This is a genomic window from Methylobacterium sp. WL6 (assembly GCF_008040095.1).
GTDB lineage: Bacteria > Pseudomonadota > Alphaproteobacteria > Rhizobiales > Beijerinckiaceae > Methylobacterium.
In genome coordinates this window covers 1-57,671 of record NZ_VRVH01000002.1, presented here as the reverse complement: position 1 = coordinate 57,671, position 57,671 = coordinate 1, and the positions used below count along the sequence as shown (strand labels likewise).

At 67.4% G+C, this 57,671-nt stretch carries 37 protein-coding genes and 2 pseudogenes (1 of these 39 running past the window's edge); 18 read left to right on the top strand and 21 right to left on the bottom strand.

From position 1 onward, the window contains the following. From FV230_RS00580 to FV230_RS00565, 4 genes are all read left to right on the top strand, one after another. On the top strand, window positions 1-527 hold the end of the coding sequence (locus tag FV230_RS00580) for a cupin domain-containing protein (protein WP_147840795.1). Its footprint begins 700 nt before the window's first position; 527 of the gene's 1,227 nt are visible here — the last part of the coding sequence; its start codon lies off the left edge, out of view; its stop codon occupies window positions 525-527. Between the two features lie 223 nt (window positions 528-750). Continuing rightward, window positions 751-1,107, top strand: a complete 357-nt coding sequence (locus FV230_RS00575) for a hypothetical protein (protein ID WP_147840794.1) — start codon at window positions 751-753, stop codon at window positions 1,105-1,107. A gap of 805 nt (window positions 1,108-1,912) precedes the next feature. Further along, on the top strand, window positions 1,913-2,935 hold the full coding sequence (locus tag FV230_RS00570; protein ID WP_147840793.1) for a hypothetical protein: 1,023 nt from the start codon (window positions 1,913-1,915) through the stop codon (window positions 2,933-2,935). A 382-nt stretch (window positions 2,936-3,317) separates the two neighbouring features. Further along, the gene (locus FV230_RS00565; protein WP_147840792.1) at window positions 3,318-3,602 is read left to right on the top strand and encodes a hypothetical protein; all 285 of its coding nucleotides are present in this window, start codon (window positions 3,318-3,320) and stop codon (window positions 3,600-3,602) included. Window positions 3,603-3,723: 121 nt separating this feature from the next. Here the strand turns inward: FV230_RS00565 and FV230_RS00560 are convergent, their stop codons facing one another. Next, window positions 3,724-4,992 (bottom strand): acyltransferase, encoded by a 1,269-nt coding sequence (locus FV230_RS00560; protein WP_147840791.1) that lies wholly within the window; start codon window positions 4,990-4,992, stop codon window positions 3,724-3,726. 877 nt (window positions 4,993-5,869) lie between these two features. Between FV230_RS00560 and FV230_RS00555 the strand changes: the two genes are divergently transcribed. The 8 genes from FV230_RS00555 (at window position 5,870) to FV230_RS00520 (ending at window position 20,915) form a co-directional block, all read left to right on the top strand. Beyond that, window positions 5,870-8,317, top strand: a complete 2,448-nt coding sequence (locus FV230_RS00555; RefSeq protein WP_147840790.1) for a response regulator — start codon at window positions 5,870-5,872, stop codon at window positions 8,315-8,317. A gap of 870 nt (window positions 8,318-9,187) precedes the next feature. After that, entirely contained in the window at window positions 9,188-9,940 is a 753-nt protein-coding gene (gene bcsS / locus FV230_RS00550) for a cellulose biosynthesis protein BcsS (RefSeq protein ID WP_147725596.1), read from the top strand. A 110-nt stretch (window positions 9,941-10,050) separates the two neighbouring features. Then, on the top strand, window positions 10,051-12,474 hold the full coding sequence (gene bcsA / locus FV230_RS00545) for a UDP-forming cellulose synthase catalytic subunit (protein WP_147840789.1): 2,424 nt from the start codon (window positions 10,051-10,053) through the stop codon (window positions 12,472-12,474). A 3-nt stretch (window positions 12,475-12,477) separates the two neighbouring features. Continuing rightward, window positions 12,478-15,072 carry a cellulose biosynthesis cyclic di-GMP-binding regulatory protein BcsB gene (locus tag FV230_RS00540; protein ID WP_147840788.1) on the top strand — a complete coding sequence of 865 codons (2,595 nt, stop codon included), beginning with the start codon at window positions 12,478-12,480 and terminating at the stop codon, window positions 15,070-15,072. Then, window positions 15,069-16,199, top strand: coding sequence for a glycosyl hydrolase family 8 (locus FV230_RS00535; RefSeq protein ID WP_147727198.1), 1,131 nt, complete (start codon window positions 15,069-15,071; stop codon window positions 16,197-16,199). The genes FV230_RS00540 and FV230_RS00535 overlap by 4 nt, the downstream gene beginning before the upstream one ends. Beyond that, window positions 16,184-18,124: a hypothetical protein gene (locus FV230_RS00530; protein ID WP_147840787.1), complete on the top strand. Its 1,941-nt coding sequence runs from the start codon at window positions 16,184-16,186 to the stop codon at window positions 18,122-18,124. The genes FV230_RS00535 and FV230_RS00530 overlap by 16 nt, the downstream gene beginning before the upstream one ends. Continuing rightward, window positions 18,121-19,131: a cellulose biosynthesis protein BcsN gene (gene bcsN, locus FV230_RS00525; RefSeq protein WP_147840786.1), complete on the top strand. Its 1,011-nt coding sequence runs from the start codon at window positions 18,121-18,123 to the stop codon at window positions 19,129-19,131. The genes FV230_RS00530 and bcsN overlap by 4 nt, the downstream gene beginning before the upstream one ends. A 1,457-nt stretch (window positions 19,132-20,588) precedes the next feature. Then, window positions 20,589-20,915, top strand: a complete 327-nt coding sequence (locus tag FV230_RS00520) for a hypothetical protein (RefSeq protein WP_243938700.1) — start codon at window positions 20,589-20,591, stop codon at window positions 20,913-20,915. Window positions 20,916-21,142: 227 nt separating this feature from the next. On the opposite strand, the gene FV230_RS00515 is transcribed toward FV230_RS00520, so the two are convergent. Continuing rightward, complete coding sequence (locus FV230_RS00515; protein ID WP_187275323.1) at window positions 21,143-22,327, bottom strand: polysaccharide biosynthesis C-terminal domain-containing protein; 1,185 nt, start codon at window positions 22,325-22,327, stop codon at window positions 21,143-21,145. Window positions 22,328-23,062: 735 nt separating this feature from the next. On the opposite strand from FV230_RS00515, the gene FV230_RS00510 reads away from it, so the two are divergent. Both FV230_RS00510 and FV230_RS00505 read left to right on the top strand, forming a co-directional pair. Further along, window positions 23,063-24,064 (top strand): NAD-dependent epimerase/dehydratase family protein, encoded by a 1,002-nt coding sequence (locus FV230_RS00510; protein WP_147840784.1) that lies wholly within the window; start codon window positions 23,063-23,065, stop codon window positions 24,062-24,064. Window positions 24,065-24,196: 132 nt separating this feature from the next. After that, window positions 24,197-25,693 carry an exopolysaccharide biosynthesis polyprenyl glycosylphosphotransferase gene (locus FV230_RS00505; RefSeq protein ID WP_147840783.1) on the top strand — a complete coding sequence of 499 codons (1,497 nt, stop codon included), beginning with the start codon at window positions 24,197-24,199 and terminating at the stop codon, window positions 25,691-25,693. A gap of 18 nt (window positions 25,694-25,711) precedes the next feature. On the opposite strand, the gene FV230_RS30290 is transcribed toward FV230_RS00505, so the two are convergent. Beyond that, the gene (locus FV230_RS30290) at window positions 25,712-26,509 is read right to left on the bottom strand and encodes a response regulator transcription factor (protein WP_210248605.1); all 798 of its coding nucleotides are present in this window, start codon (window positions 26,507-26,509) and stop codon (window positions 25,712-25,714) included. Between the two features lie 457 nt (window positions 26,510-26,966). Here FV230_RS30290 and FV230_RS00495 point away from each other — a divergent pair, with 457 nt between their 5' ends. After that, entirely contained in the window at window positions 26,967-27,812 is an 846-nt protein-coding gene (locus tag FV230_RS00495) for a response regulator transcription factor (protein ID WP_147840782.1), read from the top strand. 11 nt (window positions 27,813-27,823) lie between these two features. On the opposite strand, the gene FV230_RS00490 is transcribed toward FV230_RS00495, so the two are convergent. The 3 genes from FV230_RS00490 to FV230_RS00480 all read right to left on the bottom strand — a co-directional run bounded on the left by FV230_RS00490 (window position 27,824) and on the right by FV230_RS00480 (window position 33,382). Continuing rightward, a complete protein-coding gene (locus tag FV230_RS00490) occupies window positions 27,824-29,158 on the bottom strand; it encodes an HlyD family type I secretion periplasmic adaptor subunit (protein WP_246694676.1) in 1,335 nt (444 codons plus the stop codon). Between the two features lie 104 nt (window positions 29,159-29,262). Beyond that, window positions 29,263-31,152 carry a type I secretion system permease/ATPase gene (locus FV230_RS00485; protein ID WP_147840780.1) on the bottom strand — a complete coding sequence of 630 codons (1,890 nt, stop codon included), beginning with the start codon at window positions 31,150-31,152 and terminating at the stop codon, window positions 29,263-29,265. A gap of 178 nt (window positions 31,153-31,330) precedes the next feature. After that, a complete protein-coding gene (locus tag FV230_RS00480; protein WP_210248604.1) occupies window positions 31,331-33,382 on the bottom strand; it encodes a right-handed parallel beta-helix repeat-containing protein in 2,052 nt (683 codons plus the stop codon). Window positions 33,383-33,704: 322 nt separating this feature from the next. On the opposite strand from FV230_RS00480, the gene FV230_RS00475 reads away from it, so the two are divergent. Next, window positions 33,705-34,793: an AraC family transcriptional regulator gene (locus FV230_RS00475; RefSeq protein ID WP_147840778.1), complete on the top strand. Its 1,089-nt coding sequence runs from the start codon at window positions 33,705-33,707 to the stop codon at window positions 34,791-34,793. 173 nt (window positions 34,794-34,966) lie between these two features. Here FV230_RS00475 and FV230_RS00470 read toward each other — a convergent pair whose 3' ends face one another. The 6 genes and pseudogenes from FV230_RS00470 to FV230_RS00445 all read right to left on the bottom strand — a co-directional run bounded on the left by FV230_RS00470 (window position 34,967) and on the right by FV230_RS00445 (window position 43,264). Then, window positions 34,967-36,319, bottom strand: coding sequence for a UDP-glucose/GDP-mannose dehydrogenase family protein (locus tag FV230_RS00470; protein WP_147840777.1), 1,353 nt, complete (start codon window positions 36,317-36,319; stop codon window positions 34,967-34,969). 320 nt (window positions 36,320-36,639) lie between these two features. Next, window positions 36,640-38,112 (bottom strand): mannose-1-phosphate guanylyltransferase/mannose-6-phosphate isomerase, encoded by a 1,473-nt coding sequence (locus FV230_RS00465; RefSeq protein ID WP_147840776.1) that lies wholly within the window; start codon window positions 38,110-38,112, stop codon window positions 36,640-36,642. A 224-nt stretch (window positions 38,113-38,336) separates the two neighbouring features. Then, window positions 38,337-39,200, bottom strand: a pseudogene (rfbA, locus tag FV230_RS00460) (glucose-1-phosphate thymidylyltransferase RfbA); the annotation flags it as partial. Between the two features lie 100 nt (window positions 39,201-39,300). Next, entirely contained in the window at window positions 39,301-40,734 is a 1,434-nt protein-coding gene (locus FV230_RS00455; RefSeq protein ID WP_147840774.1) for an aminotransferase DegT, read from the bottom strand. Next, the gene (locus FV230_RS00450; RefSeq protein ID WP_147840773.1) at window positions 40,734-41,915 is read right to left on the bottom strand and encodes a DegT/DnrJ/EryC1/StrS family aminotransferase; all 1,182 of its coding nucleotides are present in this window, start codon (window positions 41,913-41,915) and stop codon (window positions 40,734-40,736) included. Before FV230_RS00450 ends, FV230_RS00455 begins: the two co-directional genes overlap by 1 nt. An 881-nt stretch (window positions 41,916-42,796) precedes the next feature. Then, window positions 42,797-43,264 carry an Lrp/AsnC family transcriptional regulator gene (locus tag FV230_RS00445; RefSeq protein WP_147840772.1) on the bottom strand — a complete coding sequence of 156 codons (468 nt, stop codon included), beginning with the start codon at window positions 43,262-43,264 and terminating at the stop codon, window positions 42,797-42,799. Between the two features lie 125 nt (window positions 43,265-43,389). Between FV230_RS00445 and FV230_RS00440 the strand changes: the two genes are divergently transcribed. Continuing rightward, window positions 43,390-45,747, top strand: a complete 2,358-nt coding sequence (locus FV230_RS00440) for a transketolase (protein WP_147840771.1) — start codon at window positions 43,390-43,392, stop codon at window positions 45,745-45,747. Window positions 45,748-45,859: 112 nt separating this feature from the next. On the opposite strand, the gene FV230_RS00435 is transcribed toward FV230_RS00440, so the two are convergent. The 6 genes from FV230_RS00435 to FV230_RS00410 form a co-directional block, all read right to left on the bottom strand. Further along, window positions 45,860-47,182, bottom strand: coding sequence for an MFS transporter (locus tag FV230_RS00435; RefSeq protein ID WP_147726130.1), 1,323 nt, complete (start codon window positions 47,180-47,182; stop codon window positions 45,860-45,862). Between the two features lie 185 nt (window positions 47,183-47,367). Further along, window positions 47,368-48,291, bottom strand: a complete 924-nt coding sequence (locus tag FV230_RS00430) for a hydroxymethylglutaryl-CoA lyase (RefSeq protein ID WP_147840770.1) — start codon at window positions 48,289-48,291, stop codon at window positions 47,368-47,370. Further along, window positions 48,288-49,505: a CaiB/BaiF CoA-transferase family protein gene (locus FV230_RS00425; RefSeq protein ID WP_147840769.1), complete on the bottom strand. Its 1,218-nt coding sequence runs from the start codon at window positions 49,503-49,505 to the stop codon at window positions 48,288-48,290. Before FV230_RS00425 ends, FV230_RS00430 begins: the two co-directional genes overlap by 4 nt. Before the next feature lie 108 nt (window positions 49,506-49,613). Then, the gene (locus tag FV230_RS00420; protein ID WP_147840768.1) at window positions 49,614-50,537 is read right to left on the bottom strand and encodes a LysR family transcriptional regulator; all 924 of its coding nucleotides are present in this window, start codon (window positions 50,535-50,537) and stop codon (window positions 49,614-49,616) included. Between the two features lie 238 nt (window positions 50,538-50,775). After that, window positions 50,776-51,825 (bottom strand): hypothetical protein, encoded by a 1,050-nt coding sequence (locus FV230_RS00415; RefSeq protein WP_147726134.1) that lies wholly within the window; start codon window positions 51,823-51,825, stop codon window positions 50,776-50,778. Between the two features lie 224 nt (window positions 51,826-52,049). Continuing rightward, the gene (locus tag FV230_RS00410) at window positions 52,050-52,955 is read right to left on the bottom strand and encodes a LysR family transcriptional regulator (protein ID WP_147840767.1); all 906 of its coding nucleotides are present in this window, start codon (window positions 52,953-52,955) and stop codon (window positions 52,050-52,052) included. Between the two features lie 91 nt (window positions 52,956-53,046). Between FV230_RS00410 and FV230_RS00405 the strand changes: the two genes are divergently transcribed. Then, the gene (locus tag FV230_RS00405) at window positions 53,047-53,928 is read left to right on the top strand and encodes an aldo/keto reductase family oxidoreductase (protein ID WP_147840766.1); all 882 of its coding nucleotides are present in this window, start codon (window positions 53,047-53,049) and stop codon (window positions 53,926-53,928) included. A 62-nt stretch (window positions 53,929-53,990) separates the two neighbouring features. On the opposite strand, the gene FV230_RS00400 is transcribed toward FV230_RS00405, so the two are convergent. From FV230_RS00400 to FV230_RS00390, 3 genes and pseudogenes are all read right to left on the bottom strand, one after another. Further along, complete coding sequence (locus FV230_RS00400; RefSeq protein WP_147840765.1) at window positions 53,991-55,319, bottom strand: HlyD family type I secretion periplasmic adaptor subunit; 1,329 nt, start codon at window positions 55,317-55,319, stop codon at window positions 53,991-53,993. Beyond that, window positions 55,316-57,040: a type I secretion system permease/ATPase gene (locus FV230_RS00395; RefSeq protein ID WP_147840764.1), complete on the bottom strand. Its 1,725-nt coding sequence runs from the start codon at window positions 57,038-57,040 to the stop codon at window positions 55,316-55,318. Before FV230_RS00395 ends, FV230_RS00400 begins: the two co-directional genes overlap by 4 nt. Before the next feature lie 103 nt (window positions 57,041-57,143). After that, window positions 57,144-57,671, bottom strand: a pseudogene (locus FV230_RS00390) (hypothetical protein); the annotation flags it as partial.

Here is a 57,671-nt window from a genome sequence, read left to right as displayed (position 1 = left end):
TCGACGGGCCGCAATCCCGGGCCACCAAGGTGCTCAGCCGATCCCGCACGCACCGATACCCGATGCTGGCAGCCGGTCCCCAGACGAGCTCGGACGGCGGATCGCTGGCGATTGCCTCTGCCGAAGAATATCCGATGTCCGCGGGCATGACGGGTATGTTGTTGAGACTCCAGCCCGGCGCTCTGCACGAGCCGCACTGGCATCCAAACGCAAATGAATGGCATTACGTTTCTCGCGGACGGACGCGCGTGACGCTCTTTGCCCCGGACAAGCGGCTCTCTGTCGCCGAACTTTCCGCCGGAGATTGTGCTTACTTGCCACGCGGGTGTGGTCACACGGTGCAGAATATCGGCAAGGAGGAATGCGAAGTCGTAGGCGTGCTCGACAGCGGGTCCTATCAGGAAACGTCGCTGTCGGACTGGGTGCAACGTGTCCCGGCACATCTTCTGGCCAATAATCTCGGCCTTCCCGACGAGGCGTTCGCGAAACTTGCGCGCAAGAAATCTGTCATCGTAGCAGCAGCTTAGAGCGTCTGGAGGCTGTTATCGACCGTCATTCGGAAATACCAGATGAAGAGGCATGACCTCTTCACGCAGATCCTACCCATCCAATGTCTCCGATGACGAATGGGCGCTGGTCGTCTCGTACCGACGCTGTTGCGTGAGGACGCGGGGCAAGGCGAGCACGGCTTGCGCGAGGTGTTCGACGGCCTGCGCCACGTCATGAAGACAAGGGGCACCGTGGCGGTGGATGCCCCACGATCTGCCACCCTGGGAAGTCGACTACCAGCAAGCGCGGCGCTGGCTGGCGGCCGGCTTCTTCGAGCAACTCGCCGACGAATCCCGTACGCTGCCGCGCCTCGTCACCGGCCCCAATTCAGAACCAAGTGCCGCCATTCTCGACGGCCGGACCCTGCGCTCGATGCCCGAGAGTGGCGCGCGGGCCGGCTACGATGAAGCCAAGCGCAAGAAAAGCTCCATGATCCGCTTGGCCATCGAGACGCTTGGCCACCTTCTGGCCCTGCGCGTCACGCCCGCCGACGCCGACGACTGCGCCCCGGTCGGGCGGCTGGCGGAGGCCATGCAAGCCACCAAGCTCCAGAGCTGAGACAACATGAAGGATTGACGGTCTTCGTCAGCGTTTTCTCTGAGCGAACCATTTTCTCGCGTCGGGACGAAGTCTCGTTGCACGAGTCGATGACGCATGCATCGAACGAGCCTAATTTGCCCTATACCTGGGACGTCAACTTCCCGATCTGCGTCCCGTTCGGCCGAGCGGCAGCCGTGGGTGCAAATTCGCTTCCGCATGGCTTAAAGCCATACCTTGAGGAAGATGGACATTCAGGGGACAGGCCAAATTTCGAATTCTATCCAGGAAGCGAGCTTCACCCGCGGGTCGCCGTTCTCCGACAGATGCAGGTATGGTTCAATCAGATCGTAAACCCTGGATGCTTCATTCGAGCCTTTCTTGCATTGATGGCGTCGGGTGATTGACGAAGCTGCCCCCCTATGAAAGGGCAAATCCGAGATCTCCAGGCGGCGTTAGTTCACTGCGAAGATGCCTTAAACTGTTTACGCCGCTCTGAAGATTGCGTTATATCTCAACGGAAAAATTGAAGGCATCCCACAAAGAGCGCTCCGATTGCGGAGTTGGAAATCCACCAACGAGCCAAGAAATCTACAAATAGCCTGTTTGCTTTGGTTGTAAATACTGTATTGGGCGCGTATTTGAACGCATTCTAGCACATCAAAAGATTCGACGCAGTTCCAGCGTCAGCTAAAAATAATTTTACCAAAACTATTGAGTTGAAAATTGGGCTTCAGGAGTGCGACTTATTTTCAAGGATCTAGTTAGCTGTCAACCACTGTAGCAGTTCAGTCGATCGCATGTAAATCGATAAATGAGGTGCGATATGTACCATAGAGTCTATAATAAAAAACCTGACATCTTTGTTGTAAAATCAACCGTGACCGAAGATCTGTTCGACGAGTTCGCAATGGCGTGCGGGGCGACCTATCAGGCAACCATTCGGCACGCACGAGTCACGGCAGCATTGGAGCAGGGAGTTTTTCGTATTCAAAGATTTGATATTTGGACCAACGATGAATCAGGAACGAAAAAGAAAATCGGCCAATTTTTGATCACAAAAGGTTTTAGGAGCCTAAAGTTTCACCCAGGAATTTGTCTCCTTCAAGGTCATGAGCATCTTTGGAGTGAGGCTATGAGAATGGCTCTTGAAGCTCTGGGTGACGGACGATACGTTTATGGGTCACGTTTCAATCTAGAAGATCCGCGCGAAGACGAGATTGTGTCTATTCGAGGAGCTTATATTATCGAAGTCCATGACCATGTCGTCGAAGCGGTGGATTTTTCTCAATGGCCGACGTGGAATCATTATGTAAAAAACGTTAGCAACAACATCCGAAGGAACATTAAATATTTTGCAGAAAATACTCAAAATTATGATATAGAAATAAAGACTGGTATACAATTCATACGCCATATTCCGTCTCTGGTTTTCAGTCGATACAAGATGTATCGAAGAAAGTCGGTCAAGTGCAGTCCTTATGGGATGGTAAGGATGTACCTTACTCGATTGCTGAGTTCTGGAAGCAATTCGTATAGCGCTAGATTGCAAATCAATAAATCGAATAAGGCGACCTTTAGCGGGATCCAGTTCGGTGCTTTGGATTTCTACATGGACGGCGCTTCGGATGATAACGTCAGGGGCTGCGGATCATTTCTCGTTCTCGAAATGCTTGCGAGACTTTTCAACCGATCGCCAAATGGAAAATTCGTGCTTGGAAGTGATCCCAACCCAATTCGGGATCGAGAATGGAAATACACAACGCGACATCGTTATCGCCAAGACTTAAGGATATCATACTTTCCGACCAGCACAGTTGATTTTTATTACAAATCTCCAATAGACTGAGATCGTTCCTAATTCAAAAATTATAATCAATCAAACACCGTATAACAAACTATCTATGAAATTATTGATTTGGTACGTAAGGTCAAGTCAGTGCTTTCAACGATATTATTTATCTGTTAGATGGAATAGAAATACAATACGGCGTGTTCGACCTTAAGATATAGAAATATGCCCATCGACAATCGGTTTTATTTGTCGTTGCCAGCTGGAGCTGAGATCTACGCCCCGTCGGTTGGCGGCGGGTTTTTGGGTAAGGCGTTGATGGGCTGAGGAGCGTTTCCGATGCCGTCATCCCTGTCGATCAATCTGCGCGAGCGGGTTGGTGCGACCCTGACGGGGAGGCGCGACCTGCCATGGCTCCGCCGCCCGCTTCGAAGTCAGCGTGTCGCGTGCCAGCCGCTGGGCGAAGCGCGTGCGGAAGGAGGGACAGATCGCATCGTGGGCGCAGCGCAGCGATCGGCGCTCGCAGGCCATCGAGGTCCAAGCCGATCCGATCCAAGCAACTTACGAAGCGCATCCTGCGATCTGTTTGGACGAACTGCGCGATGCCCGGGCCGTGCAGGGCGTGGCAACCAGCACAGGCGCGCTGGCTCGAATCTTCGCCCGGCAAGGCATCACCCGTAAAAGGCGGCGCTGCGCGCGGTTGAACAGTCGCGGGCGGACGTGACGGCTGCCCGTACCGTCCAAAATCCCTGAACCGCCATTCGGCGAGCATCCGCCCGCTTCACACCGCTAGGATGTCGAAACAGCAGCAATGCCGCAGGATACAAAACGATTCGGCCGTCGCTTCATGATTGGACGCGACTCGACGCAATTTGTTTGATCGATATCGGACGTTGCGGATTTTGCTGTTGCAGCCTCGTGATGCGCTTTCCAAGCCGCGCGCACGGTTCGGCAATCAGAACATGAAAGGCCCAGCCACTCGTCAATACTAAGGGATAGACAATAATTATCATGGACCAAAGGGGAAGGACGTTTTGGAGAAAAAACGTGACGGCCGCCAGGATTGGCACTTGCACGAGGTAGACGCTGTATGAAATCCTTCCCAGGAATTGTAGCGGCGGAGCCAATAAAAAGCGTTCGATCCGACCTGGCGCGAGTGCTGCGGATATGACGAAAACCGATCCGGTTGCGACGCCAATATTGTGAAAGGCGTGTGTCTGCGACCAATGAGTTTGAACCATCAACAGGCCGGCACACATCACGAACTCGCCAGAGTGGTATTTTGAGGTCGTCTCGAAGAACCGCCGGAATCTATCCAGATCGAGGGCCATCGAGGCGCCGATGACAAAAAATATCGTGTAATAGGCAGTATGTTGGAGTTCCCACAAAATGGTTCCTGTCAATGAAGCCTCAGGCACGGATCTGAGGAGGACGTGTATTGCTGCTACGATGAGAAAGCATCCCAGGATAAGAATTAATGATGCTCTCCATTTCCATGAGATCATGGGTATCATAAGCAGAGGAAACAGGAGCGAGACACGCATTTCCCAAACAAGGGAATGAACAGCTCCGTTGAGGCGGAAGTTCGTCTGCCCCAGCATCAGTGCATGCTGCACGAGGTTTTCGATCGTAACAGGTGCCGACCACGTTTCGGTATTGATCCAATTGCTGCCCCCGGAAATATAAAAAATCGGTTGAAGAAAATAGACTGCAACGGCCGCAATCGAAATGATCGCAACATACGGAAGATAAATCCGGGAGATGCGCTTGACCAAGAATGCGCGATACTGCGGAGGGTGTCCTTCGATCCAAGGCAAAGCCAGCACCAGGCCACTCAGGACATAGAAGAGCGTGACCGCTTCATAGCCCGACCAAAAAATCCTCGCCGGGGTATAGAACAGGATATATTCCGTGACGGATCTCGCTTCCATTGTCCAGTCGGAGTAGAAATAGTCGCTGTAAGCGGGAATGATCGTAAGGCAGTGATGATTGAGCACGATGGCGGCTGCAAGGCCACGAACCGCGTCGAGAGCATGCAAGCGCTGTGGTAATCCCGCATCGATTTTGGCGAGATCGCTATCCGTCGCAAGATTGTTTGCAGTCCTATCCGGCATGACAAAATTCGCCTTCCTCACATGCCCTTTTGGAATAGCTCTTATCTCGTTGCGGGTGTTGTCGTACGGATCATCTGCGGGCTCAATGGCGATTTGGGGGAGCGCTTTGGTTGTAGGTCCGCGCTTCGGAGCCGAATGGAAACTGGCGCGAAATTGCCGCCGAGCAGATTGTCGGGAGCAGACGTCTCTCAGCTTGGTTCACCGGCTCGAAGAGGTTTGTCTTTTGGTTCGACGCCACGTCCGAGGGTTTCACAATCGTCGTCGAGATGTCCGATCAAACAAGAGCCGGCGCTTGATCAAGGCTGCGGCGACGCGGTGAGAGCCCAAGCGTCTGCGCGCGCGACATGATTTTATTCAAGACTCTGATAATGTTTGGAAATGCTGCGCTGCGAAGGCCGCGTTCTGTGCCAGGTTCCCATGGAAGTGCCGCCCCGACGGAGCCAATCAGTCACCTGATTCCATCCCATGAAGAGAGCGCTGAGAATGCTCGCCAGGTCCTACGGCGTCACTCGGATCTCGCCTGCCGGTCGACCTCTGGCCATCCACGCGAGGCCGGCGATGTCACGCGATGATCCTCTGATCAGCATGGGCTTGGCCTTCACATTTCGGTATCGCGATCCTGCCGAGGGTGAATTGATCCACTCATCGTTCGGGCTGCCGGATTAAATCGGCAGGAAACGGATTCGGCCATCGTCGCCGCGATGGACCGGATTGCTGCCGCAACTTTGCAACCCAGAGGGGCGCCAATCGAAGCTTATGTCAAAAGGCCTATTTTCTCAGATGTGGTAAATCATTAACCGTTTTTTAACCATGTCTATCGAATTGCTGATCTGCTTGACCGGATGGCGACAAGCCTCTTTGGGCGCAGATGATGCATATGGGACGATCGATTTCGCTTCGGGTCCTGCTGGCCGCGATCCTCGTGGTCGCGGTGCTTGCCGGCGGTGCCTGCGTGCTGCTCGTCGGCTCTGAAGATGCTGCGGAGACTGCGCGCAGGAGCGAAGCAGACGTCCGTCGTACGGCGAACCTAATTTCCGACAGGCTGAGCGAGGAATTGGCGACGGTCGGGCGTGATGTCGGCCTTGCTGCGGAAAACACGGTGCTCGGGCGCGAGGGGAACGGGACGACGGTTCAGCAAGTCCTCGGACGCTGGCGTGCTCTTCATCCGGGATATGCCGACATCCTCGTCGCCGACAGGAGCGGTCGCGTGCTGGTCACCGCGAGCGGATCGCTCGCCGGCGCCGACGTGTCCGGGACGACCTGGTTTTCGCGCGGCCTATCCGGGATCGTGATCGGCGACGCGAGCGATCGCACCCGCACGGGCGGCGACGTCCCGCCGAACGTGATCATCGGCGCGCCCGTTCGCGCCGGCGGCACAACGGAGATCGGCGTCCTCGCGGTCCAGCTCAAGCCGGACTGGATCCAGGAGGTGGTCGCCGCCCTACGCCGCAACCTCGGGGGTGCGGCACGCGACTCCGCCATTCAAGTCATGAATGCCGGCGGGCGTTCGCTTCACCGGTCGACCGGCTTGGCGCAGGTGGGTCGAACCCATGAGGCCACCGCAGCCATCGCCGAAGGCGCCGGGCTCGGGTGGATCGTTTCGGTCAAACAGCGCGATCTCGTCGAGGACGCCGCGGGCGCAAGCCCCGCCACGTTCCTCGCCCTCGCCGCGGCGGCCCTCGGCGCGGCTTATATCGGCGGCGCGTTCGGGGGACGGCTCGGCCGCAACGTGCAACGGATCGCCGACGCGGCCCGTCAGGACCGGGTGGATCTGCTCCGTCGTGATGTGCCCACCGCCGATCTCGCCAACCTGGCCGATGCCGTCGGCGCCTGCATCGGGCGAAGCCAGGGACGGGAACGCCTGCTCGGGGAGTCACGGGGAGCCCTGGCACGCAGCCGCGACCGCGTCCGCTCGGCGAGGCTGCTCGGGGGCTTCACGAGTTGGGAGGTCGACCTGCGGAACGGGCAGGTGACCTGGGCAGACGGCGCGGCCGCCGCGGTCGAGAATGCCGCCGAGCGGGCGTGTACGCTCGAGGAGATGCTCGCGCGGATCGAGGTCGACGACCGCGCGCTGCTCAAGAACACGATGCGCGCCGTGTGCGAGGAGCCCGGCTCCATCCGAGAGGCGGTCATTCGTTCTCTCGCCGGTCCCGATGACAGCGCTGGCCGCCGCCTGGTCCTGCGCCTCACCGCCGTCGCGCTCAACGGGCAACCGGTCCGTCTCCACGCCTTGACGCGTGAGATCGCCCAGATCGCCCTTCCCGCGCCGTCCACCGGATCGGTCGCGCCGGGGGCCGTGCTGGCGGAGGTCGGTGAACCGCCGGCCGCCTTCCCGGCACAGGCGATCGTCGCGGGGATCGCGCACGACATCGGCGGCGCCCTCGACGCGATCTGGGCCGACCTGCGCGACATCGAAAACGATGCCGCCTTCGCGGATGACAACGCGATGGAGACCGCACGGCGCGATGTCGCCCGTGGTTCCGCACTCTTGAAGCGCATGTTGGCGCTCGTCCAACCCGACAGCCCGGTCGTGCAGAACGGCGACGCCGCGCGCGTCGTGACCGAGACCGTCGACTTCATCCGCGCGGCGATCTTGCCCGGGCTCGTGCTGACGCCGTGGGCGGGCACCCTGCCGAAGCTCGCATGCGGCATTCGCGAATTGGAAGTCGCCCTGCTCAACGTCGCCAGGGATGCACGCGCCTCCCTCCCGACCGATGCGATCGTGACGCTTTCGGTCGAGGAGGCGTCTGATCACGGCGACGCCCAGATCGGCCTGCGGGCCCGATTCTCGGCCCCGGACGGCTTCCGGGCCGATCGTGGCGTCGCCGCGGTCCGGGGCCAGATGGACGCGATCGGTGGGGCCATCGGCGTCGCGACTGTGAACGCGGGCATCACCATCACCCTGACGTTCCCGATCGCACGGGAGAGCCTTGTGCCATCCGATCCCGCCCGTGAGGCGGAACAGGTCCTGCTCGTCGAGCCCGATGCCGTCCTTCGCGCCTCGACGGCCGAGAGCCTGATCGGTCGCGGCTATGCGGTGACGCCCGTGGCGTCGATGGAGGAGGCGAGCGAGGCTCTCGCCGTGTCCCGCGCCTACACCGTCCTGCTGTGCGCGCATGCGATGCCGGCGGTGGACGGGGTCTTTCTGGCCGACGTCGTGTCACGCACGCATCCGGCGACGGCCATCGTGCTGATGGCACCCGACGCGATCCCTCTCCGGGGCGACGCTGCGGTCCAAACACTGCGCAAGCCGTTCAGCTCGCAGGATCTCGTCGATGCCCTCGCCGGCGCGACCAAGCCGTCGCGCCGCGCCGATGCTGCGTGATGCCTGACCGGGCACGGGGACGCCGGTTCGCTCGAAGTCGACGTCCCGATCGCTTGCGCTGATCTGGAGTTGTCCGTCTCTCGACCCGAACACAGCTCCGCGTTGCGGGGGGCTGCACGGTCTTCGGTTCCTGAAGACGTCGATCTATCGCGCCGAATGAAGGCGATCGATCCTTTTCACGCCCGTTCATTGATCGAGCGCGTGGAGGGTCTTGATCTCCGCTTCGGCGCGAGGTTCCCTTCGCCGCGTCGAAGCGCCGTGTTGCACGGGATTTCCTAAGTGTAGGAAAAAGGCCACAGGGCGTCCTGCCCGGCCGGCGCAGATTCGCGACGCGCATCCTGTCGCGGACCAGCCGGAAGGAAACATCGTCCCTCTCTCGATCAGGGGGGGGCGACATAGCGTATTGCCGGCGGAGCTTTGGATCGTGAGCCCGTCCGGATCGGCGTCCGACCTTTTATCGGCGTCGTCACCGCCGACGAGCGCACCGATGTCACGGAGTCGATTGCGACCGGTGTCGCCACCTCTTGGCTCCGGATCTCCGGGCAGGTCTTACCTGTGCGTGTTCCAGCTCGAAGATTGACTTCCCGACAGCTTCCCGTCTGAAACGTTGCACCTGATCGCCTGAGACATTCTATTGGCCAGCCCGGCCTCAATTCAGCATCGCGATCCGCGCAGAAAGCCTACAAAGTCAGCAAATTTAGACTGCAGATCTGAGCAATATATCGCCACTACAACCAATGGTTGAATAATCTAAGCACATCTAGAGGTCCTAGATATTGGGCGTTAACCATCCTTTAATCCTTATGAAGCTCTTTGTGCCGCGGGACATCGGCGCGCCGCGATGATCCGCCTGCACCCTCGGACGACATCATGACGAAGATTCGCGCTGGTCTCTGTGTCTTCGGAGCAATTGCGACGTTGGCTACGCCGAACGTCGTCGCGGCGGCCGACTGGTACACCGGCGCGGAACGGGAATCCGTGCAGGACGACTACATCGTCGCGATCGACTCCGCAGCCACCGTGACCTCGAACAGCTCGGCGTTCGGTGTCGTCACCGCGACGATCGCGCCCGTGACCCCGCTCAACGAGAGCGGTCCGCGCATCCGGCTGCAGGGCGTGGCCGGTACGTATTCCTATCCGTCCTCCACCGGCCGCACCGTGCGCGGCGAGCAGGAGGAGGGCACCGCCATGCTGGGCTATGAATGGATCTGGCAGCAGGCCGCGCTCGCCGGTTACGTCGGCGTGAACATCCGCAGCAATTCGCTGTCCGTCATCGATCCGAACAATCCCGTGCTCGGAACCGGCATCGGCGCGAAGGTCGCCGCCGATCTCTATCTCAATCCGACGGCGAACACTCTGTTCGCCGCCAACGCCTCCTATTCGACGCTGTTCAGCGCCTACTATGTCCGCATGCGGGCGGGTTTTGCCGTGGCCGATGGTGTCTTCGTCGGCCCGGAGGCGACGCTGCTGGGTGATGCGTTCTTCAACCAGTGGCGATTGGGCGCTCATCTTACCGGATTCACCATCGGGCCAATGAAGTTCTCCGTTGGCGCCGGCTACGCATATGATCGGATTCAAAAGGGTGGTTATTACACCAGCGTCGAAGGTCGAGCAGCCTTCTGATGAACCTCCGGCCGAAAGACAACCGTTGAGCGCCGCAATCCGGCAGTAACCGTGCCTGCATCGGAGACTCCCGCGATGCGCGACATTCTTTGATTCGAGGAATCGAGCCCGTGACATCCGTCCTCGTGCGTGCAGTCTGGCTTGTGAGTGCTGCCGTGGTGCTGCTTCTGCTGGCACAGCCGGTCGGAACCTCGATCCAGCTGGAGATGAGCCTCGGCGCGATCGGTCTGATGATCCTCCTCTGGCTGTTCGCGCGGGGGCAGGTCGGGCGTTCGGTGTTCCTGGCGGTCGGCAGCCTCATCGTGCTGCGCTACCTCTACTGGCGCCTGTCGAGCACGCTGCCGCCAACGACCGACCCCTTCGGCTTCGCCGCGGGCGTGACGCTGGCGCTGGCCGAGGTCTATTGCTTCTACATCCTCATGGTCAGCCTGATCGTGAACGCCGATCCGCTGACGCGCGCCCTCGTGCCGGCGGATGACGATGCGGACCTGCCGACCGTCGACATCTTCGTGCCGAGCTACAACGAGGACCGGCACATCCTCGCCACGACGCTGGCGGCGGCCCGCTCCCTCGACTACCCGGCCGGCAAGCTCACGGTCTGGCTTCTGGACGACGGCGGGACCGATCAGAAATGCACCGATTCCGATCTGGCGGCCGCGCAGGAGGCGCGCACGCGCAGGGCGGACCTGCAGACGCTCTGTGCGGAGCTCGGCGTCTCCTACCTGACCCGGAGGCGCAACCTGCACGCGAAAGCGGGCAACCTCAACAACGGTCTCCAGAATTCCGGCGGCGAGGTCGTGGTGGTGCTCGATGCCGACCACGTGCCGTTCCGCTCCTTCCTGCGCGACACCGTTGGCCACTTCGCCGAGGATCCGAAGCTGTTCCTCGTGCAGACGCCGCACGCCTTCCTCAATCCCGACCCGGTGGAACGGAACCTCGCCACCTTCGATCGCATGCCGTCGGAGAACGAGATGTTCTACGCGATCGGCCAGCGCGGCCTCGACAAGTGGAACGGCTCGTTCTTCTGCGGCTCGGCCGCGCTTCTTCGCCGGACCGCCCTGGAGGAGGCCGGCGGCTTCTCGGGCGTGACCATCACCGAGGATTGCGAGACCGCCTTCGAGCTCCATTCGCGCGGTTGGACCAGCGTCTACGTCGACAAGACGCTGATCGCCGGGCTTCAGCCGGCGACGCTCTCGGACTTCATCGGCCAGCGCTCGCGCTGGTGCCAGGGCATGCTCCAGATCATGCTTCTGAAGAACCCGATGTTCAAGCGCGGCCTCAAGCCGATCCAGCGCCTGTGCTACCTGTCGAGCATGACGTTCTGGTTCTTCCCAATTCCGCGCCTAATCTTCATGATCGCGCCGCTGCTGTACATCTTCCTCGATATGAAGATCGTCATAGCGAACGTGGACGAGGCGGTGGCCTATACGGCGACTTACATCCTCGTCAATTTGATGATGCAGAACTATCTTTATGGCCGCGTGCGCTGGCCGTTCGTGTCGGAGCTGTACGAATACGTCCAGGGCCTGTTCCTGATCCGGGCGACGGCGGCGGTCATCCTGTCGCCGCGCAGGCCTCAGTTCAAGGTGACGGCCAAGAACGTGACGCTGGACCGCGACCAGCTCTCCCCCCTGGCGCTGCCCTTCTTCCTGGTGTTCGCGGTCCTGCTGACGGGCTGTTGCGTGGCGAGCTATCGCTACCTGTTCGAGCCGGGCGTCACCAACCTGATGCTCGTGGTCGGCCTGTGGAACGGCTTCAACCTGATCACCGCCGGTGCCGCTCTGGGCGTTGCGGCCGAGCGGCGCCAGACCGAGACCAGCCCGTCGCTGGCCGTCGACCGCCGCGCCGTCCTCACCCTCAACGGAATGGCGGTCGACGTGGCCGTCGAGCGCATCTCGAGCGCCGGCTGCCAAGTCCGCATGGATGCCGTGGTTCCGATGCAGCGGAGCACCGACACCAACGCGGGCCTGCTTTCGGTCCCGCCGCGCGACGGGCTGTCCGCGGAGGCCGTCCGGGCCGCGATCCCGGTGCGGCTCACGGCGATGACGGCGGCCGGCGAGGAATCCGTGTGGCGGCTCGACTTCGAGACCCTGCCGCCCGAGGCGTACTTCGTGCTCGCCGACCTCATGTACGGCGACGCGGACGCGATGGCCCGGTTCCAGCAGCGCCGGCGCGGTCACAAGAACCTCCTCGCCGGGATCCTGCAGTTCGTCTGGTGGGGAGTCGTCGGCCCGGTGCGCGCGGCGGCGTACCTGCTCAAGGGCAACCCGGCACCGGTCCCCGCCGCAGCGCCCCAGGTCGAGGTGCCGCTTCCCCGCACGGTGACGATGCATCGCCGGCTCGTCGACGGCGCCCGCGCCGAGCCGGCCGCCAACGTCGGATCGTCGGAGATCACCGTCCGGAGCGCGAAGCCGGTGCCGAAGGTCGAGGATGCGACGCCGGGCTGGCTCCAGATGATGCTGGACGCCGAGAACGCCGCGCTCGTCCGCGACCGCCGGCGCAATTCGGACTCGCCCCACCCAAGCGCCGGCTGAGACATGGCTCAGATTGATCTCCCCTCCGCCCGTGCGATCGCCGCGCGTTCGCTCCGCGGCCTCCGGGCCGCGATGGTGCTGGCGACCGGCCTGCTCCTGGCTCCCTGCGCCGGGGCGCAGAGCTTCCTCGGTCGCGGGGCTCCGCACGCCCTGACGATTCCCGGAGCGGACGAGGCGGCACGCCCCCCGCGCCGGGCCGAGGGCCCCTCGCCGGACGGCCCGGAGGCCGGGACGCCGGTCCCTGTGTCGCAGGCCGCCGTATCGCTGCCCCAGCGCCCGCTTCCCGCGACCGGCGAGAGCCTGCGGCTCAGCGGCGAGGAGGACGCCCTGCAATGGCCGGTCTACGTCACGGCCGAGCAGGCACGCGAGCGGCTGCGGCTTCGCGTCGGCTACCTCGCCGCCATCTCGGTGGTCCCGGAAGCCTCGTTCCTGACCGCGGCGGTCAACGACGTCGTCCTCGGCCGTACGCCGATCAAGGCGCCCGGTGCCGTCAAGGTGATCGAGTTCGACATCCCCGCGGGCGTGCTCAAGGCCGGGTACAATGCGATCGCGATCTCGGCGGTCCAGCGTCACCGTGTGGATTGCTCGCTGGCCGCAACCTATGAGTTGTGGACCCAAATCGACCCGTCCTGGACCGGTCTCGTGATGCCGGCGGGTGTCGAAACCGTACGGTCCCTGCGCGACCTGCCCGCGGTGGCACCGGATGCGCGCGGCCTCGTGCCGCTGCGCGTGGTGCTTCGGAGCAAGCCGGGGTTCTCGACCTTCGAGAAGATCATCGCCCTGGTGCAGCGCGTCGCGCTCGCGGGCCGCTACGCCCACGTCTCCGTCGAGTTCGGGGCACCGCTCCAGGGGCCTGCGGGCCTCAACCTGGTCATCGGCTCGGCCGACGAATTGCGGGATCTGCCCGGCATCGATGCGGCCCAGGCCGCGACGGGGCAGGCGCTCGTCTTCCTCCCGGCCAACGCGGAGCGGGCCGCGACCCTGATCGTGCCCGGCAGCGGAGCCGCCGAGATCGAATCCGCCGTTGGGGTGCTCACCGCCTCCGCCTCGCGTGTCGCCGAAGGGAGCTCGCAGGGCCTGCGCCAGCTCGCGCTCACCCGCGGCTTGGAGCTCGGCGGCGCCACCACGGTGCCCCTGTCCCGCTTCGGCGTGCAGAATCGCGAGTTCTCCGGGCGATTGTTCCGGACGGGCTTCGACGTGACCCTCCCCGTCGACTTCATCCCGGCCGACTACGGCAAGGCCATCCTGTCGATGGCGGGCGGCTATGCGGCCGGCCTCGAGACCGGCGCGCAGGTCATCGTCGACGTCAACGGGCGCAACGTCGCGAGCGACACGCTCCCCCGCGCCGAGGGCGAGGTCTTCCGCAGCCTGGCGATGCCGCTGCCGCTCGGCCGCTGGCGACCCGGCCGGAACCGTATCGAGATCACGGCGCGGCTGCCGTCGCGGGCCGACCGGACCTGCGAGGACAGCGGGGTCGAGGCGAAGCGCTTCCTGTTCCTCAACGACACGACGTTGACGCTTCCCCCCCTCGCGCGCGCGCTGCGCCTGCCGGAACTCGCGGCGACAGCCAGCGGTGGATTGCCCTATCTTCGGACCGCCCAACGGCCGCGGCTGGTGGTGCCGACGCCGGACCGCGAATCGATGTCGGCCGCCGCCACCATCGCGGTCCGTCTCGCGCTCGCCGCAGGTCGCCCCATCGACTTCGAGATCGGAAACGAGAACGCGCTTCTGCGCAGGGCGCCGACGGTGGTCGTGGCGCCGGCCCGCGCCCTCGATCCGGAGGTGCTGCGCGCGGTCGGGCTCGACCCCGAGCAGATCCGGCGGATCTGGGAGACGCGGGCGACGGCGCTGCCGTCGCCCGCCCAGCCCGATGCGACCCCGGGCCTCAGCCTCGACCGTCTCCGCAACGACGTGCCGCCGGCCTGCGCCCTGCCGGCGCCCGCCTCGCGGACCGCTCTCGTGATGCCGCGCCGCGCCCGGGACGCGGACAGCGACGGCGAGACCCGCGATCTCGTCTCGTCCTGGAGCACCGCGGTGCGCAACCGCGACTCCGTCGGCGACATGCTGTCGAACGCGACGGGCAGGCTCGGCAGCGCGGCAACCGAGACCATGGCCGCGGCGACGGGGTGGCTCACGGATCAGGTGCGCGAGGATCCGGTGACGATCGGCGTCGGAGCATCCCTCGTCGTCGGCCAGGGCATGGCGGGCCACGATCCGGACACGGCGATCACCGTCTTCACCGCACCCAACGGTGCCGCCCTTCAAGCCTCCGCCATCTGCCTGAGCGCTCCTGTCGTGTGGGACCAGCTCGAGGGACGCGTCGCCGCCCTCGACGTCAACGACGGCGCCCTGACCACCTTCGCCGCGCGCCAGGGCCAGATCGTGGAGACCGTTCCGCGGACCTTCGAGAACACGCGCCTCGTGCTGGCGGGGTGGTTCTCGACCAATCCCAACACCTTCGTCCTCACCCTGCTCGCGGCGGCCGTCCTTCTCGGCCTCAGCACGCAGGCGATGCTCCGCGGAGTCGGCCGCAGGAGCCAGCCGATCCCCGACGCGCGGCGGGACGCCGACGGGGACGACCGGGAGTCCGACCGATGAGCCCCTTGCGCCGGCGCCTCGCCGCCCTTCTCCTGGTTCCTCTCCTCGCGCTGCCGGCGGCGGCGCAGGCGCCCGCGCCGCCGGACGGCGTCGGTGAGGCATCGTCCCGCCCGGCTGGACCGCCGACGATGTTCAACGCGATCGGCGATATCGGTGCCTGGCGCAGCTACCGGAGCCGCTTCGTCACGCCCGAGGGCCGCGTGGTCGATACCGGCAACGGCCGCATCAGTCACAGCGAGGGCCAGGGCTACGGCATGCTGCTGGCCGTCGCGGCGGGAGACCGCGACGCCTTCCAGCGCATCTGGGGCTGGACCCGAGCCAACCTGATGGTCCGTCCCGACGCGTTGCTCGCCTGGCGCTGGGAGCCGGACAAGCGGCCGGGCGTGGCCGACGTCAACGATGCCACCGATGGCGACATCCTCGTCGCCTGGGCCCTGGCCGAGGCCGCCGAGGCCTGGTCGGACGAGGGGTACCGCCTCGCGGGCCGCCGCATCGCCGTCGACGTCGCGCGGCGCACCGTCCTGTTCAAGGCGGAAGGCGGGCCCCTGCTCCTGCCGGCCATCGCCGGCTTCTCGGCCGAGGACCGGGCGGACGGCCCGGTCGTGAACCTGTCGTACTGGGTGTTCCCGGCCTTTCCGCGGCTCGCCGCGCTCGCGCCGGAGTTCGATTGGGCACGCCTGAATACCGCCGGGCTCGACCTGATGACGCGCGCCCGCTTCGGCACGTCGAGGCTGCCGACCGAATGGATCGCGATGCGCGGCGGCGTGCCGAAGCCGGCGGAGGGCTTTCCAGCGACCTTCTCCTACAACGCGGTCCGTGTGCCGCTCTATCTCGCGATGGCGGGATACGAAGACCGAAAGGCCTACGAACCCTTCGTGAAGCTTTGGTCCGCGTCCGGTTCCGCGGGCATGCCGATCCTCGACATCAACAGCGACCAGACGGTGGGCCAGCTTCAGGAGCCCGGCTACGCGGCCGTGGCCGCCCTGGCCGCCTGCGCCGGGACCGGTGCCGCGCTGCCGCCGAGCTTCGCCGAGCCGGCCGTCTCCGAGAACTACTATCCCGCCACCCTCCATCTCCTGGCGCTCGCCGCCGCCAACACGAGGTATCGCTCATGTCTCGGGCGTTGAGACGAGGCGGCGCAGCCCTGTCGCTGCTGGCGGGCCTGAGCCTCGATGTGGCGGGAACGGCGACCCAGGCGCGGGCACAGGGCGCGCCGGACGCGGCGAGCACCGTCCTGCGCGACGACCGGCGCGCGCCGGTGATCCTCGGCGCGACCAGCGCACCCTCGTCGGAGATCGTCGACGAGAGTGGGCTTCGCTACTACGCCGCGCAGCGCCAGAACGAGCGGGTGCAGACCGAGATCGCCCGCCTGCGGCGGCGCTATCCCAACTGGACCGTGCCGACCGACCTCGACACGCTGAAGCCGAGCCCCCCGGAGGAGGCTCCGCTCTGGGACCTCTTCACCGCGGGACGGGTCAACGAGGTGCGCGCGGCGATCGCCGCGCGGCAGGCGGCGGATCCCGAATGGCGTCCCTCGGACGACCTCGCGCGCAAGCTCAACCGCGGGACCCTGCGCAGCGAGGTCAAGGCCGCTGAGGCGAAGGGTGATTGGGACCGGATCCGCGCCCGGGTTGACGCCGCACCGGACACCCTGCGCAACCTCGACATCGACATCGCCTGGACCGTCGCCGAGGCCTACGCGCGCACCGGCTACACGGCGCAGGCCGTCAACGCCTACCGCACCATCCTGACTGGTCAAACCGACACCGCCCTGCGGCTCGCCACCATCCAGAAGGCGATGGCCAACCTGCCGATGGCACAGGTCGAGCCGCTGCTCGCCATGGGCCATTCCGCCGCCGACGGGAGCAGCGAGTTCCAGGCGATTCGCCCCGACGTCACGCGGGCACGGATCGCGGCCGTGCTGCACGAGGAGCCGGCCGGGAAGATCGAACCGGCGGACCTCGCTGCGCTGAGCGACGCCGTGCGCAAGGCGGCGGACCCCGCCGAGCTCAGCCTGCTCGGATGGTATGCCTATCACCGCCGCCAGTTCCGCGAGGCGCTCGACTGGTTCAAGGCCGCCATCGCCCGCGGGGGCGATGCGCGGATCGCGACCGGCCTCGCCCTCTCGCTTCGCGAGCTGGGGCAGGAGCGCGAAGCCGAGGAAGTCGCCTATGCGTGGCGTGGCCCGTCCGTGACCAACGCGGCGCTCTACCTCGACATGATGGGACGCCGGCTGACAAGGCCACCGGTCGCGGCCGTCGATCCCGCGCGCCTCGACCGCTTCGCCAAGCTCGTTCTGATGACGACCTCCGGCGAGGGTGCGCAGGCGTTGGGCTGGTACGCCTACAACGCCTGCCAGTTCGAGGCCGCCGCGGACTGGTTCCAGCGTGCGAGCGCATGGAAGCCCCAGGAAGCCGCCGTTCTGGGCTACGCGCTCACCCTGAGCCGCCTGAAGAAGACCCGCGAGTTCCTCGAGGTGGTGAACCGCTACGATGGCCTGTTCCCGACGGTGGTGGATCTGGTCTTGCCGGCGCCCGACGCCCAGGCATCGGGACCCTGCGACCCCGTCCGCGACCCGCCGGCCGCGCGGGCAGCCGCCGCCGCTCAGGTTCGCGTCCCCAAGCCGGTCCCGGCGGCGGTCCTCGGCCGGGCGTTGCCCGTGCGGCGCGGCGAGTTTCCTTTGCCGGTCGCCGCCGAGAATCCGTTCCGCTTCCCCGAGCCGTCCGAACGTGGCCGCGAAGCGGACTTTCTGCGCGACGCCAAGGCGCTACAACCTTTGATTGCTCGTCGCGTGCCCGGTGTCCCGGCGATGCCCTACGAACGCTACGGCTTCACCCTGCTGCCGGCCTGGAACGGCATGGACCGTCCGACATCGCAGGCTGCGCTGCCGCTGCCGCCCGCCGGCACGCTGGCCCATGCGGATGCCCCGAACCTGACGCAGGGGGACCCATCCCGCACCGCCGAGGCGCACGACGGCGATCGGTTCGGTCCCTTCGACACCGCGTCCGACAGATCTCGCACCGATTCGCGCAGCACGGGACTGGACCGATGATCCCGTTCTCATTCCCCGGTGTCGGCCGGGCTCTGCGCCGCTCCGGCAGCATCCTGCTGTTGACCGGTCTTCTGGCGGCCTGCAACACCGCGCAGGAGGCGCGCGGGCGGGTCGCGTTCGTCGCGACGGCCTACGCCTCCGGCGAAGGATCGCCCCAGCGCGTGCCGCTCGTGTCGCTCCCCGATGCCGGGTCGGCCGTTCTCGTCGACGAGTCCCGCCGCCGTGGCGCCCTGCATCAGAAGATCGTCTTCGGCCGCGATGGCAGCAGCCGGGCCGACCTGAGCTTGGGGACCGCCGGCTCGGGCATTTCCGGCATGGCCAAGCCGACGCGGCTCGGAATCGCCGCCGAACTCGCCCAGCTGCCCGACGGGCCGTACCGCGTGTCGCGTGAGCCGGCGCGCAACGCCTATGGCCCGGTGGGCGTGGCGCTGAACGGGCGCTGCGCGTTCGCGTGGCAGTGGATCGAGGATCTGCACGGCATCGGATTGGGCGACACGTCGGAGATGCCGGGCCGCATCTCCGCGTCGCTCAGGGTCCATCATTGCAGCCGCGGCTCGTCCGAATCCCTGATCCGCGACTTGTCCCGCCTGCGCCTGGGCGCGGCTCTTCCCGAACGGATCGCCCGGGCGCCGCGACGCGCACGCCCAGCACGGGCGCCGGAGAAGATGCAGGTTTCCAGCACGCCGGACCCCGTCGCCACGATGACGCCGCCCGCGGTCGCCCGCCCGCTCGTCACCGTCAATGGCAGCCGGACCCTCGTGAGCATCCCGCCGGATCGGCGCACCGCGGACTATGCTGTCGATTCCGGTCGCCCGGTGGTGCCGAGGCCGGGCGCTGCCGGATCCGAGGCGCTCGATCAGCCGCGCTACCTCACCGATCCTGGGCCGGCACGGCCATCCTCGAGCGCCCCGGCGACGCAACCGCCCCCCAGTCGACGCGACGCCCTGTCGACGGACCTTCCGGCGCAAGCCTATCGCGGGCCGACCCCCCCGCCGTTCGGTTGGTGAGGCCACCGACCACGCTCTCGAGGAAGACGAGGGCGGCCGGAACCGATTCCGGCCCGAAACGTCAGTATCCGTTTCGGGCGACATCGACAGGGAATCCCTGCCGTGTCGTCCGTGTCCGATAGCAGATGTAGCCGTAGGGACCGTACCATCGGCTGCCGTTCCAGCACGGACGCTGCAGCGGTCGCAGGTCGATGATGCCCGGCTCCGGCCAGCCTGCCGAGGCGTAGATCGGGGCGGGCCGCGCGACAGGCTGATCAATCGGCTGTGCGCTCACCGCGGATCCGAACAGCGGCGTCAGGCAAAGGATCGATAGGGCGCGTCTCATGTTGCTTGCATCCATCGTGGATGGTCCTTCGCCTGAGATTTTCTTGTCAACGCTCGGCGCCCATGGATGTTCGACGTGGGTTGCATCGGCAAATCAGCGGTTCCGTCTTCGCGATCGATGTTCCCGACAGACTCGGAAGCTGAAAACTCATTCTTGGTCGCGCGGCGAAGGCGGGGCGAGCGGATGGCACGGAGCCGCTTGGTTCGGCTGGTCGGAGGATGAGCTCGGGCGAAGGCGAAGGGTGGCTCGGCGACGCATGCGGACGGACGGTGTGGCGACGCTTCCGCCATTGCCCCATCACGGAAACCGACCTCCTCGCGCGTGCAGGACAGCGCGGTGTGAGCCGTCCTCCGGCGTTCCGCTGTTCGGGCTCGAGCCATGCGGTCGCTCTATGCGAAAGGCCGAAGCTCGAGGCGGGGAGGGATGTCGAGCGTCACCGCGACTGTCACGCCGGGCGCGATCTCGCTTCAGGTTTGCCGGGTCACGTCGGGACCGGAGGAGTTCGCGAGCGGATCACGCTCGCGATCGGCGATGTGAAGCCCCTTCCGATCGCGCTGAGTCGCGCCGGGCGCCCACGTCCCGGTGAGGGCCACCCGTGCTTTCCCGCCTGCGTCGCGGACGAGGTCGACGCGTCGCCTCGGCAGAGTACCCCGGTCCGCGAGCCATGGCCGGTCTTCTCGATCGGCCCGGGAAAGCCCGTCGATCAGGTCGAGCGGTACTCCCAAAGCCCAACTCCATCGCTTCCGCGTTCTGCGGTAAGTATTGCGCGTCGTACCAGAGTGGTCATCTGTCTAGCTCATCGCGTTCGGCAAATCAGAATTCATGCCTCCGGCGCGCGCGGAAGCCGTCTCTCCCTATTTGGTCGGGTCCGTTCGAATGCGATACTCAACGAGCCTGCGAAGCACGGCCCGAACGTGCTCTCGAACCTGTCTGCATCTGATGTCGTCGGCCTCTGACCGAGGCCCATCCTGCGGTGCGGCTTCAGTGGGCACGATTTTCACGTCCTCATATGGAGACAGGTCGCGACGACTACGGCCTAAGCCGTTCGGCGCAGGCAACAATAGATACGCCAACTTGCGGGCAAAAATTTCATCAAAATACGTAGGCCGCTGTCGGATGCGCGCTTGTGAAAATGCGGATGGCGACATGGTTAAGCCGTCCTGATGCGCAACGCGGCAAAGTCGGCTGTTTACGACTCGGTAACGAGCCTGGGGCCAAAAAATTTGAAACTCGGGAGGTCGGTTTGCCGCAACGCTTTCGCTTCGATCTTGAGAGCAGCCACATCGCGATCCGGGACGAAGCCGGCGTGGAAGCCGACAGCCTCGATCAGGCGATCGAGCAGGCGGAGGCTGGGATCGAGGAGATGCGGGCGAGCGGTGAGATGCCGCCTTCCAGCGAGACCTGGGAGCTGGTGATCCGCGACGAGGACGGCGTTGAGCTGAAGCGTCTCCCCGTCTGACCCTTGCCGACGGATAGGAAGCGCCGATCCTCGCTTGCTGCGGTGCCTGCGGACGAGAGAAGGCGTCCCGCCGGGAAGGGCGTCCCCCGCCGGCACCAATGCAACACCGCGTCGGCGAGCGGCGGGGTTGCCAAGGAGCGCCGGACACGGTGCCGGTCGCGGCAAGCGTCAAGCTCGCGACCGCGCATGGGGCGGCTCGGCCGGCTTCGGCAGGGGCCCGTGTCTCGTCAGATGACCTGTCCGACACGGTCCTCGACGAGCATCCTCTTCAGGATCATGTGGCTGGCGACCAGGCGCGCGATTGCCGAGATCAGCGTCGCCGCGGCCGCACCCATCACGCCGTAGAGGATGATCAGCGGGAGGCCGACGACGATCGATATCGCCACGCCGATGCCGTTGATCACGACAGCGGTTCGCGGGGCATCGATCCCGTGCAGGAACGAGCACACCGCCTCGGTCGCGTAACCCGCCATGAACGCGAGGACGAGCACCCTCACAGGGCCGGTGAGGTCGAGATAGGGTGAGCCGGCACCGTAGAACGCCGACAGGATGAGCCGCGGCTCGATCAGTGCGCTGCAGTACAAGGCGAAGATGACGGGCGCACCCAGGAGGGCGCAGTTGCGTGCCGCGTTCCAGGCGCTGGATCTCCCGGACAGGTGCGCCCGCGCCGCGAGTTGCGGGATCAGGTTGAGCAGCGCGAACAGGACCGGGTTTGCGACGTTCAGGACGTTGAGCGCCGCCTGATACGACGCCGTCGAGCCGGCACCGTAGGCGAGGGCGAGCGTCCAGCTCAAGATCTGAAAGCGCGTGATGCCGAGCACGTTGCTGGTGAGCGAATACCGCCCGATGTGCCAGAAATCCTGCCAGGTCCCGGCGAGCCCCGCTGCATTCGGCATGGTCAACCGCGCTTGGCGCGCCTGAACGCAAGCCGCGACGGCCGACGTTAGCGCCATCACCCAGAAGATCGCGGACATGGACAGGGATTCGACGTACCAGAACAGCGATACGACCACCGAGGTTTGGCCGAGGTAGCTGATCGCGTCACCGAGGATGGCGTCTCGAAACCGCAATTCGGCGAACAGGGCGCGGCGGCAATACTCCTGGAACTGCCAGCACAGGAAGTAGGCGATGGCGGCCAGGGCCAGGTCCGCACGTCCGTTGGCGAGGTTCACGACCGCGAGGCCGATGCAGAGCGGGATGCTGAGCGGTACGAGGATCAACAAGCTCGTATGGATCAGCGCCCTGCTCTTGTCCGGGAGCGCGACGCTGCATCTGACGGTCATCGGATAGAAGACCAGCGTCGTGTTCACGACCTGCAACAGGAACAGCACGCCGAACAGGATCGAAACGTGCCCATACTCCGATGGTGGAAGATGGCGCGCGAGCATGATGTTGAGGACGAAGGTCCCCAAGCTGACGATCGCCTGATCGATCAGAGGATATCCGGCACCGGTCGAGCGCGCTCTGATCCAGGTCGTCTCGATCCTCGATCGCCATGTCTGCCTCGAAAGCCCGGTGTGAAGTGCTGAGGTATCGCCGACGGCGGAGGCGGACGGATCGGATGCTGGCGGCATGGCTGGAACCCGTGCGGGACGCGGTGACCGGCGTCCTATCGGCTCGACGTCTCCGTCGAACGGTCTGGCACGATGCCGCGTCACGACCCCCGCGACCGAGGTCCGGGGCGGCTCGAACCGAGGTCGGCGTCGTGATGTCTTCGAACGACGATGATGATCGACAGGCAGGAACGCGTCCGTTCATGCTGGGACCTCGAGCACGGACGGAGCAGCGGCGACACGCGACGGGAGCGATCGACACTCCCTGCCGATACTGTATCGCAGCGTCCAAGCAGCAAGAAGCGTTCGCTTCGTACTAGCCCTCCTGGCTACTGCGCCCTGGTCCACCTCGGACTTCCGAACCATGCCCGCAGCCATGCTGCGATGATGTCGCCGCACGCGGGTGTCGTCCGGCGACGCGCGGACCCGATGAATCATGAAAACCGTCCATACCAAGCCAAGCAACGCGGTGTGCATCTTCGCTTGCCGTACCAGCAATCCAGGACGGCGAGAGGGAGTAATACCTGTTAGAGATGGATATTAACGTATCGTTAAACATACTCTTCGGCGTTGCATTCGCTGGGAGAAAAGACAATGTCGAGCCGACGCGTGCTTGTGACCGGGGCCGGAGGATTCATCGGGCAACATCTGGTGACGTTCTTGAAAGCGAAGGGCTATTGGGTTCGCGGCGTCGACATCAAGATGCCCGAATACGAGACGTCGCAGGCCGACGAATTCGAGGTCCGCGACTTGCGGGATCCCGACGCCTGCCGAGCCGCGGTCAAGGGCATCCACGACGTCTACCACCTCGCCGCCGACATGGGCGGCATCGGCTACATCACCTCGTCCCACGCGGGCATCACGCTGAACAACACCAAGATCAACGTCGGCATGATCGACGCCGCTCGTGACTTCGGCGTCGAAAGATTCCTGTTCTCGTCTTCGGCCTGCATCTACCCGCAGTACCTGCAGCTTCAGCCCGATGTGACCCCGCTGAAGGAAGCCGACGCGTTTCCTGCCGATCCCGAGGAGGGCTACGGGCTCGAGAAGCTGTACATGGAGAAGATGTGCCAATATTTCACCGAGGATTATGGTTTCGCGACGCGCGTGGTCCGCTTCCACAACGTCTACGGACCGCTCGGCACCTATGACGGCGGACGCGAGAAGGCGCCGGCCGCGATCTGCCGCAAGGTGGCGCTCAGCCAGGACGGCGGCGAGATCGAAATCTGGGGCGACGGCCTCCAGACCCGGTCGTTCATGCATGTCGACGATTGTGTCGAGGGCATCTACCGGATCATGGGATCCGGTTACGACAAGCCCCTCAATCTCGGAACCGACGAGCTGATCTCGGTCGACGGGCTCGTCGATCTCGTCTCGTCGATCGCCGGGAAGCGGCTGTCCAAGCGTCACGACACGTCGCGCCCGCAGGGCGTGCGCGGCCGCAACAGCGACAACAGCCTGCTCCGGGAGGTCCTCGGCTGGGAGCCTCGCATCCTCCTCGCGGAGGGGCTCGTCCCGACCTACCGCTGGATCTCCGGCGAGCTCGAAGCTCAGAGCAGCCTGCAGGCCCCGATCCCGGCGGTCGCCGCCGAGTAGCGAGGAACGCGCGTGGGCATCGATCCCGATGCCCACGCGGCCACGCCGCATCGGCATGCGCCGTGGACCGGGCGAGCCGCCCGGTTCGTCGCGCTGCCGTCGATCCCCTCTCCGAGACCGAGATCGCGCTCAATGGCCACGACACTCCCGACGTCCGACCTCAAATCCGCCGCCGCCTCGCCCCTCGTCACGCTGCGGGGAAGCGGCCGACCTCTGCGCAGGACCGACGCGCTGGCGCGCTGCCTCGGCGTGGCGCTCGCTCTCGTGTCCGCGGACGCTGCGGCGGCGGCCATGGCCGTGGCCGGCGGCATGCTTCTGACACGGCAGAGCATCTTCGCCGATGCCGCCGGCATCTCGGACGTGATCGTTCTCCCGATTCTCGCCTGCGCGATCTTCGCCCTGTCGGGGCTCTACGGCGGGTACGGCCCGAGCCCTGCCGAGCGCCTTCGCCTGCGGACCTACAGCGTGCTCGCGCTGGCTCTGAGTTCCCTGGTCTTCCTGAGCGGATACGGCCTCACCGCAGGGTCCGCGATGAGCCTGACCGTGACGACGCTGCTCCTGGTCACCCTGGGCTTCTACGCGGAGGTCGCCGTCCGAGGCTTCCTGATCCGGAAGGGGGTTTGGGGGGCGCGGACCGTGATCGTCGGCACCGACGCGTGCGCTACCGGCTTGGCAACGACGCTGCTGGCGCAGCCGGAGCTCGGCTTCAACCCGATCGGCTTCCTCGTCGATGGCGCCCGGAGAACCGACGCGACGCAGGCTGGGCAGGCCGTCGCCCTCCTGCCGATCCTGGGCGCGATCGAGGAGGTGCAGAACCGATCGTCCGTCGAGGTCGCGATCTTCTGCTCCTCCGCCGATTTCGCGGCGAGCGACATGGCGCAGACCGGCCCGCTGCCGTTCCCGCGGGTCGTCGTGGCCCAGCAATCGCAGGATCTTCAGAGCCTGTGGATGCAGACCAGGCTGCTCGGCAGCACCTTCGGGTTCGAGATCCGCCGGGATCTCTACAGGCCGCGCAATCTCGGCCTGAAGCGCTTGGCGGATCTCGTCCTGACCTGGCCGCTCATCGTTCTGATCGCACCGGTCGTCGCTCTCCTCGCGCTGCTGATCAAGTGGGCCGATCCGGGGCCCGCCTTCTACGTGCAGCAGCGGGTCGGACGAAACGGCAGGCCGATCGGCGTGCTCAAGCTTCGCAGCATGTACGTCGATGCCGAGCAGCGACTGAAGGACCATCTCGCTGCCGACCCGCAGGCCGAGAGGGAGTGGCTGCGGTTCTTCAAGCTGAGGCACGATCCGAGGATCCTGCCCTGGATCGGCCACTTCATTCGGCGGGCGAGCCTCGACGAGCTGCCGCAATTCTGGAACGTCATACGGGGCGAGCTCAGCCTCGTCGGGCCGCGGCCGTTTCCTTCGTACCACACCGACGGTTTCGATCGCCGCTTCCAGGCTTTGCGGCGCAGCGTCCCGCCGGGCCTCACGGGGCTCTGGCAGGTATCGTCGCGCAGTGACGGCGACCTGGCCGTGCAGCAGAGCCAGGATACGTTCTACATCCGCAACTGGTCGATCTGGCTCGACTTCTACATCCTGCTCGCCACGGTGCCGGCGATGATCGCCGGGTCGGGTGCCCGCTGAAGCGGGCGCCTTTCTCTCTCAGTGAGCGTCGGCGAGCGACGGGTCGGGCTTGGCACCGACCCGTTCGGCCTGTTCGGGGCGGGAAGCGTGGCCCAGGGCCCAGATCGCCGCCTGGGTCCGGTTCTGCACGTTGATCTTGCGCAGAATGCTCTTCACGTGAATCTTCACCGTCGACTCCGCGATGCCGAACTGCCGGGCGATGTGCTTGTTGGAGATGCCGTCCGTGAGGCATCTGAGAATGTCCGCTTCCCTGCCGGACAGGAACAGGCGCTGTTCCGTCGGCGCCGCCTTCAGGGGCTTGGGCTCGTACGGCGTGCGACGCGACGCCAAGTACTTGGCGAAGTTGATCGACAGGACGCCACCGTCGCCGAAGACGACATCCAGTGCCGTGATCAACGCGGAAGGGCTGATGCCGGCGCTCAGGAAGGCGTGCGCCGGGATGCTCATCGCGTCCGCATAGCGATCGGGATCGTTCTCATCCACGAGCACGACGATACGCGCCGCTGAATTTCTGGACCGCAACGCCGAAACGATCTCCGACAGCTCGGTGCCGTGCGCTGCATCCGTGAAGATGATAAGCTTCGGGCTGGTATCCTGCAGATGATTCGAGCAATCGAGATGTGGTAATTGAATGATGTTCCGATATTGATGATCTTCGAGAATGCTACGCAGTCCTTCGCTGTAAAATCCAGACGGTCCGATGATCAGCGTCGCTATCGACCGGCTTGGATGCTGGTCGGTGATCTTGAGCCTGCGCTGCGCCGACGCAGCTGCTGGCGCTCTGATTCGGCTGAGTCGTAGCCCTTCGGACATCATCGCCTCGCGAATTTGAAAGACCGGGCATCTATAAAGCAAGAGAATGGAAATCCTGGAGGATAAGTCAATTCTAAAATGGAGCCACCACGATCCGATTAGGGCTCTACATCGCGGATGAGAAAACAGTTGTCGCAGTTTTTGCATGCCCCGAAGAGCGAGGGCCAAGCATCGGGCGCAACGTTTGCGGCGGAAATGTAACTTATGATGGTCGCCCCGGGCGCCCCAACTAGTGTTTCGACAACAGTTACGAACCCCCTTGATTCGCAGGATCGAACGCTCGGCACAGGACGTGCTCGGGATCGCACACGGATCGACATCGGCATCCGGATGCCGCCGTCTGCGCTGCATGGCGCATAGTACTTTGGGAGGACCAAGCTGGCCTTTTGAGACATATGGAAGAGGACCGATTTAATTATATTCGACGGTCACATGTCAAAACTGTCTTAGGCAGGCTCTCATGGCTGTAGAGAAGCGTAAAAGCGCGCGGTCCTCCGTGCCGCGGCCGGTGAATCGCCGTCGGACGGACGAGATCGTCGAGACGGCCCTGGTCGAGCCGAACAGCCTGTTTCGAGAGGGGATGGAACACATCCTGGCTCGAACGCGATTGCAGGTCGTCGCCAAGACCGACACGCTCACCGCTCTGCTGGCATCCTCGACCGGGCACAAGGCGCCGCGCCTGGCCATCCTGGCGATGGAGGGAGTGGACGCGCCCTCGACCGCGACCATCGGCGCGCTGAAGGCCCGGTATCCGGATTGCCGTATCGTGTGCCTGATCCAGGGCGATCATTCGGATGCGAGCGTCGACCTGCTGAAATCCGGCGCCGACGGCGTCCTGTTGCGGTCGATCGGCGCCGACGCCTTCGTCAGATCGCTCGAGCTGGTGATGCTGGGAGAGCGCGTGCTTCCCGCGGCCGCCCTGTCCGCGGCCTGTTCCGGCGAGTGTCGAGAGGCGACGCCCGCACATGCGCCTCTTCCGGACGGCGATCAGCCCGGCAAGCCGGAGCAGGCGCCGCGCTACTGCAATCTGTCTTCTCGGGAACTCGCCATTCTCCGATGCCTCGTCCAGGGCGAGTCCAACAAGATCATCGCACAAAACCTCGACATCGCCGAAGCCACGGTCAAGGTTCACGTCAAGGCCATTCTCCGCAAGACCCACGTTCAGAACAGGACCCAGGCCGCCATCTGGGCCCTCAACCATCTCGCCGACTGCGAGCCCTCCGATCTCGAAGGGGCGGCGAATGGCAGCCACGGCCAGGTCGCGCCGGTTCTTCTGCCCGCCGATGGGTCTATCCGCGTAGCCTAGGCCGGACGCGCTCAGTTCTCGCGCCAAGCCTTGGCGACCTGATCCGCGAGCGGTTTCGTCAGGAAGGAAATGACGGTGCGCTCCGTCGTCTTGATGAAGCTCTCGACCGGCATGCCCGGGCGCAGCTTCGCCTTCCCGAGCCGCCTGCTCTCCTCTTCGCCGATCGCGATCCGGGCGGTGTAAACGTTCATGCCCGACTTGGCGTCCTTCGTCACATCGGGCGAAAGCCGGTCGACGACGCCGTTGATCTCGGGGGTGGTGCGCTGGTCGAAGGCGGTGAATCGGAGCACGGTCTGCTGCCCGACATGGACGTGGTCGATGTCCTCCGGGCGGATCTTCACGTCGACGGCGAGCGCGTCGGCTTGCGGCACGATCAGCATCGCCGGCTCGCTCGGCGTGACGAGGCCGCCGATGGTGTGCACGCTCATCTGGTGGACGATGCCGTCCTGCGGCGCGCGCAGATCGATGTGACGCAGCGCGTCCTCGGCGACGACACGCTTTTCCACGTACTCGGAGGTCTTGGCACGGATATCGGCGAGTTCCTTTGCGACCTCGGCGCGCATGTCCTGGTCGATCTGGAGGATCTGCAGCTCCGTCTCGCTGATCTTGCCCTTCGCCTGCGCGATCGCCGCCAGGAGCTGGCCGCGCTCGCCGTCGAGGCGGGTCGCCTCGCGCTCCAGCGCCGTCACCCGCGAGACGGGGATCAGGTTCTTCTGACGAAGCTCGCGCAATCCCTGAAGCTCGTTCTGGATCAGCGCGATCTCACCCTCCTTCGCCCGCGACTGGTCGTTCAGGCCGGTGATCTCGTGGTTGAGCTGGGCGACCCGCTCGTTGAGCTGTGCTTTCTGGCCGCCGCGGGTCGCGCGCCGGATGGTGAAGAAGGCGGTTTCTCCGGCGATCAGGTTCGCCACCGTCGGGTCGGTCTTCGCGCGCTCGAGGAACTCGGCCGGGAAGGTCAGCGCGTCGGCGCCGCGCTGTTCCGCCTCGTCGCGCGCACGGCGCGCTGTCGTCTCGTCGAGCGACTTGACGACGATGTCGAGGTTGGCCCGGATCTGGGTGTCGTCGAGGCGCACCAGCACCTGCCCGGATCGCACGCGATCGCCCTCGCGGACGTTCAATGCGCCGACGACCCCGCCCACCGGGTGCTGGACCTTCTTCACCTCCGATTCGACGACGACCTGCCCGGGCGCGATCACAGCGCCCGAGAACGACGTCAGGCAGGCCCAACCACCGATGCCGAACACGAGTATCCCGGACAGGATCGCGGCGGCTCGCAGCTGACGCAGCAGCGAATCGTAGCTCGGGCTTCCATGGACGCCCGGTGCCGGGACGAAAACCTCGGCCAGGGCGCGCAGGCGTCCGGCCGCCGTCCCGATGCCGGCGCGCGCACGGGACAGCGCGAGGCGAAGGCGCGGCTCGAGCAAGCGGACCCTGGCCGGGACAGTCCGAATCATGCGCGGAACCGTTGCTGTGCGGCGGCGAAGGCCGGCCTCGGCGCGTCAGCCCGGGCGGGCACCTTCGCCGGCGGAGCGGTCGTCGGGACGGCGGTCGGGCGAAGGAGCCGGCCAAGAACCTCGTCGCGTGGACCGAACTCGGCGATGCGCCCGTCCGCGAGAGCGAGAATGAGATCGACGGTCACCAGCACGTTGGGACGGTGCGCGACGACGATCGAGATGCCGCCGCGCGCGCGAACCCCGTGCAATGCAGCCGCGAGCGCGGTCTCGCCGGCCACGTCGAGATTGGCATTGGGCTCATCGAGCACGACGAGGAACGGGTTGCCGTAGAGCGCCCGCGCCAGGCCGACCCTCTGGCGCTGGCCCGCCGACAGGCGGACGCCGCGCTCGCCGATCGGGCCGTCGTAGCCGCCCGGCATCTGCACGATGGTGTCGTGGAAGCCGGCGGCCTGCGCCGCTTCGATCACGGCGTCCGCCGACGCGTTCGGGTCGAACCGGGCGATGTTCTCGGCGATGGTCCCCTCGAAGAGCTCGACCTCCTGCGGCAGGTAGCCGATGTGGCGCCCGAGCGCCGAATTCGACCACTGGTCGAGGGAGGCGCCATCGATGCGGACGCTGCCCCTGACCGGCGACCAGACGCCGACGATCGCCCTCGCCAGCGACGACTTGCCGGACGCGCTCGGCCCGACGATGCCGAGCGAGGTGCCCGCCTCCAGGTCGAGGCTGATGTCGGACAGGACCAGCCGCTGGATCTGAGGGGGCGCGACGCTGACAGCCTGCAGGCTCAAGGTCCGGTGCGGCGCCGGCAGCTGCAGCGGCGTCGGCATCGCGGGCAAAGCGGTCAGGAGCACGTCGAGCCGGCGCCAGCTCTGCCGGGCCGCGACGAAGCTGCGCCAGTTCGCGATCGCCAGTTCCGCCGGCGCCAGCGCCCGCGAAACCAGGATCGAGCTCGCGATGATGATGCCCGAGGAGGCTTCGCCCGAGATGACGAGGCAGGCGCCGAGCGCCAGGACGCCGGATTGGAGCGCGAGCCGGAAGACCTTGGATGCGGAGCCGAGGCCGGTGGCGATGTCGGCGACGACCTGCTGCGCGTCGAGGAAGCACCGGTTGGCGCCGGACCAGCGACGGATGAAGGTGTCGCGCATGCCCATGGCGGCGAGCACTTCGGCGTTGCGCTGCCCGGCTTGGGCCAGGCTGCCGCGGCTGGCCGCGTGTTCCGTCGCCCGTTGCATCGGCCGCCGGGTCAGGCGGTCCGTGACGATGGTCAGGGCCACCAGCACGCCGGCTCCCGACAGGGCGGCGAGGCCGATCAGCGGATGGAACAGGAAGCAGATCAGGAGGTAGAGCGGCATCCAGGGGAGGTCGAACAATGCCCCCGGCGCCGGGCCGCTGAGGAAGCTGCGCAGGGCATCGAGATCGCGCACCGGCAGCAGCCCGTCGTCGGGCATGCGCCCGACCAGCGGAGCCCGGATGGTGGTCTCGAAGACGCGGACGCCGAGCGACTCGTCCAGCATGGCGCCGACGCGAACCAGCGCACGCGCGCGCAACACCTCCAAGGCCCCCTGGAACACGAATAGGGTCAGCGCCAGCAGGCACAGACCCACCAGCGTCGCGATGCTGCGGCTCGGAATCACCCGATCGTAGACCTCGAGCATGAAGAACGATCCGGTCAGGCACAGGATGTTCACGAGGCCGCTGATCACGGCGAGCCCGACCAGGGCGCGGCGGGCAACGACGATCGCGGAGGCGATCTCGGAGCCCCCGGCCGGCAGCCGGGACGCCGCGCGGGGATGTGCAGGCTGCGGTTTCACGAACACCACATCACCGTCCTTGCAGTCGATGGAGGAGGATTTCGGGTATGCGGGACCGGCGGCGCCAGCCGCCATCGCCCCGCGGATCGGAGCGATCCTGATGCCGGGTGCGCTGTGCGCCGCCCGTCGCCATGCCCCTCTGCCCGAGCGGAGCGAGAGGGCGGTCAGGCGTTTGGTCGCTGGAAATGCAGCGCGCGTCGCCGGGGAGGGCCGATCCGATGACCGGCCCCCCGTCGTGTTCGTCTCGACGGCGTCAGCCCCAATGGCCGCCCGCAGAGGCGTGGTGGAAGTGGTCGATCGGCGTCGCGGTCTCGGCCCCGGCGTGATTCGCCCAGTGCTGCTCGGCCAGTCCGGCGTAGTGCTGCAGCGCGTTGCCGGCCACGGCCTGCCAATCGACATGGCCGTCCAGGCGAGCCGAGATGGCGCTGGCGACGGACGGGTCGACGCCATGGTCGGCCAGCAGATCGGCCCAGGACGGGTGCGCGTCGCTGGATGCCGAGACGGGGCTCGTCAGCGTCGCGCCGCCGCCCCGTGCCTCCGTGCCCCCATGGCAGTGCGCCAAGCCACGACCGGGGTCGTGCTGGTCGGTGTGCGGCGCACTCCGCGTCGCGGATGTTTCGTCCGGGGCCTCCGGGACGGGGGGCGTCCCATCGCCGGTCCCCGCGCCGGGCTGCGCGGTCACGGGCGCCGGAGCCGTGGAGCCGGTCTGCTCGGGAGCCGCCGGCTGCGCGGTCGCTGGCGACGCTGGCTCCGTCGCGACGGGGGTGGAGACGACGGGCGTCGAGGCCGGATCGACGGATTCCGCATGCTCCGGTGCCGCCGGGGCGGTGGTCGCGGGCAGCGCGGGGTCGGCCGCGACGGGAGGCGTCTGGGATCCCGGCTCGCTTGGTGCCGGCGTCTCGGGGGCGGGCGTGAACCCGACGGGCACGGTCTGCGCCACCGGGATCTGCGTCGAGATCGTCGCACCGGCATCCTCGCCGGCGGTCGTTTGGAAGCCGCTGAAATCGTAGCCGGTGTTCACCCAGGAGAAGTGCTGCCCCGAGGGGTCGGCGTAGTGGTACGCGTTGTTGGCGAAGCTGTTTCCGCCGTTGCGCAATCCGGCCTCGTCGAAGTCGGCGACCGAGCCGGAGACGCCGGCGCCCGGCGTGCTGTCGACGATCACGTTGTCATGGACCGCGTTGCCGGTGGTCGTGTGCGGGCCGTACGCGCCCGATCCGCGGTCCTGCTGAATCAAGGTGATTCCGTTGCCGCCGGTCGTCGCGTCGACATGGTTGCCGTAGACCTCGACGTTCTTCGAGTTCTGGATCTGGATCTGACCGTCCCACAGCCAGGGCGCCGTCGGGCTGCCGTTCCCCGTCACGACGTTGTTGCGGATCGTGGCGTCGTAGCTGATCTCGTGGCTGATGCCGCCGGCGAGATTGTTGACGACGGTATTGCCATCGTAGAGCGTGTGGATGTTGTCGATATCGGTCCAAAGGCCGTAGCCGTTGTTGTCGTGGGCATAATTGCCCAAGACCTGAAGGTTGGTCGTCTGGGCGAACTTGCTGCCGCCGCCCTCGAAGCCGGGATCGATGCCGGCGAAATATCCGTTGTGGCCGATCTCGTTGCCTTGGACGAGAATGTCGGTGCCATTCGCGCCGAGACCCATCTGGCCGTTGTCGTGGATGTTGTTGCCGACGATCTTGCCGTCCGTTCCAACGTAGGCACCGAGGGCGTAGTTCAGCCGGATCTCGTTGTTCTGGACCACCCATCCCTGGGCCGACGGGTCCCATCCCACGGCCGCGTGCTGCACCGGCGGGTCGTACTTCTCGATGACCAGGTTCTCAACGGTCACGCCCTTGGCTCCGCCCGCGAAGGCGAACGGGCTCACGCCGGCCTCGACCTTGTGGCCGGCGGGATCGTCCTGGAAGTAGATCTTGTCGGCGGCGTAGTCGAAGTAGAACTTGCCCGGCGCGACCTTGCCGAGCGAATCGACGGGCGAGAGCGGTTTGTCGTCGATGAAGAACGTCTCGGGATAGCCCGCACGCTCGGCACCGGGAATGCCCTTGTCGGTCGAAAGACGCATGCCCTCCTGGGTCTGGTCGCTCGCGACCCAATTCGCGCCTTCCTTGGTGAAATCCGTGATCTGGTGCGAACCGTTGAGAATCGCACCTTCCTGACCGATGAAGTGGTCGTTGTCCTTGGGCGTGACCGACTGCATGCGATGCTCGCCGGCCTCGATCCAGAAGGTCGATCCCGCGGGCGCGGAGTCGACGACGGATTGGATGTCCACGCCGACCGGCACCACGATGGCGCCTGCAGGCATGCTGGTAGAAGTAATCCCAAAGGTCTGTGACGCCACCATTGCGCTCCCGATCAGCTGAGGGTTCTCGTTGACGTGCAGGCCGAGCGACGTCTAAGTTTCTCTCAATACTGAGAGAAAACGTATTGCGTTCGCGGTTGCGCGGACGCTCTATGTAGCCGGCTTGACCATTGGATACGCCCGCCATGGACTCGCTGTCTTGTCTTTTCGCGCCAGATATTTGCGACGTCGCGCCTCGGCGATCTCGAGCGATCCCGGCCATGGGCTATGCCGTGGCCGCATCCGCTCTCGTTTCCCTCGTGAACCCGATCCGTGAAGCGGTCGCATGACGGACCTCGGCGCAGCCCTGCCACAAGATCCGTCCCTGAGCAGCACGGCCGTCGCGCTCGCGGTCGAACGGCTCGTCCTGGCCGGGTTGGAGCCCGATCCGCTGCTTCGTCAGGCCGGCCTCGTCGGCGCGGATGCGGACATGCCGGTGCGGGGCGACGCGGCCGAGAAGCAGGGCGTCTTCCTCGATACCGCGGCCGACGTGCTCCAGGACCGGTCGCTCGGCCTGCACATCGCCCAGGATTACGAGCTGCGCCGGTTGGGCCTGTTCTTCTACCTGATGGCGTCGTCGGAAACGGTCGGCGAGGCGCTGAGCTGCTTCGAGCGCTACGTGCGCACGCAGGATGCCGGGCTCGACGCCTCGTATCGCCAATCCGACGTCGCCCTCACGGTGGCCGTGCGCCCCCTCGACGTCGGCTTGGCCCCCAGCCGGCATCTTTCGGAATTCCTGATGCTCTCGCTCTATCGACTGGTGACGTCGTTCACGCCGGCGACGCCGCTCGGCGTGAGCTTCGTCCACGTCCATCCCGAGACCGCCGAAGACACCGAGACCTCGTTCGCCGCTCCGGTCGACTTCGGCGCATCGGAGAACCGGATCGCGTTCGCGGTCGACATCGCGAATGCGCGCCTGCCGAGCTTCGACCCCTACCTCCACGGGTCGCTCGTGCGTCAGTTCGAGCATGCGGCCGAGGCGGCGCAGGCGGAGCCGAAGTTCCTCTGGTCCGACGTCAAGAAGGCGATGGCGCCGCGGCTCTCGAACCGGACGGCGACCATGGCCGACATCGGGCGCGACCTCGGGATGAGCACCCGCACGCTGTCGCGCCGGCTTCGCGAGGAGGGCAAGACCTTCAGCGGGGTCCTGGACGAGCTGCGGGCCGAGCTCGCCAACTACTACATCCGGATCAAGGGTTTGCCGATCACGGAGATCGCGTGGCTGCTGGGTTATCGCGAGGCGAGCGCGGTCGTCGTCGCGTTTCGGCGCTGGACCGGCCTGTCGCCGACCGAGCTGCGGCGACGGAACGAGGCCATGACGATGGTGCGCAGCGCAGCGGCTCCGGACGAGAACGCGAGCGGGCCATCGCACTGACGGCCGCGCAGCTGCGCCGTTCGCACAGCCTCCGATCCGTTATTTCGGAAGAACGATCGGGCTTGTCGCGAGGCGCCGGAACAGCGGAAGGGATGGTTGCCCGCTCGGTCACGACGAGGAACGACCGGACGTGAGACGCTCCGGTCGCGTGACGCGCGACCAGGGCCGTGCCATCACCCCGCAAGCGCCAGCGGGACCACGCGATCCGGCTTGCCGGCGTCGGCATCGCCCTTCCCGACGCCGACGTAGCGGAAGCCCGCCTTCTCGACCCGCTCGGGGCCGTAGACGTTCCGCAGGTCGACGAGGATGGGCCGGGCCATCGCGCCGCGGAGGCGATCGAGATCGAGCGCACGGAACACGTCCCATTCGGTGACGATCACGACGGCATCCGCATCGACCACGCAATCGTACGCGTCGAGGCAGTACGAGACGTTGGCGATCATCGCGCGGGCCTGATCCATTCCTTCGGGATCGTAGGCACGGATCCGCGCGCCGGCATCCTGCAGCGCCGTGATGATCGAGATCGCCGGCGATTCGCGCATGTCGTCGGTATTCGGCTTGAAGGTCAGCCCCAGGATCGCGATCGTCCGCCCGCGCACGCCGCCGCAGGCCGCGATGACCTTTCGGGCGATGATGCGCTTGCGATGATCGTTCGAGGCGGCCGCGGTCTCGACGATGCGCATGGGCGCCCCGTGCGCCTGCGCCATGGCGATCATCGCCTGGGTGTCCTTTGGGAAGCAGGAGCCGCCGAAGCCGGGCCCGGCATGCAGGAACTTGGCGCCGATCCTCTTGTCGAGGCCGATGCCGTGCGCGACGTCCTGGACATCCGCGCCGGCCTGCTCGCAGAGGTCCGCGACCTCGTTGATGAAGGCGATCTTCGTGGCGAGGAAGGCATTGGCCGCGTACTTCGTCATCTCCGAGCTGCGCCGGCCCATGAACAGGATCGGAGCCTTGTTGAGGAACAGCGGCCGGTAGAGCTCCTCCATCACCGCCCGCGCGCGCTCGTCTTCGGCGCCGACGACGATACGGTCCGGCCGCTTGAAATCGTTGATCGCCGCCCCCTCCCGCAGGAACTCCGGATTCGAGACGACGGCGAAATCGAGCTGCGGCCGCAGCTCCCGGACGATGCGCTCGACCTCGTCGCCGGTCCCGACCGGCACGGTCGACTTCACCACGATGACGGCGTAGCCGCTCAGCGCCACGGCGACTTCCCGGACGGCATCGAAGACGAAACTCAGATCGGCTTGGCCGTCCCTGGCGCGCGCCGGCGTTCCGACCGCGATGAAGACCACCTCGGCCGATGCCACCGCCGTCGCGAGATCCGTCGAGAAGCTCAGGCGCTCGTCCGCGAGATTGCTGGCGACCATGCCGTCCAGATGCGGCTCGTAGATCGGCAGGACGGCGCGTCTCAGAGCGGAGATCTTGTCGGCGTCGCGATCGACGCAGACGACGGTGTGTCCGAAATCCGCGAAACATGCGCCCGAGACGAGACCGACATATCCTGATCCAATGACGGCGACGCGCATCGTACCGACTCCTCTCGTGAGGTTACCCAGGCCAACGCCGCGTCGACGGCGTCGAAGACGACAAGTGAAAGAATGATGTCCGTAAATATCGTCGGACGACAGGGCGGGTATTGGTCTATTTGGAACAAGCTGATCGCTCCAGTGGGCAAATAGCGTGTAGCTCTTTTGGGGAGAAGACCGTGCTCGTTGCCTGTGATGCGGCGTGGTTCGACACGGGCGGTCGGAAGGGGTGGCACGGTCTCGCAGCCTGATCGCGAGCGTGGTGCGGTCGTCGCCGCTCCGCTGGCGGCGTCACGCAGCCGAGACGCGCGGCGATATCGCTACCGCCCGTAGACATCCTCGACGCGGATGATGTCGTCCTCGCCGGTATAGGAGCCGACCTGGACCTCGATCAGCTCGAGCGGGATCTTGCCGGGGTTGGTCAGGCGGTGCAGCGCGCCGATCGGCAGGTAGACCCCTTCGTTCTCATGCACGCGGATGATCTGCTCGTTCAGCGTGACCTCGGCCGTGCCCTTGACGACCACCCAGTGCTCGGCGCGGTGGAAATGCTTCTGCAGCGAGAGCCGTCCGCCGACCTTCACCATGATGCGCTTGACCTGGAAGCGCTCGCCGATGTCGATGCGCTGGTACCAGCCCCAGGGCCGGTACATCCGCCGGTGCGCGTCGGCCTCCGGGTGGGCCTTCTTGCGCAGGCCGGCGACCAGTTCCTTGACCCGGCCCGACTGCGACTTCGAGGCAACCAGCACCGCGTCGGGGGTCGCCACCACCACCACGTCGTCAAGGCCGACCACCGTGGTCAGCCCCTCGCCCTCGCTGTGCACCAGGCTGTTCGAGGTACCGACGAGCTCGACCCGGCCCCGCACGGCGTTGCCCTGCTCATCGCGGTCGAGCACCTGCCAGACCGCGTCCCAGGTGCCGACGTCCGACCACGGGAACGACACCGGCAGCACGCCGGCGCGCGTCGTGCGCTCCATCACCGCGTAGTCGATTGGGATCTTCGGAGCCTCGGCGAAGGCGGCGGCGTCGAGGCGGACGAAGTCGAGATCGGTGGTGGCCGCGTCCACGGCCGCCCGGGCGGCGCCGATCACCGCGGGCGCGTGCGCCTCCAGCTCGGCGATCATGGTGTCGGCCCGGAACAGGAAGTATCCGGCATTCCAGAGCGCGCCTTCCGCGATCAGACGCTCGGCACCGGCCAGGTCCGGCTTCTCGACGAAGCGCTCGACGATGTGCAGGCCGGGAAGCTCCTCCAGGCCCGCACCGGGCCGGATGTAGCCGTAATCGCGCGCCGGGCGCGTCGGCTCGATGCCGAGCGTCATGATCATGCCCCGTCGCGCGCCTTCGGCGGCTTCGGCCACGGCCTGCCGGAAGCCCTCGGTGTCGCCGATGACGTGGTCGGCGGCGAGGATGAGCACGACCGCCTGCGGGTCCGTGCGGGCCGCGTGCACGGCCGCGACCGCGACGGCGGCCGCCGAGTCCCGTCGTTCCGGCTCGAGCAGGATGTCGGCGGCGACGCCGCATTGTGCCAGCTGCTCGGTGACGATGAAGCGGGCATCCGCGTAGGTCAGGACGATCGGCCGGCCGAAGACCGGCGTATCGGCCACGCGCAACGCGGCGGCCTGGAACGTCGAGGTATCCGGGTTCACCAGCCGCGAGAACTGCTTCGGCATGCTCTCGCGCGAGGCCGGCCACAGCCGCGTGCCGGAGCCGCCGCACAGGATCACCGGGCGGACCGGGCTCTTGCGATCGCCGTGCTTCGTCAGGGACAGCACGCTCGGAGACACGTGGTAGGTCATGGCGACTCGATCCGGATCGGAAGGGTTTCGGCAGCCTCGCTGACGATGAGACCGATCCGATCTGCAGGGCTTGCTGAAGAACGGCATCGGCGATCGCGCGCGGGGCTCCATGCGCGCGATGCTGCTCACGCGACGCGGATGTCGCGGTGATGGGGCGCCGGTTCGCGCGGGAGGATCTGGCCCGGGGCCTTCACCATGAGATGGATCGGCTTGGCCGGCTGCTTGTCGCGCGCCAAGCGGAGCAGGTTCTGGCCGTAAGGGGTCTTCGCGAAGAGCTCGCCGCGGGCGACGAGTTGCTCGTGGCTGATGAAACGCTGCCGATAGGCGATCTCCTCGAGGCAGGCGACCTGAAGCCCCTGCCGCCGTTGCAGCGTCCGCACGAACTCGCCGGCTTCGAGAAGGCTGTCGTGCGTGCCGGTGTCGAGCCAGGCATAGCCGCGCCGCAGCAGCTCCACGTGCAGGTCGCCGCGTTCCAGGTAGACCTGGTTCACGCTGGTGATCTCCAGCTCGCCCCGGGCCGAAGGCCTCGTCGCCGCTGCGATGTCGAGCACCCGGTTGTCGTAGAGATAGAGCCCGGTCACGGCCCAGTGGCTCTCGGGCCGGATCGGCTTCTCGACGAGCTTTTGCGGCCGGCCGCGCCCGTCGAGGGTGACGACGCCGTAGGCTTCGGGGCCGTCGACGTGATAGGCGAAGACGGTCGCCCCGCGCTCGCGCATCGCCGCGCGGACGAGCAGGTTCTTGAGGCCGGCCCCGAAGAACAGGTTGTCGCCCAGCACCAGGGCGACCGGGTCGGTTCCGACGAAGTCGCGCCCGATGATGAAGGCCTGGGCCAGCCCCTCGGGCTTGGGCTGCACCGCATAGGAGAAGCGCAGGCCGAACTGCTCGCCGGTGCCGAGCAGCTGCTGATAGCTGCCGAGGTGCTCGGGCGCGGAGATGATCAGGATCTCGCGGATGCCCGCCAGCATCAGCACCGAGATCGGATAGTAGATCATCGGCTTGTCGTAGATCGGGAGCAGCTGCTTGTTGATGGCCAGCGTCGCCGGGTGAAGCCGGGTCCCGGACCCTCCGGCGAGGACGATGCCCTTCATGGCGACCCACTCCTCCTGCTCGACGGCGCCCCGCCGGGGACGCGATCACGATCCGAAACATCCGAAGCTCCGCCGGGACGTGCCCGAAGCGATCCAGGCCTCACCGCGCCGCGGCGGCCGGTCTCAGGTCGGGCGCCGCACCGATCCCCGCCGCCTGCTCCAGCACGTGAAGGTCGAGCGCGAACGGCGATGGGGGCGCGACGTCTTCGCGCGCGGCGGTCAGCAGATTGTCCAGCAGCATCGAGCCGACGGCCGTCTGCCAGAGCCACAGCCCGTTTGCCTGACCGACGAAGCTCGGTTCGCCACCGAGGGCACCGGTCGGCCTGAAGCCGGCGGCGAGACCGATCCCGAACACGCCGGCGACCGGCCGGCCCTTCGCGTCGAGAACCCGACAGGCACCATCCACGGCGGGACGGGGGGACGTGTTTCCCGTCAGGCGGATCGGTGCACCGCTCGAATCGAACAGGGGCAGCAGCCTCGGTCGATAGCCCAGCGCCGCGACGATGACGTCGGCCTCCTCGAGAAGGCGATGCGCGGGGGCCGGATCCGCGCCGTCGATGAGCATCGGAACGACACGCGGGTCCCCCGGCCGCCCGCCGATGCGTCTGACGTTCATGATCAGGTCACGGGATTCGGTCCGGAATCCGGCGAACCGGAAGACGAAGCCGCTCACCGGGCAGATGTCGCGAGGCTCGAACTCCGTATAGCCGTCGGCCAGAGCCGCCTCGGAGGACGGATAGAAGATCCGCAGCGGGCGCCGATGCAGGATCTGGATGCTGCCGGGCCGCTTCGTCTCCTCGGGCAGGGTTCTCAGGAGCAGCACCGCCGTCGCGACCGCGCTCGTGCTGCCGCCGACGATCGCGATGCGCGGCTCGGTGCGGCCCAGCAGGAAGCGAGCGAGGCGCTCCGTGCCGCCCTGTCGCAGGACATCGTCGGATTGCAGGATCTTGCCGGCGAATGCCGGCAGGAGCGGCCGGCCCGCGACCGGCTCCTCGAGCAGCCGCGCCGGATCCTGTGCGCCGCCGGTGGCGAGGAGCAGCGTGTCCGACACGACCTCGAAGGTCGTGCCCATCGTCCTGCTGCAGGTTTTCGTGTGCCACAGCCCGTCCGCGTCGCGGTGGGCGCTCGTCGCCTCGTGATCGACTAGGACCAGCCCTCCGGCATCCAGGATCGCCTTGTGGAGGACCTCGCCGATCAGGACCATCAGGGCCCCGGCCTTCTCCAGCGGGATCGAACCCTTTCCGTAGCCCCGCAACTCCCGGCACAGGGGATGGTCGACCAGCTGGCCGAGCCGCGGGTCGGCGTGATCGGTGACCGCGGTGAGGAAGGTTTCGGCCGTGCTGTCGGACCAGATCGCGTAGCGCCCCAGGCGTCCGGCTCCGAGGATCGGCCCGGCCTCGATGACGGCGACGCCGCCGGCGAGGATCTCGTCGAGGCGCCCGTCTCGCGAGGCCGCGACGAGGGGCGCGAGCGCGGCCGGGCCGCCGCCGACGATGGTGGTGCGGAACGGCGCCTTCGGCGCACGCCGGGCCATCACGCCACCTGCTCCCGAGCCTGGGCGCCGCAGGCCGTGCGAAACGCCTCGCAGATCCGGCCGACATCCGCGACGGTGAGGAAATCCGAGAGCGGGAGTGAGACGACGTGCGCGCTGAGCGCATCGGCCACGGGAAGCGCGCCGAAGACGCACCGCTGCTGGAAGTAGGGCTGCTGCCCGACATGGGGGCTGAAGTAACTCCCCGTGCCGACGCCCATCCGTGCCATGTCCGCACGGATCGCGTCCCTGCTCGCGGCCGATCCGACCGGGAGCAGCACGGGCATGAACTGATAGACGATGCGCTCGCCCGGCGCCTGCTGCATCGAGAAGTCGCGCAACGCCTCGCGATACGCGGTGCTGAGGATCTGCCTGTGCCGAGCGCGTTCCTCGAAATCGCCGAGCCGGACGAGGGCGCCGAGCGCGGCGACCTCCGACATCTTGGCGTTCATCCCCGGCAGCACGGCCGAGCGCTCGCTGTCGAAGCCGAAATTCGCCATGCTCCGCAGGAGCGCGATCGTCTCGGCATCGGTGCTGTAGATCAGTCCGCCCTCGCCGACGCCGAACGGCTTGGTGCCGTGCATCGAATAGACGATCATGTGCGGGGAGCCGGTGCCGAAGGCTCGACCGAGCTGGTCGAGGCATCCGAGCGAGGCGGCGGCGTCGATCACGATCGAAACATCGTGTTCCTGCGCCAGGCGATCGTAGCGCGCGAGATCGATGCACGCCCCGAAGGTCGCGTACGGCATGATCGCGACGACCTCTCCAGCATGGGCCCTCAAGGCCTCGTCCTCGGCGATCCGGCAGGCGCACCAATCCGACGGATCGACGTCGATCAGCAGCGGCGTGAGGCCTGCCCACAGCGCCGCATGGGCCGTCGCTGCGAACGTGAAGGCCGGCATGATGACGTAGCGCGCGGTCGGCCCGGACCGTTCGGCGGCCAGCTTCAACGCCAGCATCAAACCGCTCGTCGCATTGCAGACGGTGAGGCACGAACCGACGCCGCCGAAGACGTTCTCGATCATCGCCGCTTCGAGTCGCGTATTGGTCGGCCCATAATTGCTCAACCAACAGGATCTCTCGATCTCTTGGAGCTCGCTGACGTGATCGCTCAGGCGCGGCGCATCCGGCTTCGTGAGGGGCAGATAGTTCGCTGCGATGGTTTCCAGCGCTCGCACTGTCATGGTGAGACCTCAGGATTACTGAATTCGCCTTGATCGCCGGTCGTGAGAATTGATCCCCGACGCGAGAAGCATGGCGGCAGTATTTTTTCTATTCAACTCACAGAACGCCTATATTATTGACTAGCCCAAAATCGCTCGGAGGCGGATATCAGGCTTCATGATTTGGGGAGATGTCGGGATGACAGCAGAGCGATCGAGTTGCTGCGAATTCAATCAATTATTGGCCGTATACAACTGCGGAATATTCAAAAATTCACCTGCAGGTTCCTCGGCACTGTCACGCGCCGTCGCGGGCCATCGCGCGCGGCCACGGCTCAGGGGTCATCCGCCGACCGTTCCTCAGCGCGACCACGGAGGGACGGGGCATCGCCGAACGCGTTCGCGCGCGCAAAAGGATTAGGGTTGGCGCCGATGATGTATCCGTTTCGGCCCAAGCGAATACGTCCATCGGGAACACCGCGAAGATCGCCGGTGTCCCGCAAGATGCCGTCCGCGCGGCCTGAAAGGCCTCGATGGTGTCGTTTCACGCGAAGATGGTCCGCATTCGACGGGTCCCGATTCTGCTCGAATACCGAGATTGCCGGATCCGGGCGATGCGGTTGCCCTCCGTCGCTTCGGCCGAGCCGATCCTGTCGAGGGCGACGGCGCCACGCCGCCCGCGGCGCTGGCCGACGGGGTGACGATTGCTTCAGCCCCCCACATCCGGCACGGGCGGGCGCCGCTGGATGGATTGGTAATGACGTTCTGTCGGACCATGGCGGTCGCAACAGGCCTTCCGAACCGCCCCGGCGCAAGGCCGCCCGGTCGGTCCATGGGGAAGCCGGTCCGATCGACGACGGTCCGGCGACCGAGCCCTTCGCTCCCACGCCGGCCGCGCGCGGTCAGACCGGAAGCACGTTGGTGTACTTCACCTGGCCCAGGGCGAAGCTCGACTCGATGGAACCGACCCCGTCGAGGCGGGTGAGCTTGTCCTTCAGGAAGCACTCGTAGGCGGCGAGATCCGGGACGACGACGCGCACCAGATAGTCGTGCCGCCCGGTCATCAGGTAGCACTCGACCACCTCCGGCCAGCGCGCCACGGCCTCGGCGAAGCGGTCGAGTTCCTCCTCGCGCTGGCGCTCGAGCTTCACCGAGGCGAACACGCTGATCGGCAGGCCGACCTTGGCCTGATCGACCAGCGCCACGTAACCCTTGAGGATGCCGGCCTCCTCCAGCATCCGGATGCGGCGCAGGCACGGGGAGGCCGAAAGGCCGACCCGGCCGGCGAGATCCTGGATCGTCACCCGCCCGTCGCGCTGCAGCTCGGCCAGGATCTTCCGGTCGATCGCATCGATTCGTCGATCCTGCATGAACGCACCTTCAAGGTCGGCTGGATTAGCGGATCCTGCCAAGATTTGCGCTCGGCACGCCGAGATTGGCAATTCCTGCCGCGTTCGTGGTGGCATCCTCAGTCCATCTCCGAGAGGCCGAACCGATGCACAGCGACCCGCGCCTGCCTTGCCTGACCGAACTGGAGCGCAAGGCCCTGTGGCTCTCCACCTGGATGATCCACAACGCCAATCACCTCCGCCCGAACCCGGACGGCATGAAGGTCGGCGGCCACCAGGCCTCGTCGGCCTCCCTCGCGACGATCCTGACGGCGCTCTACTTCGCGGTGCTGCGTCCGGAGGACCGCGTCGCGGTCAAACCCCATGCCAGCCCGATCTTCCACGCGATCCAGTATCTCGCCGGCAACCAGACCCGCGCGAAGCTGGAGACCTTCCGCGGCTTCGGCGGCGCGCAATCCTACCCGTCGCGGACCAAGGACACCGACGACGTCGACTTCTCGACCGGCTCCGTCGGCCTCGGCGTCGCGCAGACGCTGTTCGGGTCGCTGGTGCGCGACTACGTCCGCGCCCACGGCTGGGGCCTCGACCGGCCGGAATGCCGGATGGTGGCGCTGGTCGGCGATGCCGAGATGGACGAGGGCAACATCTTCGAGGCCCTGATGGAGGGCTGGAAGCACGGCCTGCGCCGGACCTGGTGGATCATCGACTACAACCGCCAGAGCCTCGACGCGGTGATCCGCGAGGGTCTGTACACGCGTTTCGAGGAGATCTTCCGCTCGTTCGGCTGGGACGTCATCGTCCTGAAATACGGGTCTTTGATGGACGCGGCCTTCCGCGAGCCGGGCGGGGCGCGGCTGCGCGCCTGGATCGACACCGCGCCGAACCAGCTCTACGCGGCCCTGACCTTCCAGGGCGGCGCGGCCTGGCGCCGCCGCCTCGAAGCGGACCTCGCCGACGACGCCGACGCGCTGGCACTGATCGACCGCCGTTCGGACGCCGCCCTGGCCGCGCTGATGGGCAACCTCGGCGGGCATGACCTCACCAACCTGATCCGGGCCTTCGAGGCGGCCGACAACGATCGCCCGACCGTGTTCATCGCCTACACGGTCAAGGGCTTCGGGCTGCCGCTCGCCGGCCACAAGGACAACCATTCCGGGCTGCTCACCCCGGCCCAGACCGCGCTGCTCCGCGAGAGCATGGGCGTGCGCGAGGGGCGCGAGTGGGAGCCGTTCGAGGGGCTGGCGCTGCCGGACGCCGAGCTGCGCCGCTTCATCGACGCGGCGCCGTTCTTCGCCGAGGGGCCGCGGCTCCGCACGGCGCCGCGCCTGCCGGTGCCGGCGGGCTTCCCATGCCCGCGCCAGCCGACGCAGTCGACGCAAGCGGGATTCGGGCTGATCCTCAACGAGCTGGCGCGCTCCGACGCGCCGATCGCGGCGCGCATCGTCACCACCTCGCCCGACGTCACCGTCTCGACGAACCTCGGCGGCTGGGTGAACCGGCGCGGCCTGTTCGCCCGGGAGGAACTGCGCGACCTGTTCAAGGCCGAGCGCATCCCCTCGACCTTCACCTGGGACTTCTCGGCCAAGGGCCAGCACATCGAGCTCGGCATCGCCGAGATGAACCTGTTCCTGCTGCTCTCGGGCCTGGGCCTGTCGCACAAGCTGTTCGGCGAGCGGCTGATCCCGATCGGCACGCTCTACGATCCGTTCATCAGCCGCGGCCTGGATGCCCTGAACTACGCCTGCTACCAGGATGCCCGCTTCATCCTCGCGGCGACGCCGTCGGGCGTGACCTTGGCGCCGGAAGGGGGCGCCCACCAGTCGATCGGCACGCCGCTGATCGGGATGGCGCAGGACGGGTTGTCGAGCTTCGAGCCGGCCTTCGTCGACGAGCTGTCGGTGCTGATGGCGCACGCCCTCGACCATGTGCAGCTCGAGGGGCCGGAGGGCGGCTCGGTCTACTTCCGGCTCTCGACCCGCAGCATCGCGCAGCCGCAGCGCACGATGACGCCGGCCCTGTCCGACGCAATCGTCGCCGGCGGCTATTGGCTGCGCGAGCCCGGCCCGAACGCGGAGATCGTGGTCGCCTATACCGGCGCCGTCGCGCCCGAGGCGATCGAGGCGGTGGGCCTGATGGCCGAGGACCGGCGCGACATCGGCCTGCTCGCCGTCACCTCCGCCGATCGGCTCCATGCCGGCTGGACGGCGGCGCAGCGCGCCCGCGAGGGCGGCGACCGGACGGCGCGGAGCCACGTCGAGGCCCTGCTCGCCGGCCTGCCGCCGCATTGCGGGCTCGTCACGGTGATCGACGGCCACCCGGCGACGCTCGGCTGGCTCGGTGCCGTGCAGGGTCACCGCACCCGGGCGCTCGGCGTCGAGCGCTTCGGCCAGACCGGCACCGTCGCCGATCTCTACCGGCACTACGGCCTCGATGCCCGCGGCATCGCCAAGGCTGCCCTGGCGCTGGCACCCGAGCGGCCGATCCGCAACCTGCGCATCGCCTGAGCGCCGCACGTGACGCTGCGCGACCCGATGCGGCTCGACATCGGCGTGATCGCCCGGGCTCCCTCGCAGGGCGAGATCTCGGCGGGTGTGGGACCGCCGAGGACCGGCCGGATCAGGGATTGCGGTCGTTGCGGCGCAGGCTGGCGGGCGATGCGAAGATCAGCAGGCCGGCCGCGACCAGGCAGAGGATGCCGATGCCGTAGAGGGCGGGCGTCGTCGAGCCGGTCAGGTCCTTCACCCAGCCGACCGCCACGGGGCTGACGATGCCGCCGAACTGACCGAGCGTGTTGATGAGCGCGATGCCGCCGGCGGCCCCGACGCCGGTGACGAGCTTGGCCGGCAGCGTCCAGAAGGTCGGGATCGAGGCGACGATGCCGGCGCCGACCAGCGCCAGGGCGATCATCAGCGGCACGATCTGCTTGTCGAACAGCCCGGCGGCGAAGAAGCCGATGGCCGCCGCCACCGCGAGGCCGGCGACGAATTTCGGCCGGTCGCCGGAGGCGTCGGACAGGCGCCCGATCACGACCATGCTGATCGCGCCGCAGATGTAGGGGATCGCGGTGAGGAAGCCGACCGAGGCCGCGGTGCCGCCGGTGGCGGTCTTGATCAGGTCCGGCCCCCAGAAGTTCAGGCCGTACGAGCCGACCTGCAGCAGGAAGTAGACCAGGGCGATGAGAAGGAAGCCCGGCTGCCTGATCGCGCCCCAGAGCGAGTGGTCGCCGATGTCGCGGTTGTGGTGGGCGATCTTCGAGGCGAGCAGGTCCTTCTCCGGCTGCGTCAGCCAGCGCGCGTCGGCGATCCGATCGTCGAGACGCAGGAACACCAGCACGCCCAGCACCAGGCAGGGCAGGCCGCCGGCCAGGAACAGCCATTGCCAGCCGGCGAGCCCCGCCGTGCCGTTGAGGCCGCCGAGGATCAGCCCCGCCACCGGCGCCCCGAAGATGCCGGAGAAGGCCGAGGCGACGAACATGAACGAGGTCACGCGGCCGCGGAACGAGGCCGGGAACCACAGTGTCAAGTAATACAGGATGCCCGGTGCGAAGCCGGCCTCCATTGCGCCGATGATGAAGCGCAGCAGGTAGAAGTGCCACTCGGTGCTGATGAAGACCATCAGGGCGGTGGCGATACCCCAGGAGATCATGATCCGGGCGATCCAGCGCCGCGCGCCGACCTTGTACAGCAACAGGTTCGAGGGGACCTCGAAGATCACGTAGCCGACGACGAACATGCTCGCCCCGAGCCCGTAGGCGACGTTGCTGAAGCCGAGGTCGCTCTGGAGCTGGAACTTGGCGAAGCTGATGTTGATCCGGTCGAAGAACGCGAACATGTAGCAGACCATGATCAGCGGCATCAGCCGCCAAGCGGCCTTGCGGACCACGCTGCTCTCGGTGATGACGTCGAGACCCGCGAGCGGGCCGGTCGTGGCGGCGGTCATGGTTTCCTCCTGGAACGGGGCGGCGGGCGCCCCTGCCGGCCGGTCGCGGACGACCGTCGGGCAGGATGCGCGCGAGCACGGCGGAGCCGCCTTCCCCGAGAGGCTTCCGACGCGGATCGGTTCGGTCGGCGGCTCAGGCCGCCCGATCGACGGGACGGCTCACGCCGAATGACGGACGGGGCGGCTCATGCCGCTTGCGGGACGGCGTGCAGATCGCATGGGCGCCCGGCCTTGGCGACCTGGCCCGGCACGTCGTGGCCGACGAGGCGCGGCAGGTCGCGGGAGAGGCCGAGCAGGGCCTCGAGGTCGAGGCCTGTCTCGATCCCCATCTCGTGGGCCATGCTGACGAGGTCCTCGGTGCAGATGTTGCCCGTGGCGCCCGGCGCGAACGGGCAGCCGCCCAAGCCCCCGAGCGCCGCATCGAACCGGCGCGCGCCGGCGCCGTAGGCCGCGAGCACGTTGGCGAGCCCGAGCCCGCGGGTGTTGTGGAAGTGAAGGGTCAGCCGCTCGGCCGGCACGATCGCCAGCGCGCGGGCGACCAGACGCTCCACCTGCCGCGGGTTGGCCATGCCGGTGGTGTCGGCGAGCGTCACGCCGGCGATGCCGAGCGCGAGGTATCGCTCGACCTGCGCCATCACCTTGTCGGCCGGCTGGTCGCCCTCGAAGGGGCAGCCGAAGGCGGTGGCCACCGTGGCGTTCGTCGACACGGGTGTGCCCTTCACTGTCTCCATGATCCGGCCGAACCCCTCGATCGAGGCCTCCGGGCTCATGCCCATGTTGGCGCGGTTGTGGGTCTCGCTCACCGAGGCGACGAGGTTGACCTCGCCGACGCCGGCCGCGAGCGCCCGCTCGGCGCCTTTCGGGTTGGGCACCAGGGCGACGTAGACGGTGCCGGGCCGCCGGGCGATCCCGGCGAAGACCTCGGCCGCGTCGCGCAGTGCCGGCACGGCCTTCGGCGAGACGAAGGACGAGACCTCGATCCGCGAGAAGCCAGCGGCCGAGAGCGCGTCGATCAGCCGGATCTTCTCGGCGGTCTCGACGTAGCGCGGCTCGATCTGGAACCCGTCGCGGGTGGCGACCTCCTGGATCAGCATGGCGGTCTCGGTCATTGCACGGCTCCCTCGCGGCGCAGGCGCTCGATGGTCTCGGCGTCGCGGCCGAGGTCGGCGAGCACGGAATCGGTGTGGGCGCCGAGCGCCGGTCCCTGCCAGCGCACCGCCCCGGGGGTGCCGGATAGCTTGGGCACGATGCCGGGCATCTTCACCCGGGTGCCGCCGGGCAGCTCCGCGTCGAGGATCATGTCGCGGGCGCGGTAGTGCGGGTCGGCGACGATGTCGGCCACCGAGTAGATCCGTCCCGCCGGCACGTCGGCCGCCGCGAGCGCTGCGAGCGCTTCGTCCACGGTGTGCGCCCGGGTCCAGTCCGCGATCACGCCGTCGATCATGCCGGCCACCCGCGAGCGGCCGTCGTTGCTGCGCAGCGCCGGGTCGTCGGCGAGGTCGGGCCGGCCGACGACGGTCATCAGGCGGCGGTAGATCGGGTCCGAGTTGCCGGCGATGACGACGAAGCCGTCGTCCTTCGTCGGGTAGGTGTTCGAGGGCGTTATGCCGGGCAGCGCCCCGCCGGTGCGGGTGCGGACCTCGCCGAGCAGGTCGTATTCCGGGACCAGGCTCTCCATCACGTTGAACACGCTCTCTACGAGGGAGACGTCGATGACCTGGCCCTGGCCGCCGGCGGTCTTGACGTGGAGCAGCGCCATCAGCGCGCCGATCACCCCGTGGAGCGAGGCCAGGGTGTCGCCGATGCTGACGCCGACGCGGGCGGGCGGGCTGTCCGGGCTGCCGGTGGTGAAGCGGATGCCGCCCATCGACTCGCCGATCGCGCCGAAGCCCGGCCGGTCGCGATAAGGCCCGGTCTGGCCGTAGCCTGAGATGCGCACCATCACGAGCTTGGGGTTCAGCTCCGAGAGCACGTCCCAGCCGAGGCCGAGCTTCTCCAGGCCGCCGGGTCGGAAGTTCTCGACCACCACGTCGGCGCTCCGCACGAGGTCCTTGACCACCGCGAGCCCATCGGGCGCCTTCAGGTTGATCGCGATCGACTTCTTGTTGCGAGACTGCAGGTACCACCAGAGCGAGGTTCCCTCGTGCAGCTTGCGCCACTTGCGCAGGGGATCGCCGTCCCCCGGCGACTCGACCTTGATCACCTCGGCGCCGAACTCGGCCAGGATCTTGGTGGCGAACGGTGCCGCGATCAGCTGGCCGAGCTCGAGGACCCGGATCCCGTCGAGCGGACCCTTGGGCGATGCTTCGCCGGTGCCTGGCATGGCCGTTCCCTCCATTGTCTTTGGGTCGATCGGTATTGGATCGGGTGCACGCTGTCCAAACGCGATGCATCACCCCGCGTTCTCCGAAGGCGAACGCAGGCGCCCCTCTCAATCCCCGCCTGCCCGGCGCAGGTGATCGAACAGGACGGCCGCCGCCGGCGATTGCGTGCCCGGGCGGACGACGAGGCTCAGGGTCCGCCGCGCCCACGGGTCGGTGAGCGGCACGGCGACGACGTTCATCTGCGGGCCGAGCAGGGCGTGCACCCGCTCGGGCACCACGCCGAGCCCCATCCCGGCCTGCGCCATGCGGCAGATCGCGTCGAAGCTCGGCACGTGGACGCGCAGGCGCAGCGGCCGCCCGAGGCGGCGGGCCTCGTCCCGGAGCGTGCCGTAGATCGAGCTCTCGCGGTGCATGCTGACATGGTCGTGGTCGAGGGTGTCGGCGAACGCGATCGCGTCGCGGCCGGCGAGCGGGTGGCCGGCGGGCACGACGAGCACGAGGCGGTCGCTCCGATAGGGGCGGGCGACGAGGGAGCGCGGATCGGTGCTGCCGGCGCAGATGCCGAGATCGGCCGCTCCTTCCTCCACGCCGGCCACCACGCCGCCGCTCGGCCGTTCCTCCAGGTCGATCCCGATGCGGGCTTGCGCCGCCAAGAACGCCTGCAGGTCCTCGGGCAGGAACTGCACGATCGCCGAGAGGTTCGCGAGCACGCGGACGAAGCCGCGGAGCCCGCTGGCGTGCTCCGCGAGCTCCAGCGCGATCTGCTCGGCGGACCCCAGCATCCGGCGGGTGTGGTGCAGCAGCGTCTCCCCGGCGGGCGTCGGCCGCATGCCCCGTGGCTCGCGGATGAGCAGCTCGCAGCAGAGCGCGCGCTCCAGCTCGGCGAGCCGCTTGCTCACGGCGGAGGGGGCGATCGCGGCCCGGCGCGCCGCGCCGTTGAGCGTGCCCTCCTCGCAGATCGCCGCGAACAGCCGCAGCGTCTTGAGGTCGAGGCGGTTCAGGATGAACGGGGTCGGCGATCCCTCCGACATGGTCCGCGCCGCTCCCGTGATCCGATCGATCCGACCGGCGGACCCCGTGCTGCGATCCTGATCGCGCCCGGACGCTCCGGCAACGGGCCAAGCCTGAAGCACGCGCCCCGAGCCGCGTCCGGGCTCGGCGTCGCGGGGGGGCTCCACAAGCCGTCGGATCGCGTCGAGGAGGTACGTTATCCCGACGGGCGAGCGAGGTCCGGCCGCGTCTTCGGTGAGACGGGCCGGACCGGGCCGCTCAGCCCGGGATGATGCGCTCGTCGAGCTTCCGGTCCACGATCTCGACCGTTCGGTCGATCTCGGCATCGGGCATGTCGAGCTGGTGCGAGATCAGCTTCAGCAGCAGGTCGACACGCTCGATGTAGGGCGCGCCGCTCTCGACCGCCCGGGCGGCCGACGAAGGCTTCAGCAGGCCCTCGGCCGCCTTGGCGTACTTCTCGAACGGGACCTGATCGCTCGGGTCGGCACCGAGCCGTCGGGCCACCGCGTCGACGTGCTCGTAGATCGTGCGGGACAGGGGGAGGTCGCCGTGCACCGCGTCGCGGATCGAGCGCGGCGCCTGGGGCGTGATGCAGCGGTAGTTGCCGGTGAGCAGCATCGACCACTTCGCCAGGGGCACGAACAGCGAGTCGAACACCTTGAGCTTGACCGGAACGTCCTGGCCCTCGACGCGCACCGCGTCGATGTCCGCCTCGAGCTCGCGGAGCAGCGCGTTGTGCGCGGGATCGGCGAAGGTCGCCGCCTTGAAGTTCGTCGGCAACCCGACATGCAGGACGTTGGCGCCCTCGTCGGGCGGGCGGAACGCCTGCGGATCGGGCGAGCACAACGACATCAGGCCCGGCTCGAAGCGGTCCCAGACGCCGGCATTCGTGTAGGCCTCGCGCAGGTCCATCTTCGCGAGCGCCGGGATCCGATCGAGATACGGCAGCGGCGGCATGTTCATGATCGACAGGCACGGCAGCTTGGCCGCGGCGATCTTGATCATCAGCACACGGATCGTGTGGTTGTTGTACTGCGGCTCCTGCATCGCTAGGCCGACGAGATCGTAGCGCGAGACGTCGACGTCCTCGGGCGGCATCGCGTCGACCTTGCCCGGCAGGTCACGGGAATGAAACGACCGGTGCGTGGCCTCGTCGCGCAGCTTGATGCGGACTTCGGTGCCCTGGCTGTTGATCAGGTCCGCGGTTTTCCGACGGCAGACCAAGGTCACATCATGCCCGGCCATCAGCAGCTTCGTCGAAAGCAGCGAGCCGTATGACGCCCCCAGGATCAATATTCTGCGCGACATGGTTTCATCCCTGAGCGTTCGGTTCTTGTTTTTGCGCCGGACGAGGGCGCGGCTTTTATCTGGTATACGCAGCCGCCCGGCTCGCACGCAAGCGGCCACGCTCCGGCGGGACAGGCGGTCCCCAGGCTCGATCGGCGGCGGCCCTCGGGTGCTCGGCAGGGTGCGCTCGCGTCGTGCCGGCGCGCCCTGCGCCCCTTCCGCTCACCGCGCGGCCGCGCCCGCGATCAAGCGGTCTTCGGGTGCCGGATGAAGTCGACGAAGGCGCGCAGCGGGGCCGGCACGAGTCGCCGGCCCGGATAGTACAGGTAGGGCCCCGAGAAGCGCGGCCACCACGCTTCGAGGACCGGTTCCAATGCCCCGCTGGCCAAGTGCGGCCTCAACCAGTCCTCGAACAGGGTGATGACGCCGGTCCCCGCGATCGCCGCCTCGACGGCGAGGTCGGTCGCGGCCCCGACGCGCACGAGCAGCGGCCCTGCCGGATCGACCTTCACGGTCTCGCCGTCGCGCTCGAACTCCCAGGCCATCTCGACCCCGCTCGGGAAGCGGCCGCGCAGGCAGGCATGGCCGAGGAGGTCGCGCGGATGCTCGGGCCGGCCGTGACGCGCGAGGTAGGCCGGCGCCGCAGCGGTCGCGAAGCGCTGCACGCGCGGCCCGATCGGAACCGCGATCATGTCCTGCTCCAGGCGCTCGTCGTAGCGGATGCCCGCGTCGCATCCGGCGGCGAGCACGTCGACGAAGCCGTCCTCGGCCAGGACCTCGAGACGGATCTCGGGATAGGCGGCGAGGAAACCCGGAACGATCGCGGGCAGCACGAGGCGCGCGGCGCTGACCGGCACGTTGAGCCGCAGCGTCCCGGCCGGCCGGTCGCGGAAGCCGTTCAGCACGTCGAGCGCCGCCTCGACCTCTGCGAAGGCCGGGCCGAGCCGCTCCAGCAGCCGTTCCCCGGCTTCCGTCGGCACCACGCTGCGGGTCGTGCGGTTGAGGAGGCGGACGCCGAGCCTGTCCTCGAGCCGCCGAACCGCCTCGCTCAGGCTCGATGCGCTGGCGCCGCTCATGCGTGCGCCCTCGCGAAAACCCTGCCCGCGCGCGACGACGAGGAACGCGTCGAGATCTCCGAGATCGGCCTTCATCGTTCGCCCATCCGCACAGCTTGTGCGGATTGTGCCCCATTCTCGCGCACGGTCGCAACGTCGAGTTACGTCGGGTCACAGGAGAAGCACCATGTCCCTCATCGATCAGGCCGGCACGTTTCGGATCGGCCACCGTTCCGTGAAGCGTCTCGGGTACGGCGCGATGCAACTCGCCGGGCCGGGCGTCTTCGGACCGCCCAAGGATCGCGACGCGGCGCTCGCCGTGCTGCGCGAGGCGGTCGCGAGCGGCGTCGACCACATCGACACCAGCGACTTCTACGGACCCCACGTCACCAACCAGCTGATCCGGGACGCGCTCGGCCCGTATCCGCACGACCTCACGATCGTCACCAAGGTGGGCGCGCGGCGCGGTTCCGATGCGTCGTGGAACCCGGCCGCGTCCGACGCCGACCTCGCGGCGGCCGTCCACGACAACCTGCGCCATCTCGGGCTCGACCGGCTGGCGGTGGTGAACTTCCGGGCCATGCTCGGCGACGGGCACGGGCCGGCCGAAGGGTCGATCGAGGCGCCGTTGACGGCGCTCGCCGAGCTCCAGCAGCAAGGGCTGATTCAGCACATCGGCCTGTCCAACGTGACGCCGACCCAGGTCGCCGAGGGACGCCGGATCTGCGAGATCGCGTGCGTGCAGAACCACTACAACCTCGCCCATCGCGGCGACGACGCGCTCGTCGACGCGCTGGCACGGGACGGCATAGCCTACGTGCCGTTCTTCCCGCTCGGCGGTTTCAGCCCGCTGCAATCCGCGGGCCTGTCCGCGGTGGCCGAACGGCTCGATGCCACGCCGCTGCAGGTGGCGCTCGCTTGGCTGCTGCGCCGGTCGCCCAACATCCTGCTGATCCCGGGGACCGCGTCGCTGGCGCACCTGCGCGAGAACCTCGCCGCCGCCGCGCACCACCTGCCGGACGACGCGCTGGCGGACCTCGACCGGGTCGGCACCGCGACCCAGGCGTGATCGACCGGGCGGCGGCAGGCCGCATCGGCGAGCCTGCCGTTCGCGACGGGGGAATCGGTCGCCTACTTCTCGCGGAACGCGCGGCGTGCCTGATCGACGAGGGGCTTGGTCAGGTAGGAGAGCACGGTGCGGTCTGCGGTGCGGATGAAAGCTTCCACCGGCATGCCGGGCATCAGCTTGGCGCCGTCCAGCCGGCCGAGCTCGTCCTTCGTCACCCCGAGGCGCACGAGATAGTAGAAGCTGCCGGTACGCTTGTCCTCGCTCACGTCGGCGGCGATCCGGGTCACGCGTCCGTTCAGCTCCGGCGTGGTGCGCTGGTCAAAGCTCGGGAAGCGCAGGCCCGCGGCCTGGCCGGTCTGGAGCCGGTCGATGTCCTGGGGGGCGACGCGCACCTCAACCACCAGGGAATCGGCCGTCGGAACGATCAGCATGATCGGCTCGCCCGGCGCGATCACGCCGCCGCGGGTGTGGACCGACAGTTCGTGCACGTAGCCGGTCTGCGGCGAGCGGATGTCGATGCGCTGCAATTGGTCGAGGGCGGTGATCTTCTGCTCGGTCAGGGTCGCGGCCTTGGCGCGGTTCTCCGCCAGCTCCTTGGCGACGTCGCTGCGCAGGTTCTGCTCGAGCTGGATGATCTGAAGCTCGGTCTCGGAGACCTTGCCCTTGGTCTGCGCGATGTTGGCGACCAGCACGCCGCGCTCGCCCTTCAGCCGGGAGATGTCGCGCTCGAGGCTGGTCAGGCGCGTCAGCTGGATGAGGTTCTTCTTCCAGAGGCCTTCGACGCCCTCGTACTCGCGCCCGATGATCGCGGTCTCCTGCTCCTTGGCGACCGACTGCTCGACGAGCCCCTTGATCTCCTCCTTGAGCTGCCCGATCCGCTCGCGCAGCTGCGCCTTCTGCCCCTCGCGGGCGTCGCGGCGGAAGTGGAACAGCTTGCGCTCGCCCTCGACGATGCGGGCGACCTCGGGTCCGGCTTCGGCGAGGCCCTTGGGGAACGCGACCTCGTCGCGGCCGTCGCGCTCGGCTTCCAGGCGTGCGTTGCGGGCGGCGATCTCCCACAGGCTCTTGGTGACGCTGTCGTAGGTGGCCCGCGCCGTCGTGGCGTCGAGGCGGATCAGCAGGTCGCCGGCCTGGACGCGCGCGCCCTCCTCGATCGGCAGCTCGGCGACCACGCCGCCGGTCGGGTGCTGCACCTTCTTGATGTTGCTCTCCACCACGAGCGAGCCCGTGGCTATGATCGCGCCGGACAGCTCCGTCGCCGCGGTCCAGGCGCCGGCGCCGGTCGCGACCGCGATGATCGTGGCGACGCCGGCGATGTGCCGGCGCAGGGAGCGCCGGGTGTCGCGCGTCGGATCCGGCTCGGGCCGGTTCGGCGTGTCGGCCTTCGTCATGCGACCCTCGTCGGTGTCTGCCGGGTGAGCGCGCTCAGCTGCGCCAGGACGTCGTCGCGGGGCCCGTGCAGCTGCACGCGGCCGTCGCCGAGGACGAGGATGCGGTCGACCGCGGTCAGCGCGCTCGGGCGGTGGGCGATCACCACGGCGATGCCGCCGCGGGCGCGTACCGCCTGGACGGCGGCCGACAGGGCGCGGTCGCCCTCGACGTCGAGGTTGGAGTTCGGCTCGTCGAGGACGACGAGGAACGGGTCGCCGTAGAGCGCGCGCGCCAGGGCGATCCGCTGGCGCTGGCCGCCCGAGAGGCCGAGGCCGCCGGCGCCGACGCGGGCATCGTAGCCGCCGGGCAGGCGCAGCACGACCTCGTGGACGCCGGCCGCCTTCGCGGCCGAGAGCAGCGCCTCCGGGTCCGGCTCGGGATCGAACCGGGTGATGTTCTCGGCGATGGTGCCGTCGAACATCTCGATGTCCTGCGGCAGGTAGCCGATCGAACGGCCGAGGGCGTCGGGGTCCCACTGGTCGATGGCGGCGCCGTCGAGGCGGATCACGCCGCGGCTCGGCCGCGCCAGGCCGACGAGCGCGCGGGCGAAGGTGGACTTGCCCGATCCGCTCGGGCCGATCACGCCGAGCGCGCTTCCGGGGGCGAGCGCCACGTTGACGTCGTGCAGCACCAGCGTGTCGGTCCCCGGCACGGCGATCGACAGGGCGGTGACGCGCACGCTCTCCCGCGGCGCCGGCAGCGGCGTGAGGGCGGCCGGCTCCCGCGGCGGCAGGAAGGCGACGATCCGGGTCCAGGCCTGGCGCGACGCCGAGAACGACTTCCAGTTCGCGATGGCGAGATCGACCGGCGCCAGCGCCCGGGCCGAGAGGATGGTCGCGGCCAGCATCACGCCGGCGGTCGCTTCCTCGCGCACCACGAGGTAGGCGCCGAGGCCGAGGATGCCCGATTGCAGCACGGTGCGCATCAGGCGCGCCGTCGCGCCGAAGCCGATGGCGAGGTCGTTGCCGTCGGTCGCCACGTCGAGGTTCCGGCGTGCCCGGGCCTGCCACAGGGTCGCGATCCGCGCGCGCATGCCGAGCGCCGAGAGCAGCGGCGCCGTGCGGTGCGCCATGTCGGTGAAGGCGCGTCGCTCGCCGGCCACCCGGACGCCCTCGCGGGTTGGGCCGGCCGAGGCCCAGTCGGTCAGGATCGTCAGCAGGCACAGGACCACCGCGCCGCCGGCGATCGCGGTGCCGAGCCAGGGATGGAACAGGAAGCAGACCGCGATGTAGAGCGGCACCCACGGCAGGTCGAAGAAAGCGGTGAACGCCATGCTCGACAGGAAGCCGCGCACCGTGTCGAGGTCGCGCAGCGCCTGCGGGCCGTCGTCGCCCCGCGGCGTCTCCGACCCACGGACCAGCAGGGTCCGGAAGATCCGCGCGCCGAGGCGCTCGTCGACGAGGCGCCCGAACCGCGACAGGATCCGGGCGCGGAACACCTCCAGCACGCTCTGGATCAGGAACAGCATCAGCGCGATGCCGGCCAGCCCGACCAAGGTCGCGATGCTGCGGCTCGGCAGAACCCGGTCGTAGACCTGCAGCATGAAGATCGGCGCGGTCAGCATCAGCAGGTTGATGAGGCCGCTGACGATCATCACGGTCGCCAGCGAGGCGCGCCCGGCTCTGGCGGCAGCCCAGAACTCCCGGCGCTTGGCGATACGCAGCACACGTTCGTCGATCACGAGACGGTTCCCCGGCTTGCAGGATCAGGCAGAGACGATTCGGCAGGGCAAGTCGGCGGAAGAGGAAGCCCCCGCCGCGTCGGGCGGCGAGGGCTCGGATGGGTCAGAGGCCGAGGAGGTGGATCCCGGTCGTCGCGGTGTGCGGCGTCGGGTCGACATGCGCGGCGTCGACGTGGCCGCCGAGATCGATCGCCGCGATCCCGAGATCGAGGGGCAGCCCGTGCGAGGCTCCCGCATCCGCCGATGCGGTCGCCGTGGGGGCGACGTCGAGGAGGTGGCCGACGAGCGCGTCTCCGCCCCCGCCGCCGGCCTGCGGGAAGACGATGCCGTCGCCCGAGAGCAGGCCGGCATGGAGCAGGCCGGGCTGATCGGCCGGCACCGCGATCGCGCTCGCCTGGACGGTGTGGGCCGGGTCCGCGCTCGGGGTCAGCACCGCGAGATTCGCCGCCGGCGTCGGCGTCGCCGGGCCGGCCGCCACGTCGATCAGGGGATGGGTCCCGGCATCGTCCGCCGCACCGCCGGTGAGACCGCCGAGGAGGCCGCCGACGGGATTGGATGCGCCGCCGGCGCCGCCCAGGATGCCGGTCACCGGCGAGAGAACGCCGTCGAGCGGCGTGCCCGCGCCGGCCCC

Bases quoted from the DNA above. Each gene is read 5' to 3' on its own strand.
- FV230_RS00520 (WP_243938700.1), top strand. From the start codon at position 20,589: ATGCGGATGGCGACATGGTTAAGCCGTCCTGATGCGCAACGCGGCAAA.
- FV230_RS00575 (WP_147840794.1), top strand. From the start codon at position 751: ATGCCCCACGATCTGCCACCCTGGGAAGTCGACTACCAGCAAGCGCGG.
- bcsS (WP_147725596.1), top strand. From the start codon at position 9,188: ATGACGAAGATTCGCGCTGGTCTCTGTGTCTTCGGAGCAATTGCGACG.
- FV230_RS00450 (WP_147840773.1), bottom strand. From the start codon at position 41,915: ATGACAGTGCGAGCGCTGGAAACCATCGCAGCGAACTATCTGCCCCTC.
- FV230_RS00485 (WP_147840780.1), bottom strand. From the start codon at position 31,152: ATGGCGGCTGGCGCCGCCGGTCCCGCATACCCGAAATCCTCCTCCATC.
- FV230_RS00505 (WP_147840783.1), top strand. From the start codon at position 24,197: ATGGCCACGACACTCCCGACGTCCGACCTCAAATCCGCCGCCGCCTCG.
- FV230_RS00475 (WP_147840778.1), top strand. From the start codon at position 33,705: ATGACGGACCTCGGCGCAGCCCTGCCACAAGATCCGTCCCTGAGCAGC.
- FV230_RS00400 (WP_147840765.1), bottom strand. From the start codon at position 55,319: ATGACGAAGGCCGACACGCCGAACCGGCCCGAGCCGGATCCGACGCGC.
- FV230_RS00465 (WP_147840776.1), bottom strand. From the start codon at position 38,112: ATGACCTACCACGTGTCTCCGAGCGTGCTGTCCCTGACGAAGCACGGC.
- FV230_RS00420 (WP_147840768.1), bottom strand. From the start codon at position 50,537: ATGTCGGAGGGATCGCCGACCCCGTTCATCCTGAACCGCCTCGACCTC.
- FV230_RS00510 (WP_147840784.1), top strand. From the start codon at position 23,063: ATGTCGAGCCGACGCGTGCTTGTGACCGGGGCCGGAGGATTCATCGGG.
- FV230_RS30290 (WP_210248605.1), bottom strand. From the start codon at position 26,509: ATGATGTCCGAAGGGCTACGACTCAGCCGAATCAGAGCGCCAGCAGCT.
- FV230_RS00540 (WP_147840788.1), top strand. From the start codon at position 12,478: ATGGCTCAGATTGATCTCCCCTCCGCCCGTGCGATCGCCGCGCGTTCG.
- FV230_RS00455 (WP_147840774.1), bottom strand. From the start codon at position 40,734: ATGGCCCGGCGTGCGCCGAAGGCGCCGTTCCGCACCACCATCGTCGGC.
- FV230_RS00435 (WP_147726130.1), bottom strand. From the start codon at position 47,182: ATGACCGCCGCCACGACCGGCCCGCTCGCGGGTCTCGACGTCATCACC.
- FV230_RS00530 (WP_147840787.1), top strand. From the start codon at position 16,184: ATGTCTCGGGCGTTGAGACGAGGCGGCGCAGCCCTGTCGCTGCTGGCG.
- FV230_RS00570 (WP_147840793.1), top strand. From the start codon at position 1,913: ATGTACCATAGAGTCTATAATAAAAAACCTGACATCTTTGTTGTAAAA.
- FV230_RS00555 (WP_147840790.1), top strand. From the start codon at position 5,870: ATGGGACGATCGATTTCGCTTCGGGTCCTGCTGGCCGCGATCCTCGTG.
- FV230_RS00430 (WP_147840770.1), bottom strand. From the start codon at position 48,291: ATGACCGAGACCGCCATGCTGATCCAGGAGGTCGCCACCCGCGACGGG.
- FV230_RS00495 (WP_147840782.1), top strand. From the start codon at position 26,967: ATGGCTGTAGAGAAGCGTAAAAGCGCGCGGTCCTCCGTGCCGCGGCCG.
- FV230_RS00405 (WP_147840766.1), top strand. From the start codon at position 53,047: ATGTCCCTCATCGATCAGGCCGGCACGTTTCGGATCGGCCACCGTTCC.
- FV230_RS00440 (WP_147840771.1), top strand. From the start codon at position 43,390: ATGCACAGCGACCCGCGCCTGCCTTGCCTGACCGAACTGGAGCGCAAG.
- FV230_RS00445 (WP_147840772.1), bottom strand. From the start codon at position 43,264: ATGCAGGATCGACGAATCGATGCGATCGACCGGAAGATCCTGGCCGAG.
- FV230_RS00410 (WP_147840767.1), bottom strand. From the start codon at position 52,955: ATGAAGGCCGATCTCGGAGATCTCGACGCGTTCCTCGTCGTCGCGCGC.
- FV230_RS00480 (WP_210248604.1), bottom strand. From the start codon at position 33,382: ATGCCTGCAGGCGCCATCGTGGTGCCGGTCGGCGTGGACATCCAATCC.
- FV230_RS00535 (WP_147727198.1), top strand. From the start codon at position 15,069: ATGAGCCCCTTGCGCCGGCGCCTCGCCGCCCTTCTCCTGGTTCCTCTC.
- FV230_RS00470 (WP_147840777.1), bottom strand. From the start codon at position 36,319: ATGCGCGTCGCCGTCATTGGATCAGGATATGTCGGTCTCGTCTCGGGC.
- FV230_RS00560 (WP_147840791.1), bottom strand. From the start codon at position 4,992: ATGCCGGATAGGACTGCAAACAATCTTGCGACGGATAGCGATCTCGCC.
- FV230_RS00425 (WP_147840769.1), bottom strand. From the start codon at position 49,505: ATGCCAGGCACCGGCGAAGCATCGCCCAAGGGTCCGCTCGACGGGATC.
- FV230_RS00415 (WP_147726134.1), bottom strand. From the start codon at position 51,825: ATGTCGCGCAGAATATTGATCCTGGGGGCGTCATACGGCTCGCTGCTT.
- bcsN (WP_147840786.1), top strand. From the start codon at position 18,121: ATGATCCCGTTCTCATTCCCCGGTGTCGGCCGGGCTCTGCGCCGCTCC.